Source organism: Psychrobacillus sp. (assembly GCF_032154225.1).
GTDB lineage: Bacteria > Bacillota > Bacilli > Bacillales_A > Planococcaceae > Psychrobacillus.
Map to the genome: position 1 here is coordinate 57,672 of NZ_JALDYF010000003.1, position 57,671 is coordinate 115,342.

58 protein-coding genes (2 of these 58 cut by a window edge) are annotated in these 57,671 nt (G+C 37.2%); 23 read left to right on the forward strand and 35 right to left on the reverse strand.

All coding sequences use genetic code 11. The annotated features are described in order from the left end of the window. From RUH95_RS05970 to RUH95_RS05980, 3 genes are all read right to left on the reverse strand, one after another. On the reverse strand, nt 1–1,543 hold the 5' portion of the coding sequence (locus RUH95_RS05970; protein WP_313891925.1) for an ABC transporter ATP-binding protein. 200 nt of this gene lie to the left of the window's left edge; 1,543 of the gene's 1,743 nt are visible here — the first part of the coding sequence; its start codon is at nt 1,541–1,543; its stop codon lies beyond the left edge, outside the window. Nucleotides 1,544–1,561: 18 nt separating this feature from the next. After that, complete coding sequence (locus RUH95_RS05975; RefSeq protein ID WP_313891926.1) at nt 1,562–2,020, reverse strand: PadR family transcriptional regulator; 459 nt, start codon at nt 2,018–2,020, stop codon at nt 1,562–1,564. 144 nt (nt 2,021–2,164) lie between these two features. After that, nucleotides 2,165–3,700, reverse strand: coding sequence for an FAD-dependent oxidoreductase (locus tag RUH95_RS05980; protein ID WP_313891927.1), 1,536 nt, complete (start codon nt 3,698–3,700; stop codon nt 2,165–2,167). A gap of 94 nt (nt 3,701–3,794) precedes the next feature. On the opposite strand from RUH95_RS05980, the gene RUH95_RS05985 reads away from it, so the two are divergent. After that, nucleotides 3,795–4,151 carry a DUF2500 domain-containing protein gene (locus tag RUH95_RS05985; protein ID WP_313891928.1) on the forward strand — a complete coding sequence of 119 codons (357 nt, stop codon included), beginning with the start codon at nt 3,795–3,797 and terminating at the stop codon, nt 4,149–4,151. 555 nt (nt 4,152–4,706) lie between these two features. Here the strand turns inward: RUH95_RS05985 and RUH95_RS05990 are convergent. The 5 genes from RUH95_RS05990 to RUH95_RS06010 all read right to left on the reverse strand — a co-directional run bounded on the left by RUH95_RS05990 (nt 4,707) and on the right by RUH95_RS06010 (nt 10,220). After that, nucleotides 4,707–6,347: a choice-of-anchor I family protein gene (locus RUH95_RS05990; RefSeq protein ID WP_313891929.1), complete on the reverse strand. Its 1,641-nt coding sequence runs from the start codon at nt 6,345–6,347 to the stop codon at nt 4,707–4,709. A gap of 146 nt (nt 6,348–6,493) precedes the next feature. After that, nucleotides 6,494–7,891: an alanine/glycine:cation symporter family protein gene (locus tag RUH95_RS05995; RefSeq protein ID WP_313891930.1), complete on the reverse strand. Its 1,398-nt coding sequence runs from the start codon at nt 7,889–7,891 to the stop codon at nt 6,494–6,496. Nucleotides 7,892–7,994: 103 nt separating this feature from the next. After that, nucleotides 7,995–8,699, reverse strand: a complete 705-nt coding sequence (locus tag RUH95_RS06000; RefSeq protein ID WP_313891931.1) for a DsbA family oxidoreductase — start codon at nt 8,697–8,699, stop codon at nt 7,995–7,997. Between the two features lie 102 nt (nt 8,700–8,801). After that, the gene (locus RUH95_RS06005; protein WP_313891932.1) at nt 8,802–9,731 is read right to left on the reverse strand and encodes a manganese-dependent inorganic pyrophosphatase; all 930 of its coding nucleotides are present in this window, start codon (nt 9,729–9,731) and stop codon (nt 8,802–8,804) included. A 45-nt stretch (nt 9,732–9,776) separates the two neighbouring features. Next, a complete protein-coding gene (locus RUH95_RS06010) occupies nt 9,777–10,220 on the reverse strand; it encodes an Rrf2 family transcriptional regulator (protein WP_313891933.1) in 444 nt (147 codons plus the stop codon). Between the two features lie 164 nt (nt 10,221–10,384). On the opposite strand from RUH95_RS06010, the gene hmpA reads away from it, so the two are divergent. The 3 genes from hmpA to RUH95_RS06025 all read left to right on the forward strand — a co-directional run bounded on the left by hmpA (nt 10,385) and on the right by RUH95_RS06025 (nt 12,750). Beyond that, entirely contained in the window at nt 10,385–11,572 is a 1,188-nt protein-coding gene (gene hmpA / locus RUH95_RS06015; protein WP_313891934.1) for an NO-inducible flavohemoprotein, read from the forward strand. Between the two features lie 76 nt (nt 11,573–11,648). Then, complete coding sequence (locus RUH95_RS06020; RefSeq protein WP_313891935.1) at nt 11,649–11,798, forward strand: hypothetical protein; 150 nt, start codon at nt 11,649–11,651, stop codon at nt 11,796–11,798. Nucleotides 11,799–11,949: 151 nt separating this feature from the next. Next, entirely contained in the window at nt 11,950–12,750 is an 801-nt protein-coding gene (locus RUH95_RS06025; RefSeq protein ID WP_313891936.1) for a GNAT family N-acetyltransferase, read from the forward strand. 42 nt (nt 12,751–12,792) lie between these two features. Here the strand turns inward: RUH95_RS06025 and RUH95_RS06030 are convergent, their stop codons facing one another. The 3 genes from RUH95_RS06030 to RUH95_RS06040 all read right to left on the reverse strand — a co-directional run bounded on the left by RUH95_RS06030 (nt 12,793) and on the right by RUH95_RS06040 (nt 16,014). Then, the gene (locus tag RUH95_RS06030) at nt 12,793–13,377 is read right to left on the reverse strand and encodes a DNA-3-methyladenine glycosylase (RefSeq protein WP_313891937.1); all 585 of its coding nucleotides are present in this window, start codon (nt 13,375–13,377) and stop codon (nt 12,793–12,795) included. Between the two features lie 17 nt (nt 13,378–13,394). After that, nucleotides 13,395–14,666: an acetyl-CoA hydrolase/transferase family protein gene (locus tag RUH95_RS06035; protein ID WP_313891938.1), complete on the reverse strand. Its 1,272-nt coding sequence runs from the start codon at nt 14,664–14,666 to the stop codon at nt 13,395–13,397. Nucleotides 14,667–14,802: 136 nt separating this feature from the next. After that, nucleotides 14,803–16,014 (reverse strand): MFS transporter, encoded by a 1,212-nt coding sequence (locus RUH95_RS06040; protein WP_313891939.1) that lies wholly within the window; start codon nt 16,012–16,014, stop codon nt 14,803–14,805. A gap of 174 nt (nt 16,015–16,188) precedes the next feature. Here RUH95_RS06040 and thrC point away from each other — a divergent pair, with 174 nt between their 5' ends. Together thrC and thrB are read left to right on the forward strand one after the other, a co-directional pair. Further along, entirely contained in the window at nt 16,189–17,244 is a 1,056-nt protein-coding gene (thrC, locus tag RUH95_RS06045) for a threonine synthase (protein WP_313891940.1), read from the forward strand. Further along, a complete protein-coding gene (gene thrB, locus RUH95_RS06050) occupies nt 17,241–18,158 on the forward strand; it encodes a homoserine kinase (RefSeq protein WP_313891941.1) in 918 nt (305 codons plus the stop codon). The genes thrC and thrB overlap by 4 nt, the downstream gene beginning before the upstream one ends. An 18-nt stretch (nt 18,159–18,176) precedes the next feature. Here thrB and zupT read toward each other — a convergent pair whose 3' ends face one another. The 10 genes from zupT to RUH95_RS06100 form a co-directional block, all read right to left on the reverse strand. Beyond that, the gene (gene zupT, locus RUH95_RS06055) at nt 18,177–18,986 is read right to left on the reverse strand and encodes a zinc transporter ZupT (RefSeq protein WP_313891942.1); all 810 of its coding nucleotides are present in this window, start codon (nt 18,984–18,986) and stop codon (nt 18,177–18,179) included. A gap of 680 nt (nt 18,987–19,666) precedes the next feature. Beyond that, entirely contained in the window at nt 19,667–20,317 is a 651-nt protein-coding gene (locus tag RUH95_RS06060) for a uracil-DNA glycosylase (RefSeq protein ID WP_313891943.1), read from the reverse strand. Between the two features lie 54 nt (nt 20,318–20,371). Next, entirely contained in the window at nt 20,372–20,980 is a 609-nt protein-coding gene (locus tag RUH95_RS06065; RefSeq protein ID WP_313891944.1) for a phosphatase PAP2 family protein, read from the reverse strand. Nucleotides 20,981–21,092: 112 nt separating this feature from the next. After that, a complete protein-coding gene (locus RUH95_RS06070; RefSeq protein WP_313891945.1) occupies nt 21,093–22,352 on the reverse strand; it encodes a DUF4179 domain-containing protein in 1,260 nt (419 codons plus the stop codon). Then, nucleotides 22,349–22,849, reverse strand: coding sequence for a sigma-70 family RNA polymerase sigma factor (locus RUH95_RS06075; RefSeq protein WP_313891946.1), 501 nt, complete (start codon nt 22,847–22,849; stop codon nt 22,349–22,351). The genes RUH95_RS06070 and RUH95_RS06075 overlap by 4 nt, the downstream gene beginning before the upstream one ends. A gap of 130 nt (nt 22,850–22,979) precedes the next feature. Next, a complete protein-coding gene (locus tag RUH95_RS06080; RefSeq protein WP_313891947.1) occupies nt 22,980–24,017 on the reverse strand; it encodes a siderophore ABC transporter substrate-binding protein in 1,038 nt (345 codons plus the stop codon). Between the two features lie 127 nt (nt 24,018–24,144). Then, complete coding sequence (locus RUH95_RS06085; RefSeq protein ID WP_313891948.1) at nt 24,145–24,912, reverse strand: iron ABC transporter ATP-binding protein; 768 nt, start codon at nt 24,910–24,912, stop codon at nt 24,145–24,147. After that, complete coding sequence (locus RUH95_RS06090; protein ID WP_313891949.1) at nt 24,909–25,865, reverse strand: iron chelate uptake ABC transporter family permease subunit; 957 nt, start codon at nt 25,863–25,865, stop codon at nt 24,909–24,911. The genes RUH95_RS06085 and RUH95_RS06090 overlap by 4 nt, the downstream gene beginning before the upstream one ends. Beyond that, nucleotides 25,852–26,808, reverse strand: coding sequence for an ABC transporter permease (locus tag RUH95_RS06095; RefSeq protein ID WP_313892201.1), 957 nt, complete (start codon nt 26,806–26,808; stop codon nt 25,852–25,854). The genes RUH95_RS06090 and RUH95_RS06095 overlap by 14 nt, the downstream gene beginning before the upstream one ends. Nucleotides 26,809–27,656: 848 nt before the next feature. Beyond that, nucleotides 27,657–28,499: a DUF6612 family protein gene (locus RUH95_RS06100; RefSeq protein WP_313891950.1), complete on the reverse strand. Its 843-nt coding sequence runs from the start codon at nt 28,497–28,499 to the stop codon at nt 27,657–27,659. A 135-nt stretch (nt 28,500–28,634) separates the two neighbouring features. Between RUH95_RS06100 and RUH95_RS06105 the strand changes: the two genes are divergently transcribed. Further along, complete coding sequence (locus tag RUH95_RS06105) at nt 28,635–30,353, forward strand: ABC transporter ATP-binding protein (protein ID WP_313891951.1); 1,719 nt, start codon at nt 28,635–28,637, stop codon at nt 30,351–30,353. Between the two features lie 46 nt (nt 30,354–30,399). Here the strand turns inward: RUH95_RS06105 and hflX are convergent, their stop codons facing one another. Together hflX and RUH95_RS06115 are read right to left on the reverse strand one after the other, a co-directional pair. Continuing rightward, nucleotides 30,400–31,671 carry a GTPase HflX gene (gene hflX, locus RUH95_RS06110; protein WP_313891952.1) on the reverse strand — a complete coding sequence of 424 codons (1,272 nt, stop codon included), beginning with the start codon at nt 31,669–31,671 and terminating at the stop codon, nt 30,400–30,402. Between the two features lie 26 nt (nt 31,672–31,697). After that, nucleotides 31,698–32,447, reverse strand: a complete 750-nt coding sequence (locus RUH95_RS06115) for a VOC family protein (RefSeq protein ID WP_313891953.1) — start codon at nt 32,445–32,447, stop codon at nt 31,698–31,700. Nucleotides 32,448–32,771: 324 nt separating this feature from the next. On the opposite strand from RUH95_RS06115, the gene RUH95_RS06120 reads away from it, so the two are divergent. Genes RUH95_RS06120 through RUH95_RS06130 form a run of 3 tightly spaced genes read left to right on the forward strand, consistent with a single transcriptional unit; the run spans nt 32,772 to nt 35,555 of the window. Further along, nucleotides 32,772–32,897 (forward strand): hypothetical protein, encoded by a 126-nt coding sequence (locus RUH95_RS06120; protein ID WP_313891954.1) that lies wholly within the window; start codon nt 32,772–32,774, stop codon nt 32,895–32,897. A 57-nt stretch (nt 32,898–32,954) separates the two neighbouring features. Then, nucleotides 32,955–34,340 carry a Na+/H+ antiporter NhaC gene (gene nhaC / locus RUH95_RS06125; RefSeq protein WP_313891955.1) on the forward strand — a complete coding sequence of 462 codons (1,386 nt, stop codon included), beginning with the start codon at nt 32,955–32,957 and terminating at the stop codon, nt 34,338–34,340. Nucleotides 34,341–34,394: 54 nt separating this feature from the next. Continuing rightward, nucleotides 34,395–35,555 (forward strand): class I SAM-dependent methyltransferase, encoded by a 1,161-nt coding sequence (locus RUH95_RS06130; protein ID WP_313891956.1) that lies wholly within the window; start codon nt 34,395–34,397, stop codon nt 35,553–35,555. Between the two features lie 239 nt (nt 35,556–35,794). On the opposite strand, the gene RUH95_RS06135 is transcribed toward RUH95_RS06130, so the two are convergent. Continuing rightward, a complete protein-coding gene (locus RUH95_RS06135) occupies nt 35,795–38,383 on the reverse strand; it encodes a bifunctional 2',3'-cyclic-nucleotide 2'-phosphodiesterase/3'-nucleotidase (protein WP_313891957.1) in 2,589 nt (862 codons plus the stop codon). A 213-nt stretch (nt 38,384–38,596) separates the two neighbouring features. On the opposite strand from RUH95_RS06135, the gene RUH95_RS06140 reads away from it, so the two are divergent. Further along, nucleotides 38,597–38,860, forward strand: a complete 264-nt coding sequence (locus RUH95_RS06140; RefSeq protein WP_313891958.1) for a hypothetical protein — start codon at nt 38,597–38,599, stop codon at nt 38,858–38,860. Between the two features lie 35 nt (nt 38,861–38,895). On the opposite strand, the gene RUH95_RS06145 is transcribed toward RUH95_RS06140, so the two are convergent. After that, nucleotides 38,896–39,063 (reverse strand): hypothetical protein, encoded by a 168-nt coding sequence (locus RUH95_RS06145; protein WP_313891959.1) that lies wholly within the window; start codon nt 39,061–39,063, stop codon nt 38,896–38,898. Between the two features lie 21 nt (nt 39,064–39,084). Then, on the reverse strand, nt 39,085–39,561 hold the full coding sequence (locus RUH95_RS06150) for a hypothetical protein (RefSeq protein WP_313891960.1): 477 nt from the start codon (nt 39,559–39,561) through the stop codon (nt 39,085–39,087). A 91-nt stretch (nt 39,562–39,652) separates the two neighbouring features. Here RUH95_RS06150 and RUH95_RS06155 point away from each other — a divergent pair, with 91 nt between their 5' ends. Next, on the forward strand, nt 39,653–40,498 hold the full coding sequence (locus tag RUH95_RS06155) for an Rgg family transcriptional regulator (protein WP_313891961.1): 846 nt from the start codon (nt 39,653–39,655) through the stop codon (nt 40,496–40,498). A gap of 83 nt (nt 40,499–40,581) precedes the next feature. Here RUH95_RS06155 and RUH95_RS06160 read toward each other — a convergent pair whose 3' ends face one another. Continuing rightward, nucleotides 40,582–41,874: an ABC transporter permease gene (locus tag RUH95_RS06160; protein ID WP_313891962.1), complete on the reverse strand. Its 1,293-nt coding sequence runs from the start codon at nt 41,872–41,874 to the stop codon at nt 40,582–40,584. Next, nucleotides 41,864–42,562, reverse strand: coding sequence for an ABC transporter ATP-binding protein (locus RUH95_RS06165; RefSeq protein ID WP_313891963.1), 699 nt, complete (start codon nt 42,560–42,562; stop codon nt 41,864–41,866). The genes RUH95_RS06160 and RUH95_RS06165 overlap by 11 nt, the downstream gene beginning before the upstream one ends. A gap of 180 nt (nt 42,563–42,742) precedes the next feature. Here RUH95_RS06165 and RUH95_RS06170 point away from each other — a divergent pair, with 180 nt between their 5' ends. After that, nucleotides 42,743–43,240 (forward strand): RNA polymerase sigma factor SigV, encoded by a 498-nt coding sequence (locus RUH95_RS06170; protein ID WP_313891964.1) that lies wholly within the window; start codon nt 42,743–42,745, stop codon nt 43,238–43,240. Continuing rightward, nucleotides 43,237–44,115, forward strand: a complete 879-nt coding sequence (gene rsiV, locus RUH95_RS06175) for an anti-sigma-V factor RsiV (RefSeq protein ID WP_313891965.1) — start codon at nt 43,237–43,239, stop codon at nt 44,113–44,115. Before RUH95_RS06170 ends, rsiV begins: the two co-directional genes overlap by 4 nt. A gap of 131 nt (nt 44,116–44,246) precedes the next feature. Here the strand turns inward: rsiV and RUH95_RS06180 are convergent, their stop codons facing one another. From RUH95_RS06180 to RUH95_RS06200, 5 genes are all read right to left on the reverse strand, one after another. Next, on the reverse strand, nt 44,247–44,729 hold the full coding sequence (locus RUH95_RS06180) for a PCYCGC motif-containing (lipo)protein (protein ID WP_313891966.1): 483 nt from the start codon (nt 44,727–44,729) through the stop codon (nt 44,247–44,249). Nucleotides 44,730–44,750: 21 nt separating this feature from the next. Next, nucleotides 44,751–46,127, reverse strand: a complete 1,377-nt coding sequence (gene fumC, locus RUH95_RS06185; RefSeq protein ID WP_313891967.1) for a class II fumarate hydratase — start codon at nt 46,125–46,127, stop codon at nt 44,751–44,753. A gap of 18 nt (nt 46,128–46,145) precedes the next feature. Beyond that, nucleotides 46,146–47,099, reverse strand: a complete 954-nt coding sequence (locus RUH95_RS06190) for an HD-GYP domain-containing protein (RefSeq protein ID WP_313891968.1) — start codon at nt 47,097–47,099, stop codon at nt 46,146–46,148. A gap of 121 nt (nt 47,100–47,220) precedes the next feature. Then, the gene (locus tag RUH95_RS06195; protein WP_313891969.1) at nt 47,221–48,747 is read right to left on the reverse strand and encodes a flotillin lipid rafts scaffold protein FloT; all 1,527 of its coding nucleotides are present in this window, start codon (nt 48,745–48,747) and stop codon (nt 47,221–47,223) included. Between the two features lie 18 nt (nt 48,748–48,765). Next, a complete protein-coding gene (locus RUH95_RS06200) occupies nt 48,766–49,275 on the reverse strand; it encodes an NfeD family membrane protein (RefSeq protein WP_313891970.1) in 510 nt (169 codons plus the stop codon). Nucleotides 49,276–49,543: 268 nt separating this feature from the next. Between RUH95_RS06200 and RUH95_RS06205 the strand changes: the two genes are divergently transcribed. Both RUH95_RS06205 and RUH95_RS06210 read left to right on the forward strand, forming a co-directional pair. Beyond that, entirely contained in the window at nt 49,544–50,164 is a 621-nt protein-coding gene (locus RUH95_RS06205) for a DUF47 domain-containing protein (protein ID WP_313891971.1), read from the forward strand. 12 nt (nt 50,165–50,176) lie between these two features. Then, nucleotides 50,177–51,175 carry an inorganic phosphate transporter gene (locus RUH95_RS06210; protein WP_313891972.1) on the forward strand — a complete coding sequence of 333 codons (999 nt, stop codon included), beginning with the start codon at nt 50,177–50,179 and terminating at the stop codon, nt 51,173–51,175. Between the two features lie 127 nt (nt 51,176–51,302). On the opposite strand, the gene RUH95_RS06215 is transcribed toward RUH95_RS06210, so the two are convergent. Next, on the reverse strand, nt 51,303–51,659 hold the full coding sequence (locus RUH95_RS06215) for a hypothetical protein (RefSeq protein ID WP_313891973.1): 357 nt from the start codon (nt 51,657–51,659) through the stop codon (nt 51,303–51,305). A 111-nt stretch (nt 51,660–51,770) separates the two neighbouring features. On the opposite strand from RUH95_RS06215, the gene RUH95_RS06220 reads away from it, so the two are divergent. Continuing rightward, nucleotides 51,771–53,903, forward strand: coding sequence for an MMPL family transporter (locus RUH95_RS06220; RefSeq protein WP_313891974.1), 2,133 nt, complete (start codon nt 51,771–51,773; stop codon nt 53,901–53,903). An 86-nt stretch (nt 53,904–53,989) separates the two neighbouring features. Here RUH95_RS06220 and RUH95_RS06225 read toward each other — a convergent pair whose 3' ends face one another. Further along, nucleotides 53,990–54,595 carry an alpha/beta hydrolase gene (locus RUH95_RS06225; RefSeq protein WP_313891975.1) on the reverse strand — a complete coding sequence of 202 codons (606 nt, stop codon included), beginning with the start codon at nt 54,593–54,595 and terminating at the stop codon, nt 53,990–53,992. A 158-nt stretch (nt 54,596–54,753) separates the two neighbouring features. Here RUH95_RS06225 and RUH95_RS06230 point away from each other — a divergent pair, with 158 nt between their 5' ends. The 6 genes from RUH95_RS06230 to RUH95_RS06255 form a co-directional block, all read left to right on the forward strand. After that, nucleotides 54,754–55,014: a metal-sensitive transcriptional regulator gene (locus tag RUH95_RS06230; protein WP_313891976.1), complete on the forward strand. Its 261-nt coding sequence runs from the start codon at nt 54,754–54,756 to the stop codon at nt 55,012–55,014. Between the two features lie 80 nt (nt 55,015–55,094). Beyond that, nucleotides 55,095–55,574 (forward strand): DsrE/DsrF/DrsH-like family protein, encoded by a 480-nt coding sequence (locus RUH95_RS06235; RefSeq protein ID WP_313891977.1) that lies wholly within the window; start codon nt 55,095–55,097, stop codon nt 55,572–55,574. A 13-nt stretch (nt 55,575–55,587) separates the two neighbouring features. Continuing rightward, complete coding sequence (locus RUH95_RS06240) at nt 55,588–55,959, forward strand: rhodanese-like domain-containing protein (RefSeq protein WP_313891978.1); 372 nt, start codon at nt 55,588–55,590, stop codon at nt 55,957–55,959. Further along, entirely contained in the window at nt 55,947–56,243 is a 297-nt protein-coding gene (locus tag RUH95_RS06245; protein ID WP_313891979.1) for a rhodanese-like domain-containing protein, read from the forward strand. Before RUH95_RS06240 ends, RUH95_RS06245 begins: the two co-directional genes overlap by 13 nt. A 49-nt stretch (nt 56,244–56,292) precedes the next feature. Then, nucleotides 56,293–56,856 carry a sulfurtransferase TusA family protein gene (locus RUH95_RS06250; RefSeq protein ID WP_313891980.1) on the forward strand — a complete coding sequence of 188 codons (564 nt, stop codon included), beginning with the start codon at nt 56,293–56,295 and terminating at the stop codon, nt 56,854–56,856. A 30-nt stretch (nt 56,857–56,886) separates the two neighbouring features. Further along, nucleotides 56,887–57,671: the 5' portion of an MBL fold metallo-hydrolase gene (locus RUH95_RS06255; RefSeq protein WP_313891981.1), read on the forward strand. The gene runs 343 nt beyond the window's last position; the window shows 785 of its 1,128 coding nt (coding positions 1–785); it begins with the start codon at nt 56,887–56,889; its stop codon lies beyond the right edge, outside the window.

The window sequence follows — 57,671 nt, forward strand, 5'->3', positions numbered from 1 at the left end:
AAGCCTGTTGAACGGCCGCTTCCGACAAAGCATCAATTGCAGACGTCGAATCATCAAATATTAAAATTTTCGGCTCTCGTATAAACGCCCGAGTCATAGACAGACGCTGTTTTTGACCGCCAGATAAATTCGTCGCTCCTTGCATAAGCTCGTGTGCAAATTTTTCATCCAATTTATCTATAAATTCACTTGCAGCCGCAGACTGAGCTGCTTCTCCCATTTCTGTATGACTCGCCGTCTCCTTGCCGAAGCGTAAATTTTCTTCGATTGTTCCAGAAAACAATGTAGCTTTTTGTGGCACAAAACCAATCGATTCCCTCAGCTGTTCCAAGGAATAATCCTTTACATTGACCCCATCTATGTAAATAGCTCCTGAATCTGGGTCGTATAGTCGTGGGATTAATTTTACTAATGTTGATTTCCCGCTACCCGTAGATCCTATAATGCCAATCGTCTGTCCTGCTTTTGCTCGGAAGGACATCTCTTTCAACACATATTCTCCATTTTTACTATAGCTAAAATTCACTTCTCTAAACTCTACTTCTCCCTTTATTGCTGGAATGGAAGTAGGTGTTTTAGGCTCTTGAATATCAATCTCCGTATCAAGCACTTGCTGGATTCGATTTGCTGAAGTGAAGGAACGAGTAATTTGCATTAATACATGACTACTTGTGATTAATCCATTCATAATAATAGTTAAATAGTTAATAAAAGCTAATATAACACCAACTTGTAGCGTTCCTTCATTCACTTTTATAGCACCCATCCACATACCCACCACAACACCAAGGTTGACGACAAAAAGCATGATTGGCATAAGTGTTAGAATAACTTGCTCCGCAGACATATTCCGCTTCGTTAACGTATCATTCACTGCTTCAAATTCTTTGATTTCATAATCCTGGCGATCGAATGCTTTGATCACTCGAATACCCGCAAATGTTTCTTGCAGCTTTGTATTTACCTGATCCATTGCTCTTTGCACTTTCGCAAATAACTTTCCTGATTGCGCCGAAAAATAATAAATAAAAGCTATTAAAATCGGAATGGCTACTAGTAATACAGGAAATAACTCGCGTGCTGTAAACCAAACAATTACAACAGAACCGATGAACAATAGAGGTCCACGTACAAAAATACGTAGCAGCATCATTAACGCCTGCTGTACAGAAGTCACATCATTTGTCACGATCGTTATCAATTTCCCTGCTCCAAATGAATCTGTATTTTTACTAGAAAATTGTTCCGTCTTTTTAAATACATCTCGTCGTATATCCGCCGCAAAATTCACGGCTGCTTTTGTACTGTATACCGTACTACCAGCCCCACCAATCAATCCAATAAAAGCCGTCAATAACATTAACAAGCCAAGCTTTATGACATAAGCGTTATCATTATTGCCAATACCTTCGTCGATAATATGCTGCATAATCGTTGGCTGCAATAAGTCCATCGCAACTTCCACACACATCAAAAGTGGACCTAAAATAGCAAAAACAGTATACGGTTTTACATAAGGAAGTAGTTTCTTTAGGGATTTCATCGAATTCCCCTCTCTCTATCAAATTTCATGGCGTAAGCGTTCCGTAATTTCTTCCATAAAAGCAACTAATTTTGCAGTGCCTTCTGGATTTCGACGTGCTTGCTTAACTGCTCTTCTCATCTCTATTTCCCACAAATCCATTGTAGCTTTTAATTGAGTTGCCTCATCCGAATTTTGCCAAACCCAACGTGCCTTCCACCCATCCCAAAACTCACCTTCTCTACTGTCGGTGAACTCTTTCAAACGCACCGTCCCTTTTTCCGTTATAAAATAAGTTTTTTTGTCTGATTCAGGCTCTAAATCTATCAGTTCTTTCTCCAAAAGTTCTTGGAGTGCCGGATAAACCGTACCAGCACTCGCCGAATAAAGCCCACCAGAACGACTTTCTAATTCCTTCATAATTTGATATCCATGCATCGAGCCTTCCTTGAGTAAATGCAAAATGGCCCACTGGATAAACCCTCTCCGACGTTTCATACATATTCCTCCTTTATCTGTATCGATAATTTTAACCGATATATCGAATAAAAACAATCGAAAAAGAGCTTAGAAATTTGCTCTAAGCTCTTTTTTATTGTTATTTTAGTTGAATCAGATGGCTCTGCTTCATACGATTACTTTTTATTCGACAAACTCTATTTTCTCCAAAGGCTTGTACGCTGGACCTTCGATTACTTCCCCTGTGTAGGTGTAGCGAGAGCCATGACACGGGCAATCCCATGAACACTCTGCATCATTGAATACAACATCGCAACCGAGATGCGTACATACTGGTTTTACCAAATATACTTTTCCCGTAACATCCTTAAAAGCTCCGACTTTTCGTCCATCGAGCTTTACAATATCGCCTTTGCCAAGCTGTAAATCTTGAAACAACACATCGATTTTTTCTGTTTTCCCTTTAACAAGTTCTTTTGCAACATTTGCATTTGATTTGATGAAAGTAGAAATGTCTGCCATTTTCATTTTCGACCGTGTTGGTGCATATAATTCGGCAAATCGATTGTCTCGATCCAGCACATTATCTGCCATGATTTTTGCTGCAGCTGCACTATTTGTCATTCCCCATTTTGCATAGCCGGTCGCAACCAACACATCCTGCATCCCTGATGTCATTGGACCAACATACGGCACTTGATCGAGTGTCACTAAATCTTGAGCTGACCAGCGATAAGCATATTGCTTCACTTTGAATTGCTCTCGTCCAAACGCAGCCAATGCCTCGAAATTCGCGGTCGTATCCCCTTCAAATCGTCCTGTAATATGCCCTTCCCCACCAATTAGTAGGTACCTTCTGCCGTCAGTCCCTACTGTAGTTCGAATTGATCTGGACGGTTTTTCTACATTAATATATATTCCCTTCGGATAATTTGCTTCTGCCAGTGTAGCGATTACATAAGACCGTTCCGAATACATCCGAGTAAAATAAAGCCCATCTTCATCATTAAAAGGAAAATGGCTGCAAACTAATATTTTCTTTGCACGTATTTCATTGCCATCGACCATTTCGACTAAATTCGTTGAATGAATCGACTTTGCACGGGATTTCTCAAAAAATTGAACCCCCTTATTTTCCGCTTGCTTTACTAATGCTAGGGCATATTTCAATGGATGGAATTGTCCTTGGTTTTCTAATTTAAGTGATTCCTTTACTGTATACGGAAGACCAGTATCCTTTGTTAAAGTCGCTCCTTCAATTCCAAGCTTGTTATACGCTTCAAGTTCTTTCTGCAAAACTTCTACACCATCGTCTGTATTCGTATATAAAAAAGCATCTACTTTTTCAAAATGACACTGAATCCCCAATTCCTCAATCGTTTGTTCAATAAAATCCTTTGCCTCTGTATTCGCTTCATAATATAGTCGTGCTTTTTCTTCTCCAAAAGTATCGATGAGCTGCTGATAAATGGCCCCATGCTGTGCAGTTACTTTTGCCGTCGTGAATCCTGTCGTGCCTTTTAATATATCGCTTCCTTCCACAACGATTACTTTCAATCCACTATCACGCAGCAAATAAGCTGCTGTAATGCCAGTCAGCCCTGCTCCAATAATGGCAACATCCACTTCCATATCTTCATTTAACTTCGGAAAAAGCGGAAAATCTTCATGCGCACGCCAATATGATTCCGAATTACTCGGTAAAATATTTTCAATCATCTATAATTCCCTCCTATTTTTTCTATTCTCTATCTATTCACGAAACTTTATTCAATTCGAGCCGTAATAATAAAAGAAAGGAAGGAGAGAAATTATGTATTTTTTCGATATTATGAATATTGTAGGACCTTTATTTATTGGAACTGTTTTTATTATTGTTTTCGGTCTAATCATTTTTGCAATTATTAGCAGTATTAAACAGTGGAATAAAAATAATAATTCTCCTAAGCTATCCGTACCAGTGCAAATAGTTACAAAACGTTCGAATACAAGTGGGGGTTCTGGAAATAGCTCCGCTTCAACTTCTTATTACATAACATTTCAAGTAGAAAGTGGTGACCGAATGGAGCTTCTTGTTAGTGGGGGGCAATACGGTATGATAGCAGAAGATGACCTCGGTATCCTTACTTTCCAAGGTACAAGATTTCTTTCATTTGAGAGAAGAACATAAAAAGCGCACATAGTTTGCTAATGGATACGGTTGAGAGCGAAAATATTAAACAAAAACTAATCTAAATTTAGGCGGTGTCGGTGTTGTTAAAGCAATCGAGAAAACTGTTGTGAGTTGGAGATACTAGATTTATTTTTATGAAGGAAATTTAAATGTTGCGAAAGATTTCACTTAAACTAAAGCAGCAGGCTAGTTGAATAAATTCATTTTGTAGAAATAATCTGTAATGAAGGCGGTGACATTTTGTTTAAGAAAAGCATCAGGTTCTCTTCATTATATTTTATAGTATTAACTGTTTGGCAATTAATCGTAAAAGATGAGGTTATGTGGATAGATAATATAATTGTCTGTTTAATATTGTTCTTGATTATTCTGCTTTATGAATGGTCGAAAATTCCCTATAAGTGGAATAAGGGAAAACAATGAGTAAATTTTATTGGTCTTTAGATACTAGAATTCGTTTTTTTATTTGTTAGTAAAAGATTTCGCTTAAACAAAAATAGAGAAATATCCATCAAAAAAACGCTCAAACTTATGAGCGTTTTTCTTTTTTATCTATTTCTTTATATTCAATTCATAAACAGCCACAGTTCCAGATACTTCATGCGTTGCAGCTAGTAACGCAGTACCCGTTGGACTCACTTTTGCTGGGATAAATCGCAGACCTTCTGGAGACACATCTCCCTTAATATCCTCACTATAATCTCTACTAGAAATTAATTGAACAAATGCAGGTTTTACTGGATTAGAAAGATCATACACCATAATTCCACTTACTCTTTCCAATGCGATAAAAGCATACTTAGTACCATTCACTTCACCCGTAACTACTGTTTCAGGTTCTGGTCCTTTTGCAGAACTGCGCTTATCGTATGCTATTTCTTCATTATCCGTATTGAAATATTTAGGCATCGCCTTTGAAACAATTCGTTCAAAATCACTTCCGCTATCGTACACAAGCTCCATTGTTTCAGCATTAAAAATAGAGAAGCTACGAGCACCGTACGAATAAAGAGCTTCGTATGTTCCATCCTTTGTCAAACCATTTTCAATTGTAACTTTTGTCTTTTTCATATCTTTGAATAAACCATCTGCGACCATTTTATCCAATTCCACTTGTGTAAATCCTTTATAATTCTTCGCATCTAGTTTTATTTTATCCACTAGATCCCCAATCTCTGCCTCTTCGGAATATGCCTTGTAATCTCTAGAATCTCCTTCATTTGGCGTCAAAATATACGTTTTTCCATCCGAAGTGAAAGAATCAATTGCATCTGGCATGTATAATCCTAACAACGGAAGGCGCTCTATTTTCGTTTTCTCGTCCCGTTTACCATCTAATTCATTTCCAGCAACTGAATGATCCTTTACACCAAGACCTTTTACATGAAGAATTTTCTCGGAAAGTAAATCCACCGTTGCAATTGCATTATTTTCTTGCATAGACACATAAGCAAATTTGCTATCTTCCGAAACTGTCACATACTCAGGCTCTAATTGTTGCAGGGTAGTACCTTTTGAGCTAACACGAACTTTTTCATCCAATGGTACATCTTGAAATGTAAGATTATTTACTTTAAAGTCCTTTGGAGAACCCGTTACATCAATAATAGAAATGGTACCTTCTGGATCCACTTTATAATCATCACTTGGTTCACCTTCATTTGCAACGATTGCTCTTTTACCATCAGGTGTAAATATAACCATGTCTGGCAATGAACCAACTTGCACTTTTGATATATATTTCCCCTCTTTCGTCATGAAAACAATATAGCCTGGATCTGTTTTTGGATTGCTTACAACAGATACGGCAACTAAGTCTTTTGAAGGGTGTGAAGCAAGACTTGTAATATCATCTACATTCTCAATTCCAAAATCTTTTAAAAGGATACGTTTCGTCGATTTTACTTCTGTAAACTTTCCAGATTTCAAAGAACTAAAAGACAGAATATCAATTGCTGAATTTGCTCCATTCGTAACAAAAGCTCTTTTTAGCTTTTCATCATATGCTAGAATTTCCGTGCCACCAAGTCCTGACTTGCTATCATATTGACCAATTTGCTTGATGTTCAACTGATCCCCACTATATTCACTAAGAGGCGGTTGCTCTTTCGCAAGCACATTAAAAGGCTGACTCCCTGCAAACAATATACTTGCTGCCGTAACACTTGTTAATAATGTCTTTTTAATACCCAAAATCAATTCCCCCTATATTCTTCTTTCTGAGGTTAACTATATCTATCGAATGTTAAGAAATAATAAATTCTATGTGTTTTTTTTGTATATTTTCACAACAAAAAAACGTGCAAGCACTATAAAGTGGCTGCACGCTTTTTTGTTATTTATCTGTCTTCCTCGCCCCAACACTCCGTATTTTTCAATCCCGGAATTGTTTTTGCGTAAAACGTTGGATTTTTCCCCTCTTTGCGTTGGCTCGTAAAATCATCCAACACTAAGAACGCTATTTTCCCAAGTAAAAGAATAGTGATGATATTGATAACTGCCATGAGTCCCATAAACAAATCTGCTAAGTTCCATACGAGTTGTACATTCGCAATAGAGCCAAACATAACCATTCCTAGCACTATTGCACGGTAGCCTGTTAACCATCCTTTATGCGCATTCATAAATTCTATATTCGTTTCACCGTAATAGTAATTTCCAATAATCGAACTAAATGCGAAGAAAATAATCGCAATCGCTATAAAGTATGGAGCCCAACCACCCACATGTTCTGCTAATGAGTTTTGAGTTAAAATGATTCCATTACTTTCACCAGTATCATAAAGCCCTGCTAAAATAATGATGAATGCTGTCGCTGAACAAATAATAATCGTATCGAAAAACACACCTAGGCTCTGAACAAGCCCTTGTTTCGCAGGATGAGAAATACTTGCCGTAGCTGCTGCGTTTGGTACACTCCCCATTCCGGCTTCATTTGAGAATAAACCGCGGCGTACACCTTGCATAATAGCAACTCCTACTGCTCCACCAGCTGCCTCGCGAAGACCAAATGCCTCCGAAATGATTAAGCTAAACACCGCTGGAATTTCCGTATAATTAGTCACAACAACGTAAAGTGCAACGAGTAGGTAAAAAACAGCCATTACTGGTACAAACACTTGTGTCACTTTCACAATCCGATGTATTCCACCGAAAATAATCATCGCCGTTAACAAGACTAAAGCTACACCAATAGCCGCCGGAGCAATATTAAATGCTTCACCTACGGAAGTAGCAATCGTATTCGACTGCACCGCATTAAAAATAAAACCAAAACATAATGTTAAAAGAATACTAAAAACGATAGCTAATTTACGTTGTCCCAACGCTTTTTCCATATAGTAAGCTGGTCCACCACGAAACGTGTCACCATCTCTAACTTTATAAACTTGCGCAAGCGTACTTTCTATAAAAGCAGTTGCCATCCCAATAGTAGCAATAACCCACATCCAGAATATAGCTCCTGGGCCACCGACACCAATAGCTAGGGCAACCCCTGTAATATTCCCTGTACCTACACGAGAAGCAGTACTAATCGTGAATGCTTGGAAAGCGGAAACTCCACCTTTTTCTTCTTTCTTTTCCGCTATTAAACGAAACATTTCTGTAAACAAACGAAATTGAACAAACTTCGTACCAATTGTAAAATACAATCCAGCACCTAATAGTAATGCTATTAGGATATATGTCCATAAAACATTATTTACTCCATCCACAATATTACTAATCCACTCCATGTACTTTCCTCCTGCTATACCTCTAAGTTGATGCCCCTCCATGTCGTATAAAGAAGAACAAAAAAAACAGTTAGGACTTTCCCTAACTGGCTTTCTTGTTTTATTATATATCACATTTATCGTCTGTGCATAGATTTGCATCTTCACCAAGTGATTGTAGCTTTGGAGAAATTCCTTCTTCTGCCGCCACTTTTCTTAATGCACCTTCAAATGCTTCTGTTGGTTGTGCACCAGAAATAGCGTATTTATCATTTATTACGAAAAATGGTACTCCTCGAACACCAATTTGTCCTGCTCGTGCAATATCCATTTGTACTTCGTTTAAATAAGCATCCGAATCCAGTACTTTTTGTGCTTCTTCTCTTGATAATCCCATTGAATCGACTAGATCAAGTAACACATCATGTTTTCCTATCTCTTGCGCTTCAATGAAGTAAGCATGTAAAAGTAGCTCATTTGCTTCTTTAGCCTTACCTTGCTCTGATGCCCATTTTACTAGACGATGTGCATCTTCCGTATTAGCAGGCTTCATGCGATCAAAATCATACTCTAAGCCAACTGATTTTGCTTGTTCTGCTACACCCGCTGTCATTTGTTTTGCAGCTTCTACAGTAGAACCGTATTTTTCAGCAAGCACTTCGTACATAGACTTATCAGATATTTTGGGTGTGTTTGGATCTAGCTGGAAGCTTTTGAATTCTACTTCTGCTTGATCGGTAATACCAACTTGCTTTAGTGCCTCTTCTAGTCTTCTTTTACCAATATAACAAAAAGGGCAAACAAAATCTGACCATACTTCTATTTTCATCTCCATCACCTCCACTTTATTGTAAAGTGTGTTTCTTCTTATTTCAAAATAACTGCCTGTAATTAAAAAACTTCCTACCATTTATGATAGGAAGTCCATTTATTAGTTTGATAATGCTTCCGTTAGCGCTGGCACTACTTGTTTTTTACGAGACACGACACCTTTTAAAAGTGCAACATTGTTTTCGAACTTCGTACCAAACGCTGCCTCTGCTTTTAATGCCGCTTTTCCTAGTGCCAATGCAACCGAATCATTATTTAAAATATCCGTTACAACAAAGAAAAACAAATCTAATTCTTTTTCTTGAATAACGCCGTGGATCAATTTTTCTAGTTCTGCTTGGCGTCCCATTACATCATTAACATCCACTGCATTCACTTGAGCAATTTCCACTTTATATTCGCCCATGCCGAACTCTTTTGCATCTAATGAAAGAAGTTCCTCTAAGCTTTTATCACTTAAATCTGCCCCAGCTTTTAACATAGCTAGTCCATACTCTGCTGCATCTACTCCAGCAGTTTTTTCTAGCTCACGTGCTGCTACCACATCTTCGTCTGTACAAGTTGGTGATTTGAACAATAAAGTATCCGAAACAATTGCTGACAGCATTAAACCCGCAATATTTGCTGGAACTTCCACACCTTTTTCTTTATACAATTTATTTAATATCGTTGCCGTACAACCAACTGGCTCCGCACGATAATAAAGAGGCTCTGCTGTTTCAAAGTTAGCAATACGGTGATGGTCAATGACTTCTGTTACTTGTACTTCGTCAATACCTTCTGCACTTTGTTGTTTTTCATTGTGATCGACTAAAATAACTTGCTTCGCTTCAGAAGCGACATTTCCAATAAGTCTTGGTGCTTCAAAGCCAAACTTTTCTAATGCAAATTTTGTTTCATTATTTATCTCTCCAAGGCGAACTGCCTCTGCTTCTACACCAATTGCATTTTTTAAATGTGCATATACAATCGCTGATGTGATTGTGTCTGTGTCTGGATTTTTATGTCCGAATACTAATACTTTTCCCATGAAAATTCCTCCTAAAAAACATTTACCGAATTCATTTTATCATATTTACGGTCTTTGATTGAAAAGTAAATTTGCTAACTGTGATTTCTGATGTAGGAAATCTGCAAGTGTATACTCATCCAACACGTTCAAGTACGCTTTTAAAGCTTGCTGAAGCGCACCTTTCAAACTACATGCTGGCGTAATAACGCAGCTATTCGTCGTACAATCAAAACACTCAACTAGATGAAAATCATCTTCTGTTTTTCTTACAACTTGTCCTATATTAATCGTTTCCGGGGTCATCGCTAATCGAATACCTCCGCCACGTCCTCTCACCGTTTCGATGTAACCTAATTTTCCCAGCTCAAATGTCACTTTCATCAAATGATTTTTAGATATTCCATAAGCATCCGAAATCGATTGAATCGTCGAAAGTTCCTTATCTTCTTTTGTTCCAAGGTATATTAACACTCTAAGTGAGAAATCTGTATACATAGTTAATCTCATATTGCCACCGCCATTCTTCTTTTTCATTATAACGATTATGGCGATTCCGTGAAAGAAATGTGTCTGATTTATTAAAGAAGTATTTTAAATATTGCTTTAAGGTAAATTGGGGAGTATCGTAAGAGTTGTAAACAAACAAGAAAAGAAAAGGACGTGTAATCATTATGTTATCTCAACAAACAATTGATATCGTAAAATCTACTGCTCCAATTTTAGCTGATCACGGAGTTGAAATTACTACTGTTTTTTATAAAAATATGTTCGAAGCACACCCAGAACTACTAAATATATTTAACCATGCTAACCAAGCTAAAGGACGTCAACAAACTGCACTAGCAAACACTGTATACGCAGCCGCAGTACACATAGATAATCTTGGTGCTATTATTCCAGTCGTTAAACAAATCGCAACTAAGCACGTAAGCCTAGGTATTAAACCAGAGCATTATCCAATCGTTGGAGAGCATTTACTTGGTGCTATTAAACAAGTACTTGGAGATGCAGCAACAGACGAAATTATTGGAGCATGGGCAGAAGCTTATGGAGTAATTGCAGATGCATTTATCGGCATTGAAGAAGAAATGTATGTTGCTACTGAATCACAACCAGGTGGATGGCGCTTCTTTAAAGACTTCATCATTGCTAATAAAGTAGTCGAGAGTGACAATATAACTTCTTTCTATTTGAAACCTGCGGACAGTAACGTATTACCAACTTATGAGGCTGGCCAATTCGTTTCAATCCGAGTGAGTATCCCTGGAGAAAAATACTTATTGAATCGTCAATACAGCCTTTCAAAAGCAGCTGACTCAGATATGTATCGCATTTCAGTGAAAAAGGAAGATGAAAACAATCCTGAAGGAAAAGTATCTGTTCACTTACACAACACTGTAAATGTTGGAGATATCGTAGAACTTAGCGCTCCAGCTGGAGATTTCTTCTTAGATTCAGAAAAATCTACTCCTGTCACATTTATAAGTGGTGGTGTAGGAATCACACCAATGATGAGTATGTTCGACACAATTGCGAAAAACCAACCAAGTCGTTCTGTATCATTCATCTATAGTGCTCGTAATGAAAGCCTACATCCATTTGATAAAGACATCCGTTCTTTAATGGAAACAATGGAAGACACAAAATACGTTACACTTTACTCAGATGGTGGAGATGGCGTAATTACAAAAGACGTATTAGCAAAACATGCCATTCAAAACGGGGATGTATACGTTTGTGGACCTGCTCCATTCATGGAAGCAATGATTAATCACTTATTAGAACTTGGATACTCAAACGAAAAAATTCATTTCGAATTTTTCGGACCAGCTATGCATCTTGATTTAGTACAAGCATAATTGATAAGAAATGTGTAAGCGCCTATATCTGCCCCGACAGGCATGTTCTTCTGCGACGAGTAATCGCAGGAGCAAAATGGGGAAAAGCGAGGAGGCAGATCCACAGCCACCACAGCTTTGTTTATTGCGACGAGTAACCGCTGGAGCACTTTTCACATTTGACCCTGAGGGGCTAGGCACTGAAGCTGGACAGTTACTAAATAAGAGAGCTTATACTTTCTTATAAGGTAAAAAAGAGTTACTTCGTTTTTGAAGTAGTTCTTTTTTATTTTTAGGAATTATTTAACGTTCTAATGAGTGTTTAGTATTATGCACTTACTACCATTGATGCTATAATGAGCCTAACGATTTTTATTAATATGGAAATGAGTGAAATAATGTCTAAAGATTTCGAAAGCAAATATATCCCCCTCTCCAACTTTTTCAAGCAATCCACACATAAAGAACTAACCTTGGCATTCACTGAAATTGAAGCAATCATTGGACATACTCTACCTAACGCAGCTTATTTAAGCAGCAGCTGGTGGAAGAAAACGAAGCCGCCCGCTTTACACTATTTCGCTTGGACGAACTATGGCTACTCTGTAAAAGAAGTAGAACTTGGAAAGTCTGTCACATTCCAAGGAATTATTCACGAGAAAGATGAACGACCAGCCGATGAAAATAATCAGCAAGATATCCTTATTATTCGTGAAGCAGAACTGGAAGATGCACGCGCATTTATCCATCTACAAGAAACTATCTTTTCCGAAACAGACTTTATGTTATATGGAAAATCTGACATGCAAGTAACCGTTCAAAGTATGCGCAAAAAAATGACTGCTTGGAAACACTCCACGAACTCCATTTTGCTACTAGCAATTATGAACGGGCAATTCGCTGGATTCTTACTAATCTCAGGTGGTCCAGGTCCTCGTGCATTACACCGTGGATCAGTTGTCATTGGTGTAAAAAAAGAATTTTCCCAAAAAGGGATTGCCTCTTCTCTTATGCGCCAAGGTGAAAATTGGGCTAAGGGAGTTAATATTTCTAAGCTCGAGCTTACAGTCATAAGAAATAATGTAAACGCTCAAAAGCTATATAAAAAGCTAGGGTTTGAAAATGAGGGTACACGGAAAAATGCACTCATTATTGACGATCAATTTGTTGATGAGTATTATATGGGAAAACTTATATAAGCAAAAAGCACGGAGAGTCCAGTAGACTCCTCGTGCTTTTTGTTATCTTGCTTTCGAAACGAACGGATTATCTGTTGCCCAAAAGCGCCATGGATAATGTACAGCCTCTTCGCTATTTCCAATGCCAATTCTTGGTCCAGTTGAAACATTCATGACTTGTTCACCTTCTGCGATATACAACGGCTTTTCCGTCCAAGGTTTCCCGTAATAATCCATTGTAATACCTAATGCTTTTGTAAGTTTGCCTGGTCCATTCGTCCATTGTTTCATCGGCTGATTTTTTCGATGCTCTTGCATTACTTCTAATCCTTCTATCGGCTCCACTGCGCGTATTAATATTGCATTAGGAGTTCCAATCGCACCAGCTACAACATTGATCAATGTATGCGTATGCATTTGGTACGTATATATTTGTCCAGCCTCACCAAACATAATTTCTGTTCGCTTCGTTCTTCTATTTCCATAACTATGTGCCGCCTTATCTTCAGGTCCCATATATGCTTCTGTTTCCACTATTTTCCCAATAAGTACGCCACTGCTATGCTCATGGACAATATATTTCCCTAATAAATGCTCTGCTAATTCTAATGTTGGTTGGTGAAAAAAAGATAGATCAATTGGTTTCATACATCGAATTCTCCTCGTTAAATAAAACCTAGTTTCTTCGCTTCAAATGCTAATTCTTCTCTGAATTTAGGGTGTGCAATAGAAATTAGTTGTTTTGCGCGTTCTGAAATAGGCTTACCATACATTCTAGCAATTCCATATTCCGTAACAATTGCATCTACATCATTTTTCGAAGTTGTTACGACTGATCCTGGCGTAAGATTTAGCTTAATGCGTGAAATCTCCTCTCCCTTTGCTGTAGATGACATACATACAAAACCTTTACCTTCCTTGGCAAATCGAACGCCTCTAGCGAAATCGGCTTGTCCTCCAGTAGATGAGTAATATTTTCCAGCTACTGTTTCGGAAGCACATTGTCCGTATAAATCGACTTCTGTCGTTGCGTTAATCGAAACAATTCGTTCTTCTTTTGCAATTTCTCTCGGGTCATTCACTATACTTACCGGTAAAAATTCAACCGATGGATTATTATGAAGAAAATCATATAACTTCTTTGAACCATGCGCAAATGTTGCAACAATTTTTCCTTTATGTGTAAACTTTTGTGTACCGTCTATGACACCAGCCTCCGCAAGGTCAACTATGCCATCCACAAACATTTCTGTATGAATACCTAAATTTCGATGATTTTTCAGCAAGCTAACAACTGCGTTTGGAATGGAACCTATTCCAATTTGTAAAGTGTCTCCATTTTTAATATTTTCCGTTACGTATTCTGCGATTTTAATGTCTTTTTCTCCAATTGGAACTGCAATATCTTCCACTAAAGGGCGATCATTTTCTACAAATCCAACAATTTGACTAATATGAATTTGATTTTCTCCAAATGTACGTGGCATATGCTTGTTTATTTCTAGTATGAACGGAACCTTGCCAATAAATTCACTAACAATGTCCGCTTGTGTACCTAAAGAAAAGTAGCCAAATTCATCCATTGGCGCCGCAACTGCCATTACAATAGATAGGTTTGTAGCACTTTTTAATATTCCAGGTATTTCATGAAAATTATTTGGCACAAGGTCTACAAATCCTTGCTGAAACATTTTCCGAGTAGCGCCACCTAGAAAATAAGAAACATGTGAAAGCTTTCCAGGGTACGCTCCTTCTATATATTTTCTCGATTGCAACGCAAGTAATTGATGTATTTTTACATTTGTTAATGCGTCTGCATTTGCTTCTAAAATATCAAGTAATTTATTTGGCTCTCCATTTGTTAATGGTAGAATAATATCGGCATTTTTTTCGATTAAGTCGATTATTTGCCTGTCAGTTAGTTGTTTGTTTTTCATGTACGATACTCCTGCTCATTTTTACTTTTGTCCAACCTTCTAATTATACCCCGATATGCATCCTTTAAGAAACACTACACGTCGTTTCAGACGAAAAAAGAAAAGCCTACGTCCATATTGGATGCAGGCTTGTCACTTATTCTAATTCCACTTGTTTTGTTTCTGTTCCTAAAAATAGAACTGCCAATACACCGACTGCAATAGCGACGCAAAAAATGCTGAAAATATATCCAATTTCATATCCACCAGTTACAAGGAAGCCGACTAATAATGGCCCTAATATACCTCCTACTCGTCCAACTGCTGCCGCCATTCCTGACCCAGTTGCCCGAATAACTGTCGGGTATTGCTCTGGTGAATAAGCATACAACGCTCCCCATGCCCCTAAATTAAAGAACGATAATAGCATGCCTGAAATAACTAGCAAAGTTGTGGCTTCTGCTCCACCAAATACAAAAGCACTTGCTGCTGTTCCAAGTAAATAAGTTACTAATACAAACTTTCTTCCAACTTTCTCGATTAACCATGCTGCGGAGAAATATCCGGGCAATTGTGCAAGAGTCATGATTAATACATATTCAAAACTTTTAATAAGGCTAAATCCTTTCATGACCATGACACTAGGAAGCCATAAAAACATTCCATAATAAGAAAATACGACTGTAAACCAGACGATCCACAGCATTAACGTGCGCTTGGCATATTTTCTTGACCATACTTCTTTCATATTTTGCAAAATCGTTCTAGATTCTGTTTTATTTGCAGTATATTTAGGTGAATCTGGTAGTTTTATTCGTAAATAAATTGCATAAAATGCTGGCAATGCTGTGATGATTAATGCTATTCTCCAGCCGTAACTTGGAATTATAAAATAGGCAATAAGTGCGGAGAGAAGCCAACCAGCTGCCCAAAAGCTTTCGAGAAGAACTACTACTCGTCCTCTTTCTTTTGCTTCTACACTTTCCGATACTAGTGTTGATGCAACAGGTAATTCTCCACCAAGGCCCATCCCAACAAAGAAGCGCAATATTAAAAAGGCTACTAACGTTGTGGTCAGTGCAGATAATCCACTAGCTATAGAAAACATTAATAAGGTAATCATAAATATTTTTTTGCGTCCCACTTTGTCTGCAAAAACTCCGAACACTAGTGCACCCACTGCCATACCGATCGAATTGACACTTCCAATCCAGCCCATTTCGGTTGGAGTTAAGTTCCACTCTACTGCTAACGCTGCGATTACAAAGGAAAGTATTCCAACATCCATTGCATCGAACATCCACGCCAGTCCTGCAATACCTAGTAATTTATTTTTCGATAACGGCTTTTGTTGCTTCTGTTTACTCATCCCAAACCCCTGTCTTTACACTTGTAATGTTTTTAGTTTACATAGATAGTATACGCACACATTAGCAAACATTCAATAGAAAATTATTCTTGTCTTTTGCACTTTAGTGCGGTAACATGTCCTTTATAGAAATACATATGTTTCTTTAAGAAACACAGAGAGGCGGAACACATAATGGCTTGGCAAGGACTGATTGAACAATATAAAGAATTTTTACCTGTAACAGAGAAAACACCAAAATTAACATTGCACGAGGGTAATACGCCTCTTATTAAACTAAATAACTTATCGCAAGAACTAGGAATTGAATTATATGCAAAAGTAGAAGGAGCAAATCCTACTGGGTCATTTAAGGATAGAGGAATGGTATTCGCAGTTGCAAAGGCAATCGAAGAAGGTAGTGAATGTGTTATTTGTGCATCCACTGGAAACACATCTGCTGCTGCTGCCGCATACGCAGCACGTGCCGGTATAAAATCCATCGTCGTTATCCCGAAAGGAAAAGTAGCGCTTGGTAAATTAGCACAAGCATGCATGTATGGATCAAAAATTATTGAAATTGACGGCAACTTTGATGATGCATTACAAATTGTTCGTAAAGTAAGTGAAACATCACCTGTAGCACTTGTGAACTCTGTAAATCCATACCGTTTAGAAGGACAAAAAACTGCGGCATTTGAAATTGTTGATGCACTCGGTTCATCCCCAGATTATTTATGTATTCCAGTAGGTAACGCTGGCAACATTAGTGCCTACTGGAAAGGCTTCAAAGAATATAATGAAGTAAAAAATTCTGGTCTACCAAAAATGTTTGGTTTTGAAGCAGAAGGAGCAGCGGCAATTGTTCAAGGTGCACCAATCGCTAATCCAGAAACAATAGCAACTGCAATTCGCATCGGAAATCCTGCAAGCTGGGCATTAGCAGAGGCAGCTCGTGATGAATCTGGCGGTATTATTGATTCTGTTACAGATGAAGAAATTTTATACGCTTATCAATTAATCGCTAGTCGAGAAGGTATATTTGTAGAGCCAGGTTCCGCCGCATCTTTAGCAGGAGTAATTAAATCTGTGAAAAGCGGGAAAATTGCTGCTGGAAGCAAAGTAGTAACAATCTTTACTGGTAATGGTTTAAAAGATCCTGATACTGCTATGCAAGTTTCTACAGTTGATTTGGTATCTTTAAAAAATGACGAGGAAGACATTCGTCAATATATTGAGGGGGTACTATGAATAAAAGCTGGCATCTTTCCATACCTGCAAGTACTGCAAACTTAGGTCCTGGATTCGATTCAATCGGAATAGCACTAGATAAATACTTGGAAGTAGATGTGGAAATTGCTACGGAATGGAAAATTGTTAATTTATCAGGCAATCTACCAGAAGTAGCAAATCCACAAGAGCACTTAATCGTACAAGCGGCGGAAAAGACTGCTGCTTTACATGGGCGTGCATTACCTCCTTGCCACTTAGCTGTAAAAAGCGAAATTCCGCTTGCTAGAGGAATGGGAAGTAGTGCCTCTGCCATTGTTGCTGGAGTAGAGCTTGCCAATCAGGTGTTGCAATTAGAACTCACTGCTCATGACAAGCTGAAAGTTGCAACTGAAATAGAAGGTCATCCCGATAATGCGGCGGCTTCTATTTTCGGTGGCTTCACGATTTCATCCAATGCAGATAATGGAGACATCCATGTGTTTCATGCGTACCATATCGATGCAGCATTTGTTTTATTCATCCCTAATTTTGAATTAAAAACAAAAGCTGCTAGAAGTGTTTTGCCAGAGCAATATTCTCGAAAAATGGCTGCACAGGCAAGTGCTACTGCAAACTTGTTAACAGCTGCATTTCTATCGCAGTCGTTTGAACAAGCCGGTGTTTATATGGAGAAGGATTTATTTCACGAGCCATATCGACTTGATTTAATTCCTGAAAGTAGAAATATTAAACTAGCTGCTAAAAAGGCTGGTGCATTCGGCACATGCATAAGTGGAGCTGGTCCAACCCTTCTGTCCCTTATACAAAAAGGTACAGAAGAAGCGTTCATCTCCAAATTAAGCGGAGCATTTCCAAACATTGAAATGCTCCCAGTAGAAATGAACCGAACAGGAATAGTTGTCAAAAAAGCAGTGAAGCTCTCACGTAAATGAGAGTCTCACTGCTTTTTATTATGCTAATAACACTAAGCTCAATGCCATAACAAGCATTCCGGCTACAACCCCGTAAATAGACGAATGTGTCTCATCGTATTTTTTAGCTGCTGGCAATAATTCATCTAATGAAATAAAGACCATAATCCCTGCTACCGCGGCAAATATAATACCAAACATCACGCCATTTAAAAATGGCATCAAAATTAAAAAAGCAACTAATGCTCCAACTGGTTCTGCAAGTCCCGATAGAAACGACAGCTTAAATGCCTTTTTACGACTGCCTGTTGCATAATAAATTGGAACGGCAACTGCAATTCCTTCTGGAATATTATGAATCGCAACTGCTATTGCAATCGCAATTCCTAAATTAGGATCTTGAAGCGCAGATACAAACGTAGCAATCCCTTCTGGAAAGTTATGAATACCAATCGCTAGGGCAGTGAAAACACCCATTCTCATCAGCCTTGTATATTCAGCATTGCTTGGCTCTACGTCCATATCCTCTACACTTTTTACTTCATGAGGATTACCTAGCGACGGGAGTAGTCGGTCAATTAGCGCAATGAAGATCATTCCACCAAAGAAACCAGCAATTGTCATCCAGTACCCATTTGTTGCACCAAGTTCGGCCGTCAATGAATCTTTTGCTTTTACAAATATTTCAACTAAAGATACATAAATCATAACTCCGGCAGAAAATCCTAATGCTACGGATAAAAACTTTGTATTTGTCCTTGTAGTCAATAAAGATAGTAAACTCCCTATCCCTGTTGCTAGGCCAGCGAATAACGTAAGTAATAATGCAAAAACAACGTTTCCTTCCATCAACCCATCTACTTTCTCATTATCAATTATAGATTAGTATACGCAAAAAGTTTCCTTTGCGCAACTATTTTTTACGAGTGAAATATTTGAGAACACTTTAAAACAAAACACTCATTTTCGACTTGCTTTACATATAGTGCGTCATAGTGAATAGCCACTATGCCTCCGCGCTTGCCGCACCTTGCATGAGCCAACTTGTGCTGCGCCCAAGTGGGTCTCATACTTCGGCTCATGCGGCCCGACGCGCTACGGCATTAAGTATTTAACTATCTATATAAGCTATTATTCATGGCGACTTGGACTTATCTATAAAAATTGACGATGAGTCTTCCTCTTCCCCATGCTTTTACACTTTCATTTACTGTCCCTCTACTTAGTTGGAAAAATGGAGGGTTTAGTTGGAATTTTAGCGCATTTAGTTGGAAAAACATTTATTTCCACTTTTTCTTCCACTCCGAATACGTAAGCAAGCTCCATTGGATTCGAGCGAAAGAGGCGGCGACACCTGCGGGAAAAGCCCGAGCTGAAGACCCTGGACTGAACGAAGTGAGGGAAGCGGCTGAAGCCGTGCCCGCGGTAAGCGTCTGCCTCTGTAGCGCAAATCCCTGCCGAAACCACTAAGACGCACTTTATCTAGAAAACGAACGATAATAGAAAATGGTTAATCCACATGCGTAATATTAGGCTTCTAAGGAAGAAATGTATTTACCGATTTCTAACCAGTCCTTTTCAACAAAATCACGATTCGAAGGGCGATAAAAAACGGATGCAGGATGATAGGTTGGAATAATTCTATAAGGTTCAGAGGACCATAAATAGTCACTGCCATCCAGTGAAGCTAAATGTCGCACAGAATGCTCTATTACTTTCCCATGCAGTTGAGACACTTTTGCATCTTTCCCAAGCAATCGCTGTAAGCCGACATTCCCTAATGTAACAATAACAAGTGGTGCTATATTTTTTAGTTCATAATCGAGCAATGGAGCATGTGCAAGTATTTCTTGTTGAGTCGGTGGCCTATTATATTTTCGCTTAGTTATTTCTCCATTTCTCATTTTTTTCTCTTTCCATATATATGGGCGACTTCGGACCGAACTTGTCATATAAACATCTTCTCTCGTTAAGCCGATGCTCTTTAATGACTTTTGTAGTTCATCACCTGCCCTCCCGATAAATGGGATGCTCTGTATTGCTTCATTTTCACCTGGTGCTTCTCCAATAAGCAATATAGATGGATTTTTAGGTCCACTCCCCCTAACAAAGCCTTCTACAGGGAAACCTTCTATTCGTTTCATTCCGAGTGCAACTATTTCATCCGGTAGCTCAAACATCCGACTAAATCCCCTTTTAAAAAACCTTTCCGATGAAGGAAAGGATTTTAGTACTTATTTTATTGGGCGAAAGCTTCTTTTTCTATATTCGTACCAAAATGCAACTATAACAAACCAAGTATACCCAAGCATCCATCCTGCAAACACATCCGATGCAAAATGACGATGCTCCGCAATTCGAGAGAGTCCTATTAAAGCCGCGAGTACGACTGCCCCTAGCCATATTAAAACCCTTACTTTTTTATCGGATTGATATTCTGTTAGGAAATAAGCAATCGTAAATACATAGAGCAATCCGAGCATTGCATGTCCCGATGGAAAACTAAAACTCTCCAGCTGATGTGGCACATCTGGTCGTTCTCGTTGAATCCATTTTTTTAAACCCTGATTTAAAACATTTCCAACCCCAACGGAGAATAAAACAAATAACATGCCGCGATAATTTTTTGACCGTCCCCATAAATAAGCGAGCAAGACCAGCATAACGGCTATGACAAATACTGGTTCTCCTAAGTAATGAAAAGCAGTGATGAAGGCATTGTCACCAAGTAAGTTCGTCATTTTTGTATCTATTTGAATCATTTCGTCTCGAGAGAAGGTGAAAAAAAGCATAGCAAAGCCTAATAAAGTAACAAGTCCGAGTGGATAAAATATTTTTTTCATACAACGTCTCTCCTATCTGTTACCAAAAATTATAAGCTAGTTAATAACAGATGTACACTTAAAACATATAGAAAAAGATGTTCAAAAAGAAGAACTTTTGAACATCTACACTTTATTTCAATGGAATATTCAGTTCGATATTTTTTCCAATAGGATTGTAATAATAGTTCAAATATATTTTTGCTTTACCATCATACTCTTCAAATTGTGTCGTTTCAACGTCATACTGCTCATCTCGTGAAACCTTGTTGCCTAAATGCTCTAACTTCGTACCGTCTTCTTTTACAGCGTCATACATCATTAAAAGTCTGTCATTATTATCCCATTTATCCACAGCAACTGATACCTCTTGCTGCTTTACGGAAATGTCCCAATCAAAATAATCGGGCTTTGTAAGTACTTCTTTCGTTGCAAAATCGACTTCAATAAAATCCTCGCCCTTTGGAACGGCTTGAACAGCTCCAATTATAGCCGTTAGTGACTCTGGATCATCGAAATAATTACTTTGCAAATAGACCGTATATTTGCCTTCGCGAATATCTCCTGCTGCTGTAATGCCTTGTCTAAGTCTATCTCTCCGCTCACCATTTTCCGTCACGACTGCAATATCATCAAGCGCTACTATTCGCATTGTATTAGCTGGATCTATTTCAATATCTAGGGCCACTTTTAATGGAGAACGACGAATTTGTATAATTGTAAATTTCTGGCCATCGACATCTACAATGCGATTCGCAGCAATAATTTTTTCTTCTGCGATTTCATGTTGTAGTGTAAACGGTACCGTAATTTCAATATTCCCTTTCACTTTATCATTAAAATGAAAAACAGCTTTAAAATCCTTCGAAGTATAAGAAATCGGCTCTGAAAAGTCATATTCTACGGAAGAAGAAATATATGTTTGATCTGATGCATTCTTGATAAATGTACAGCCACATTCTATTTCATCGTCCCCTTGGAATAATTGAACTTTCTCTAACTGTAATTCCGAAATATCAAATAGGGCGTCAGCGCCATAGAAAAGTACAAGTCCTGAATAATCTGCAATCACCCCTTGTAATGTAAGAGATAGACCACTTTTTGACCGCTTCTCATTAATTTTTTCATAGTAATCATTGTCTACAACATCTTTAATCCCTTTATCTATGCTAATCACTGTTACTATTGCTTCAAAACCAGGTATTTTTGCGACATAACTAGCAATCGTAGGAGAAACACGAATCGAAAATATAATACTTACGCAAAACAAAGCAACTAATGCAATTGGAACAATGCGCTTCTTCGTTCTTTTTTCTCGCTGAACTTTACGTAACATGTCCATTCGGTTTTGTTGAAGTTTCTCTTTTGGTACGTCAATCGGTCGTTTACTCATAGCCAGTCCTCCTTTTGTCCCGCAGATTTTTTAAGCTTCTTGATTATGTGATGAAGCTTAGATTTTACAGTGCCTTCTGGAATTTGATTTAGTTCTGCAATTTCTTTGTTTTTGAGTTGTTGAAAATATTTCATATAGACGAGTTGCTGCTCCGACAAAGTTAAATGTTCCAATAATCGCTCCATATCAGAATAAATAACCCGCTCCACTACGTGATGTTCTTTAATTGGAACAGTTGGTTTACGTTTTCGTAAATGGTCTTTACAACAATTGATTAACACGCGCACGAGCCATGTTCTCGCATATTCATGCTGTTTGACGGTATCCATTTTTTTTAAAGCCTTATAAGTAAGATCTTGCATCACGTCTAAAGCGTCTTGCTCATTTTTCATATATGTAAAGGCCATACGATATAAAATGTCTTCATCCATTTCAATGAGTGAAAGTATCGCTTGATGATCTCCACGAATAGCACGCTCCACGACTTCAAATCCCATCTATTTCGCCTCCTTTTCTCATTAGACGCAGCGATGTTTCATTTCGTTCAAAATTTTTAAATTTATTTCCTTGAATCTATTCTATACAAAAAAATCCACGAGGAATGCTCCCCGTGGATTTTAGTATGAATTATTTTAATTCATCTAGAATTTCTTGTAATTTTGCTGTTTCAGTTGTTATACCGTTGCTTGAGAAGTACCAGTTTGTACCGTCTAAGTATACAATTTTACCTTCTTTGTAAGCACGAGTTTGTTTAATAATATCATTTTCGATATCTGCTTTAATCGTTTCTACATCCGATACTGTACGGTCTACGATTAATAATACTGCTGGATCTACAGAAAGTAATGACTCATAAGAGAAGTCAGAACCGTGTGAAGATGCTTTAATATCAGTTGTAGATGGTACGAAACCGAAGTCATTGTATACGTATGCGAAACGAGAGTCTGCACCATTATCGAAACCAGAGATCTTTTTGTCGTTATACATAGCTACTAAAGCATTTTCATAGCCAGCTGCTTTTTCTTTTACTGCATCTACTTTTTCTTGTAATGCCGCTTTTAACTCTTCCGCTTTTTCAGCTTTATCAAAGATTGCTGCTGCTAAATCAACTGTTTCATAAACTCCATCAATATAGTTCGAGTTATCTGAACCGATAAATACTACATTTGGTGTAATTTCTTTTAATTCTTCATAATATGGAGATTGGCGACCAGAGATAAAAATAATATCTGGGTTAGCAGCTGCTACTGCTTCGAAGTTGATTTCTTTTAATGTACCAACATCAGCAACTTTATCGCTTGGTGCATATTTTGCTTTTAAGTGTTCTGGAATGTTTCCTTTACCACCGTTAGCTGCGATACCTACGATACCTTCAACGCCTAATGCATCAAGTGTGTCTAAGAAACCGTAGTCCAAAGTAATGATGCGCTTTGGTTCTTGCTCTAAAGTAATATCTTCAAACGTAATTGATTTACCTTCGTCAGTTTCTCTATTAGCAGTTAGTGAAGATACTGTCATAGGGAATGCTGATTCTTCAGCTACAACCTTTTCTGTTTCACCTGATTTATTTGTTTCATCTGTTTTTGGTGTTTCTGTTTCATCTGATCCACATGCAGCTAACATTAATACTAAAGCTGGTGCAGCTAATAATTTCCATCTACTCATACTTCATTTCTCCTCCTACTAATAACTCCCTTTAAGTGATAACGATTATCATTATCACACAACTAATTTAAACTCTAATTTAGTTCTCTAAAATTGTCAATTACTTTTTGATTTTTTTTTTTGAAAATTAGTTATGTGAATTAAAATAAACGCATATTCGACAACCATCCTGCACTTGAACAGGAATGTCCATATCATACACTTCACGTAAAGCAACTGAGTTAATAATCTCATCTGTTGGACCATCTTTTACTAGACGTCCATCCTTCAACGCAACGATACGATCTGAATAGACGGAAGCAAAGTTAATATCATGCAATACGATAACAACTGTTTTCCCTAGCTCATCTACCAATTTACGCAAAATTTTCATAATTTGCACCGAATGCTTCATATCTAAGTTATTTAATGGTTCATCGAGTAAAATATAATCAGTATCTTGTGCAATAACCATAGAAATAAAAGCACGCTGCTTTTGACCACCAGAAAGCTCATCTAAAAAACTGTCTTGCATATCTGTTAAATTCATATACTCTAATGCCTGGTCCACAAACTTGTGATCTTCTTTGCTTAAACGACCTTTCGAGTATGGATAACGTCCAAAAGATACAAGCTCTCGAACAGTTAAACGAATATTTAAATGATTTGCTTGCTTTAAAATGGCAACACGTTTCGCAAATTCAACGGATTTCATTTTCTTTACGTTTGATTGGTCTAACAATACTTCACCTGTATCCGCATCTAACAAACGACTTACCATTGATAATAACGTTGATTTCCCCGCACCATTAGGTCCAATAAAGGACGTAATGGCTTTCGGTTGGATTTTTAATGTGACATCTTCGACAACAACCTTTTTCCCGAAGCTTTTAGAAAGTCCTTTAATCTCAATCATGCTGCTTTCCTACTTTCCTTAAGTAGTAAGTAAATAAAGTAAAGACCACCGACAAAGTTAATAATTACACTAATAGTTGTTGATAAATGAAATACATGAATCACTAAAAATTGGCCACCGACTAACGCAATAATACTTATTAAACTTGCTCCTACAATTAAAACCGAATGTTTGTAAGTACCAAAATATTGATACGCTAAGTTAGAAACAATTAACCCTAAAAACGTAATTGGTCCTACTAACGCTGTTGATACTGCAATTAAAATTGATGACAAAATTAAAATACGCAATACCATTTTGTCATAATTAATACCTAAGTTAACAGCATTGTCACGTCCTAAGGACATAACATCTAACTTATGTAATATACGTGTACCATACAGAAGCGATAAAATTAAAATACCTGCTGATAAAAATATCAACTCTGTTTTTACATTCATAAAGCTAGCAAACAGTCTAGCTTGTAAGCTTTCATACTCTACTGGATCAATAATTACTTGCATAAAGGTGACTAAACTTCCAAGTAGTGTGCCGATAATCATACCTGCTAATAATAGTAAGAAAATCGGATACTTATCCGCACGAAATAAGAAGCGGTATAAAATGACAGCAAACAGAACCATTGCAATAATAGATACACCAAAGTTTAAGTAACGACTTACAACAAAAATCGAACCCGATCCTAAAGCAAAGTAAATGATTGTTTGCACTATCTCATACATCGAATCAATACCCATAACCGATGGCGTTAATAATCGATTGTTCGTTACCGTTTGGAACATCACTGTTGCATAGGCAATTGCAGTACCTGTAATAACCATCGCAAGCAGTCGTTCTAAACGTTTCGGAAACGCATAACTAAAACCGCCTTGAATATTGTAAAATGCAAATAATAGCATACAGATTAAAGCAATACCTGCTAATATAAGTAATTTCGTACTATTTTTGCGCATATGCTTTCCCCCTAAATAACATAATTAAGAAGATCGCACTGCCGATTACTGCTACAGTTGTATTTACTGGAATTTCAAATGGATGTACGATTAAGCGACTAATAATATCGCAAGCTAATAAAAATGCTGCTCCCATAAAAATTGTATGCGGGATTGTTTTGCGTAAATTATCCCCCAAATAAAGAGAAACAAGATTTGGTACAATTAATCCTAAAAACGGAATAATACCTACTGTTAAAACGACAGTCGTAGTAATAACTGCTACAATAACTAGTCCTATATTCAATACCGCTCGATAACTTAAACCGACATTTTTAGCGAAATCCTCACCCATACCTGCAACCGTAAACTTATTAGCATAAATATACGCAATAATAATTGCTGGTATAGCTAAATAAAGAAGCTCATACCGCCCTGATATAACTAATGTAAAACTCCCTTGGAAAAAGGAATCTACATTTTGTAAAGTGTTCCCTTCATATGCCAAGAAAGTAGATATCGCACCTATAATATTTCCGTACATAATCCCGATTAACGGAACAAATATTGCATCTTTGAACTTAATTTGTTCAAGTAACCGCATAAAGATAAATGTCCCAATTAAAGCAAACGCAAAACTAAAAAGAATTTGCCCGAAAAAAGACATACTTGTAAAAAATACCATCGATACAACAATCCCAAGTTTTGCTGCATCTAACGTACCAGCCGTTGTTGGTGAGACAAATTTGTTTCGGCTTAAACTTTGCATTATCAAACCTGCAATACCCATTCCTGCACCAGCTAAAATAATTGCTAATAATCTTGGTAAACGACTCATTAAGAAAATTTGTGTTTCTAACGATTTCCAATCAAGTAAATGACTTGGCTTTATGTTAATCGCACCAATAAATAGCGAAATAACTGACAGGACGATTACTGCAACAATCAACATCCACAGTCTCAGTCTCATGTGCAACCCCATATTTCTTTTATTCTCAGATGATAGTAGAACTTATTCTCAACACTGAGTATTCAACCTATTTATATATATAGAAGATAAGATATTTTTAAAATTGGAAGACAACACTGAAAATCATTATCATTTACCAACATTTCCAATTATAGCACGACTGATATACAAGTCAATTGATAAATGAAAATGACTTTCAATTGATAATAGAGTTGTTCACCATTTATTCATTTTTAATATTCAAACACTTTAGTAGCCCAGTTTCTGGCTTGCTTCGGGCTTCACATAAGGCTATACGATGAACGATAAAATTTAAAAGCTTGTTGAAAGTGGCTGCGCCACTTCCAACAAGCTTTTTCTTCGGTCATCGTATAGCAAATATTCGCCTTCCGCTCGTCAGAAACTTCCGCGCCAAGTGGTTAATACTTTTGGCAATAGGATAAGCAAGTCCGTTCTTTCTACCTTGGAGTCAGCCAAAGATACAATTTTTCAGCTCTTTGTAATCTCTTTTGCGACGAGTAACCGCAGGAGCAGGTTTTTAGAAAGCGACACTTCTACATTTGAATATAAAGTGGAGAAGTAGACGACAAATTTACTTCGTACGAAAATTATTGGTCTATTCCTAATTAGAAATGCTAATGAACTTTTTAAGTACTTTAGTAGAAAGAGCGTGAATACACCCCCATAAGCAGGATGGATGTAGTGAAAAGCCGCGGCTCGGGTGGGATAAGCGGACAGGTGGGACCCCGCAGTGAAACGAGGAGGCTCACCAACCGCCCCACCGAAAGCGCCCGCTTGTAACGAAATCCACTCTCCCATCCCTATACTCGCTCCTTCTCTTTTTAAATTTCTAAAGCACTATCAATTACATCTTGAGGAATAACAATTTCCTTGATTTCATTGAAGTGAGAGAAGTTTGTCTTCACATCTTGATACAACATCATTTCCTCACCATCAATCACCATGCTCATATCCATTACCATATCTACCTTGCTCGAGTTAAATGTTTTTTTGTCGATATGGATTAAATACTTTACTGACTTTATATCCATTTCGATATTAGCTTCTTGTCCACTATCCATTATATTTTGCATCATATCATCTAATTGACTTTGTACAAGCTCAGTGAATTTTTCACCAGAAGCTTCTAATGAAAGAATATAATGATCGTTATCTTGTTTAAATGTAAAATCCTCTAAGAAGCTTTCGATTTGCTTTAATTGATCTGACGGGTTGGATTGCTCCGCAGAGTTTTGTAGCTCCCCTAGCAAATCCTGTGGCAGTTTCATCCACTGGTCCCCTTCACTCATATAAAAAGAATCCTTTGTAATATAGCTTTCCATATCCATTACTTGGTCTTCTCCGTCTCCCGTCATTGCATGCATCGTTGTTTTTCCTTTTTGATAAATCTGCATTGGTTCTATTACATACTCCATATCCATTAATGAACTAATGTCTGCATCGATTCCTTGATCAACCATACTCATTTTTTGTTTCATATCAATTGTAGCTTTTACGCTTTTTAGTTCTTCTGATGCCTTAATCGACTTATCATATACTTCTTGTAGCGTTAAATTGCTTGTCTCCGTTATTTTCGTGTTGTCTGTTGGAGAGGCTGTTTGATTACATGCGGCTAAACTTAGCGACAATGCGCCAACTGCCAACATACTCATCCATTTTTTCATATTATTATCCACCCTTTCAAATATTTACTCAAACTATTATACGTTTATGTATATTGGAAAGTTTCAACATTATTATTTCGGTTTCAGAAATTTTTGTTATAATAATCGTTATGAAGGAAGAAGGGGGTATATTTTATGCTTAAGAAATTTTTTGCTTTTTACAAACCACATAAAAGATTATTTATCATAGACTTTTCAAGTGCTATCATCGTTGCTCTTTTAGAACTTGCATTTCCTGTTGCGGTTCAGTGGTTTATAGACGTACTATTGCCGACTAAGGATTGGGATATGATTGTAAAAATTAGTACTCTATTATTGCTCGTCTATGTTTTGAGTACTTTCCTCAATTATATAGTGAATTATCTTGGTCATAAGCTTGGCATTAATATCGAAACAGATATGAGGCAGCAATTATTCAATCATGTGCAAAAACAATCGTTTCGCTTTTTCGATAATACGAAGACCGGACATGTGATGAGTCGTATTACGAATGATTTATTTGATATTGGAGAGCTTGCCCATCATGGTCCAGAGGATTTATTCATCGCAATTATGACACTTATCGGTGCGTTTATTCTTATGTTCAATATTAATCCAGAGCTTGCGATTATTGCGATTGTCATTGTTCCTGTTTTAGTAATAGTTGCGACATACGGAAATATTATGATGAATAAAGCATGGAAAAATATGTACGGGAAAATCGCAGATGTGAATGCACGCGTAGAAGACAGTGTATCTGGCGTACGTGTTGTGCAATCTTTTACGAATGAAAACTTTGAAATTACTCGCTTTAAAGAAGATAATGGTCAATTCCGATTAGCTAAACTTAAAGCATATAAAGTGATGGCTGGGACTCATTCAAGTATTTATATGATGACTAGACTTGTTACGTTAGTAGTACTTGTTGTTGGAGCTTACTTTTCTCTAGAAGGGAAGCTTAGTCATGGGGAACTTGTAAGTTTTGTCCTGTTTGTGAATGTGCTTATTAAGCCAGTTGATAAAATTACTGCTTTACTTGAGCTGTATCCAAAAGGAATGGCTGGGTTTAGAAGATTTTTAGACTTAATGGAGCAAGAGCCAGAAATTATCGACAATCCAAATGCAATGACAGTTAATCATTTAAATGGGGATATTGCATTTAATGACGTTAGTTTCCGTTACGATCAGCATAAATCGGTATTAAAGGATATAAACTTAACTGTGAAAGCAGGAGAAACAGTTGCATTCGTAGGTCCTTCTGGTGCAGGAAAGACTACTATTTGTTCACTTATTCCTCGTTTTTATGAAGTTTCAGATGGGGCAATATCCATTGATGGATTAAACATCCAAGATATTACAATGAATTCATTGCGCGCTCAAATCGGAATTGTGCAACAAGATGTATTTTTATTCACAGGGACAATTAGAGAAAATATCGCATATGGGAAAATGGATGCTTCAGAAGAAGAAATTCGTGAGGCAGCGAAAAAGGCTCATTTAGAGGATATGATTGCTTCCCTTCCAGAAGGATATGATACGCAAATTGGAGAACGTGGACTCAAATTATCAGGCGGACAAAAGCAACGTTTAGCGATTGCGCGTATGTTTTTGAAAAATCCTCCGATTTTAATATTGGATGAGGCTACTTCCGCTTTAGATACAGAAACAGAAAAGATTATTCAAAAATCGTTAATGGAGCTTGCAGAAAATCGTACTACGCTTATTATTGCGCACCGACTTGCTACAATTCGTGATGCGGATCGTGTACTCGTGGTAACTGAAGATGGTATTGCGGAGGACGGGTCATATAATGAATTAGTTAAACAAGATGGCATTTTTGCAAGGCTACACAATATTCAATTTCAGGAAGTATAAAAGCTGCCCCTAGTTGGGCAGCTTTTTTCATTTCTTTATTAAAATATTATTGTTGAAAAATGAATGGTTGGAATCGGTCGTAATCTGATTTTTTTACTTCTACTTTTATAAGCGTGCCTTCTTCTTCATAATCAGTAGACTGAATAGTGGCATGTTCATTCAAATAAGAAACAATATCGCCTCTATCGAATGGTATTAATAAATCGCATACTACATAATCAGAGAAAATATGCTCCTTAATAATTGCTAACAGTTCATCCAAGCCTGCTCCTTCTTTTGCCGAAATCCATATATTATCCTCTGCAACATGTGGATATTTCAACTCTGCTAGATCAGATTTATTGTAAACAAAAACAGTCGGCACATCCTTTACTCCAACAGCGAGTAAGGTTTCATTCGTAACGTCCATCATATAACGATGCTCGTCATTGGACACATCTACTACATGTAGCAATAAGTTGGCGTCTCTTGCTTCTTCTAATGTGGAGCGGAATGCTTTCACTAGATGATGCGGTAGTTTACTAACAAACCCAACTGTATCTGTTAATAAAAACTCCTTTTGATCAGCCAGCTTAATCTGCCTAACAGATGTTTCAAGCGTTGCGAAAAGCATATCTTTTTCAAATACTTGCTTGGAATCTTCTTGGCCGATTTTACGAAGCAATTGGTTCATAATTGTCGATTTACCGGCATTTGTATATCCTACAAGTGAGACTACCGGAACGGCATTTTTCTGACGTTGTTTTCTTTGTGTTTGTCGCTGATCTTTTACATGTTCAAGCTCTCGTTTTAGCTTGGCAATTTGGTCTTCAATTTTACGTCTATCTAGTTCTAATTTCGTTTCCCCAGCACCACGGTTTTTAAAGCCGCCGCCAGTTCCCCCACCTTGTCTGCCTAAAGATGCTCGAAGACCAACTAGTCGTGGAAGCATGTATTGGAGCTGTGCCAATTCTACTTGCATCTGTGCTTCGTTTGATTTTGCACGGCGAGCAAAAATATCTAGTATGAGCATCGTTCGATCGATTACTTTACAATCCAAATCTCTTTCTAAATTTCGAATTTGAGAAGGCGATAATTCATCGTTAAAAATGACTAAGTTTGCTCCAGCTTCTTCGTAGAAGTGTCTAATCTCTTCTACTTTCCCTGTTCCAACATAATGCGAAGATGTAACTCTGTTCAAGTTTTGCGTCACTTCTCCGACTATTTCAACGTTTAATGCGGCTGCTAAGTTGTGCAGTTCTTCTAATCCATAGTCAAAATGCTCGTCATGTTTCAAATTGACGGCAACAATGACTGCTTTTTCTATTAACTCATCCAAAATAATTCCCCCTTTATGATGATTTCCTACTCCGCTAAAAATCGATAGGTCGCGTTTTCGTAATGAATATCCCCATTTTTTTCAGACCCGTTTACATAAATAGTTACAAGTCTTTCTTTTTTTTCATTTATTTGCTTTTTGAATATAAATCGGGCATTCGATAATAACAATGTTTGCTCATCTTGTTCTTCGAAACCGAAATAGTTTTTCCATCTATCCATTACTTCTCTTGGATTATCCACATGAAACTCACATGCAGCAATAGAGAGCTCTAAATTACTTGAATTGATCGTACCATCCTTTTCAAGCAACCGGTACCTTTCTTCATCGCTTTCCTCCCACTCTATAAAAAATGGAGTTGGAAGTGCATCATCTACTTGCTCTTTTACGAATAACATTTTCCACTTACGTACTAAACCGCTTGTTGTTTTTCTTTCAGCATGTAAAACTCCTGATGTTTCTATACCTTTTCGCTCAAGCTGTTCGCATAGTTCGTCCATCGTATTCGTTCGGATGCACACCGTCCCAAAGCCTGGACCCGTTTTCAGATCATGAAGTAATAAGTTAACTAAAGGGTGATTTGCATTAGTTGCAACGTCTTCATGTTCTAGTGCAAGCCATTCAATATAGCTCGTTTTTGTATACAGTAGCGCATTATATGTACCCCAGTGTATATGCTGACCACCGATAACTGCATGAAAACCTTTTTCGCTCCATTGTTGCACTGCTTCTTTTGGTTTTGTTGTTACATGATGAACAATATGATCTAAAAACATACCCACACCTCTTTCTTAGTTCTATTATAAAACAAAAAGAACAGACTAGTAAGAAACGTCACCTCTTTTGTCGATTTCCCAGGAAATATATTTCTCCTACAGTTTAATTTCGACATAAAATTCTGAATAAATTTTCTCTTTTATGTCAAACCCTTTAGGTACAAGAAACGCAACGAATCGCCTTTACATACCCCTTGACAGTCCGTCAAAACATGATAGAATTCAAATTACTTCAGCGCACCAAAGCGTTGAACCGCGAAAGCGAAAATATACGAGTGATTGACTTAGTAATCTACATGTACACAGCAAAAAGAGACTGAACGGTTGGTGAAAGTTCAGGTAAACATGATGGATGAATTACAACAATCAAATAAGCTCGGTTTGAATGAGTGGTCGAACAAATCGGTTCGACAAATAGGGTGGTACCGCGGAGATTTCCTTCGTCCCTAATTTCTGGGATTGGAAGGTTTTTTTTCATTCCTCAAACACACACTAGGAGGGTTCACTATGTTTCGTATACGCGCGGTAATATCGCCTTCGTTTTTAGAAGCAGTACTACTTACTGCACTAATTATTATTACGATGGGCGTTTGTATTATTAAATTTGATTCAGTTCCACATATACCTATTTTATTGGCAATTCTTTTACTTCTCTTTTACGGGCTTGTAAAAGAAGTTCCTTTTAAAAAATTAGAAGAAGGGCTCGTAGAAGGTTCGAAAGCTGGACTTGGGGCAATTTTCATCTTTTTCTTTATCGGAATTCTAATTAGTAGTTGGATGATGGGTGGAACAATTCCTACACTTATTTACTTAGGTTTTCAGTTCATCTCTCCACACTTTTTCTATGCAATTGCATTTTTGATTACTTGTGTCGTTGGTCTTTCCATCGGAAGTTCGTTAACGACAGTTGCAACAGTTGGTGTCGCTTTTATCGGAATGGCGAGTGCTATGGATATTTCATTAGCTATTACGGCTGGTGCAATTGTTTCCGGTGCTTTTTTTGGAGATAAAATGTCTCCTCTATCAGATACGACAAATCTTGCGTCGGCTATTGTGCAAGTCGATTTGTTCGAACATATTCGAAACATGGGTTGGACAACAATTCCAGCATTCCTTATTTCGTTAGTTGGATATGCATTTTTATCACCGAATAAAGAAATACAACAACTCGATCAAATAACTGCCTTTCAAGATGGGCTCCTTCAAACAGGTATGATTCATTGGTATTCTTTATTGCCGCTTGCTTTACTCGTTGCACTTTCTCTCAAAAAAGTTCCGGCTATTATAGCGTTAGCACTAACTTCCATTGCAGCTATTGTTATATCGTACTTCTTCCAAAGTTTTTCCTTTGCTGAAGTGCTGCATATATTATTTAGCGGATACACGTCTGAAACTGGAATCGAAGCAATCGACAAATTACTTTCAAGAGGCGGCATGAATAGCATGATGTTTACAATCGGGCTTGTCCTGCTTGCGCTAAGCATGGGTGGACTATTGTTTACACTTGGTATCGTGCAAACTTTATTAATGAAAATCGAACATGCTTTAAAAAGCGTTGGCTCTGTTATCGCAGCCTCGGCATTTACAGCTATAGGCATAAACACGTTAATAGGTGAGCAATATTTATCAATTCTATTAACTGGCGAGGCATTCCAAGCTTCATTTAAAAAAGTTGGTTTAGCAAATAAAAACTTAGCGCGTGTAATGGAAGATGCAGGTACAGTCGTCAATCCACTTGTCCCATGGAGTGTGTGTGGTATATTCATCACAAGCGTATTAGCCGTCCCAACACTCGACTATTTACCATTCGCATTCTTCTGCCTGCTTAGCCCAATATTGACGATATTATTTGGACTAACTGGTAAAACATTAACGTATATCACAGAAAAATAATGCCTCGTATGATACACTATTTCCAAGTATCTTACGAAAAAGAAGGCGAATTGAATGGAATTTCAAGAAATGAAACAATATCTACTAGAACAAATTTTGGACAAGCAGTTAATGACCGCAACAATTAGCCAGCCACGAGTAAAGTCTAATGAAGTGAAGCGTGTAAAACTAAAACCAATCGAACTAAAAAACATGTATCATATTCAACTAGAATATCAATATGAACGTATTTTGAAGCATGAAAATATCCCGCTAGAAAGCTTTGCCCAAACACTCGATGAGCTGCTAGAGCAATTCCGTCAACTGCATATCGATTTCATAGCAGAAAAAGTACAAGTTCAGCTTTCAAAGAAAAACAAAGTCATGTGGAAATCGGAGAAAACCGAGGCCGCAAAAGCTGTCAATCTATCACATAATCGCAAAAAGAATTATTTACTAGATGAAAATACTCCCTACCCTTTCCTTATTCGTTTAGGCGTGCAAACAGAGGAAGGAAAAGTGAAGAAGCAAAAGTATGATAAATTCAAGCAAATTAATCGTTTTGTAGAGTTCATTGCCGATGCCCTTGCCTATTTACCAAAGGATCAGCCTGTGCGAATTCTCGATTTCGGCTCAGGAAAATCTTATCTAACATTTGCACTTTATCACTATTTAAAAATAGAAAAAGGTCTCGATATTCGAGTAACTGGCCTTGATTTGAAAAAAGAAGTAATTGAGGAATGTGCGAAAATTGCACAGGACTTAGGCTATGATCAGTTAGAGTTTTTAGTAGGAGATATTAATGACTACAACGATGAAACTGCGGTAGATATGGTTGTTACGTTACATGCATGCGATGTCGCAACAGATATGGCGCTAGCTCGCGCAGTTAAATGGAATGCTAGTGTCATTTTAAGCGTCCCTTGCTGTCAGCACGAATTGAATACACAGCTAAATGCACCTGGACTAGACATTATGTTAAAACATGGTCTTGTAAAAGAACGATTTGCAGCACTTGCAACTGATTCTATCCGAGCTGAAATTTTAAACATGGTAGGTTACGAAGCACAGTTAGTCGAATTTATCGACATGGAAAACACACCAAAGAACATTTTAATACGCGCTTATAAAACAGGAAGAAAAACAACTCCAGAGCAGCTTGAAAACTATCAACAGTTTAAGCAACTTCTAAATGCTAAGCCGTTTTTGGAAAATGAATTAAAAGATTATCTATGACAAGAAAAGCGTAAGCGCCTATGTCCGCCCTGACAGGCACGTTCTTCTGCGACGAGTAACCGCAGGAGCAAAGTCTTCTGCGACGAGTAACCGCAGGAGCACTTTTCACATTTGCCCCCGAGGGACTAGGCGCTGAAGCTAGACAATCACTAAGTATGAAAGCTTATACTTTCTTATCGGTTAAAAAAGAAATAGCCTAGAAACCTTAAACATGGTTTCTAGGCTATTTTCTATCATTCTTATTTCAGTGAATACTTCCCGAAGCCATCTGTGCCCTCGCCTAAGTATTTAATGCTGCCATTTGCAGGAAGCACACTAACTGCTTTTTTCGAAGACTCGAATACAACTTGTGCTTTTGCTGGTAATGCTGCAAACTTCCAGTTGCCATCTGCTGAAGGATCAATCGTTTTCTCTTCCAAAATATAATCGATGATCGCTTGACGGTTTTCATCTGGATATACTTCGATTGCAGTAGCATTGCGTACACCTGGGAATGTTCCGTTTGCACGGTAGTTATTCGTTGCAACCATAAACTCTTGTTTCAAATCGATCGGTTTGCCATTGTATTGTAAGTTTTTAATACGTGATGCGTTTTTATTTTTCTCGTTGCCATCTGCATCATATTTAGCAGGTTGTGTTACGTCTATTTCATACGTTACTCCATCGATTACATCATAATTGTAAGAACGGAAGTCTGGATTAATCAGCTGTTGCTCGCCAGCTTTTGCTGCATCGATTTGATTGAACTGACCTGCAGACATTTCAAGCCATTCTTTTACATCTGCTCCCGTCACTTTTACCGTTGCAAGCGTATTATCATACAAATATAAATCTGCTACGTTCTTAATAGCTAATTCGCCTTTAGGAACGAATGTATAGTAATCTGGGTCGCTTCTAGTTCCTGCTTTAAATGGAGCACCTGCAGAAAGAACAGCAAGTTTTTCATTTGCAGTACCTTTTAATTTCGCTGTTACGTATGCTGTTTGCGCGTTTGTTACGATTTGAATAGACGGATCATCTTGCACTTGTGAGAAGTAACTATGAATGTCTGCTGTTGTTTGTCCAACTGCTTGACGAACATATTTAATCGTCCCTTCATGTGCCTCTTTCACTGCATCTACTACCGCTTGATCGACATCAGAAGCATCTTTTGCAATCATGCGTACTTCTGCTTTAGAAGCAGCTACAGTCCAATCGTCGCCTTTTTTCTCCAATGTTAAATCAATAACTCCTAAATGACTACCGTACTTACCAGCCATTACAACTGGAACGCCATTCATAGTACCTTTTTCAACGTCTACATTCGTTAAGGACGCATCTACTTTACCAGGGAATACTTGGTGAGCATGACCTGTAATTATTGCGTCTACCCCTTTAACTTTTGTTAATAAATACGTTACATCCTCTTCGCCAACTTCATGCTTTGCATCGCCAATACCAGAGTGAGACAGTACAATAATTACGTCTGCTCCAGCTTTTTGCATTTCAGGAATAATCGCTTCCACAGCTTGAACAGAATCGTCTACTGTTACTTTTCCTTCTAAATGAGATTTATCCCATTTTAAAATTTGCGGTGGAACAATTCCTGTAACCCCAACTTTAATTGTTGTTTTATTTCCTTTAGAATCAACTACTTCTTTATCAATTAATGCATATGGTTTATAAAGCAATTTTTTAGTTGCTGCACTGCGAACATTCGCATTCACATATGGGAAGTTTGCATCATCCATTACTTCATCTAAGTAATCAAGACCATAGTTGAATTCATGGTTGCCGAAAGTTGCCCCGTCGTATTTTAATAACTCCATTGCAGTTACAGAAGGATGTTCTTCCCCGTCTACTAGCTTGTCTATAGCTTGCTTATAAGAGCCTAGTGGAGTTCCTTGAATTGCATCACCATTATCAAATAATAATGTGTTGCTATTTTCTTTACGTGCATTTTTTATTAATGTAGAAGTTTTTGCAAGACCCAAACCTTGAGACTCTACATCTTTGTAGTAATCATAGTTTACGATATTTGTATGAATATCAGTCGTTCCTAGAATACGTAAAGAAACAGTATCTCCAGTAGGAGAAGGTGTTAAAGTGATTCCTGCTTTCCCAGCAATTTCAATTCCTTTTGCAAGCAATTCTTGCTGCATTGGGGAAAGGTTTGTAGCAGGTACTTGACTGATTAAAGGTCTAATCGTTTCTAACACTTTTTTAGCTTCTTCTATTTTATTTGCAGCTAATAATTTTTCTGCTTCTACTATTTTCATATAAATAGTAACAGGTACTTTTAGCTGATCACGTGTTAAATTAGCAGGTTTTTTGTATTGATCTAATAGTAGATCTCTAGCAGCTTTCCCTGTAAATTTATAAAGTATTGTTGTGCGAGTATCCAATTGAACAGATAATGCATGGTATGCTTTTTCTAATTTAGCCCAATCTTTTTCTGCCTCAGCTACTTTGATATCCGCCAAAATTGGTGTTAAATACTTATCCGCGTAGTTGTAGGCATCAATATATGGAACAATTCCTTTTGTAATACGTTCAAAATACAATTTTTCTAAATTAGTTAATAATACTGCTTTATTTGTAGCATTAGATTGTACAATTGCATCTTTTGCTTTTTCATAATTTTCTTTGGCCTTATTTAGTGCAGGGTATAGATCTTTACTTGGAACGAGAATGCCTTTTTGAGCAGGTGCAACAAATGTATACGTTGCCTCTTTCATATCTTTCCTTGCTTGGTCTACTGCGTCTTGCATAGAACTATCAGCAAAACTGACTTGCGTAGACATAAGTAAGGACGTTGCCAAAACAGTTGCAATTACGGACTTCTTCATTAATTCTCTCCTGCTTTCGTTTTTTAATTTTTTAATAAAAACTAGAAAAATAAGGATACTATTTAAAGATAATCAAAAAAAAGAGTTATTGCAATCAAAAAATTACGAAGATTGTATTATTTTCAGTTTTTTTTGTCGATTTGTATGTAAACTCTTACATTCAACCCCTTCTTTTCGTATACTTAGTTTAGTTGTAGATTGGAGTGGAATCATTTGAAGGAACCGACATTAAAAAAAGTAGCTTACGGAGCAGCGATGGCGATTGCAGTTATTTTAGTACATTTGGTCAATGAGTATGTATACAAAATGCCTCCTATGTTCGCAATCTTTTTAGCTATTTTCTTCACCTATTTAGGCATTAGGCTAATTCGGAAATCCGATAAATTCGACAAGAAAATTTCAAGAACTCAATATAATTTATTAAATTTAGTTGTTGTACTCGTTTTAGTAGTTTCTTATTTTACGATTACACAATAAAAGGTCGTCTCCAATTGGGGACGACCTTTTATTTACTAGTTGATTTTTTTGTATATACCAAATACTAACCCTATTAGGCTTCCAAAAAATATCGAATATAATGCGTGAGTCGCCATATCTCCATTAAATACAGTAAAAATAATATTTAACAATAAAAACCCTAAAACCCCTCCAACTATCAAATAAAGAATTGAGCTTTTCATAACGCTCCCCCAATCAACTTTTTAATAGTTAAATAATACCATAGAATCTGGCATATCGGTCTTTGATAGTTGCCCCGTTATATTAATAGATCCTGCTTTCGGTATTGAAACAGAAACGGACGTTCCAATTCTCACAGTTGTATGGGAATAATGTCCATAAGCATTAGCTTTTGTATCACCTGTGTTTCCTTTTTCTACTTGAACAGATACGTAACCAGTGTGGTCATATGGAGGTGAATCAGCACCAAATGATTTAAGATTAAATGTTTTTGCAATACCGTATGAATTTCTTGTAGTGCTTGATTCAGCAACAGAGTGCAACCCATAAGCATCACGATAAGTATAAGAAAAACCCTCCGTTCCCGGAATTTTTACAGCCGAAGCAGAATGAGTAACAGCAACAACATCTGTCAGTGTGAAATTAGGTTGGCTAATCCAAGAAAAATTATTTAAAAGTAGTATTTTACCACCTGAAAGTTTTGTAGCCACAGTTGTCATCTTCATCCAACTAGTTTCTGTATAACAATTTGCGTTAGAAGCACAAGTATTTAGTAAAGAAATTAACTATGATAATACAGGTAACAATTTTTTGAAAATACGAGAAGGAAAGGGGTTCTCTCAGAGAAAAGTTTCCATTGATATTCTCCATCAATCAAATTGCTCAAAATTTGAGCAGAACAAAGTAGATATTTCATACAAAAAATTTGTTCAATTGTTAGAAAGAGTGCATATTGAATTAGAAGAATTCGAATTTATTTCTAATAACTACTCCTATCCACCAAAAAAATGGATTACACTGAACTTTTTTGCCATGAAATTGATTGATGTGGAAAAACTAAAAAAGATTATACGTATATCTGATATTTTTTTGGAAGAACATGAGGATGAACTTATTCTAGATATTAGACATCTAGCAGAAGCTTTTATTTGCATACAAGAAAATAATGATTTCGATGCAGCGAAAAAGCTTGCCTTAAGGGTATGGAAACGTTTGAAAGAATATGATACTTGGCACTTAAATGAACTCCAGTTAATTAATTGTTTGCTTTATTTATTTGATATCGAAACTGCTACTTTCATTACAAAATTTGCGCTTAAGCAATTACAAAAATACAGTCAGCATCCACTTTATCAAAAGATTAAAATTCCTTTTAACTACAATTTAACTCTATTATTTATTCAGGAGAATAAATTACAAGAAGCAAATCTTTTAAATGAAAAACTGATTACTGAGTTCAAAGAATTAGCTGCTTATAATCTAATGACTTGTTGTTATGCTCGAAAACATTTCTTATCAAATCAATTAAATCAGCCTATAGAAATCAATTATTTACAAAAAGCTTATAGCATTTGTGATGCGCTTGATAATGATGTCTTAAAACAAAAAATTATAAATGAAATGGAGTACTTTAGCACACTAGATTTTAAAAAGTAGCTTACGGAGCAGCGATGGCGATTGCAGTTATTTTACGATTACACAATAAAAGGTCGTCTCCTTGTTGGGGGACGACCTTTCTTTTATAATTCCTGCCTTAACGCTTGAATCACATCAATTTTTGTTGCTTTACGTGCTGGTCTCCATCCGGAAATCATAGAAACACCAATGCTAATAATGGATGCAATTACTACTAACTGCCACGGTATTAAGGAAAACGTCATCTCAACACCCTCGAAGCTTTCCTCACCAAGCGCAGCACCTACTACCATAGGTAATATCCAGTTCGCTAAGAAACTAACTGCATACGAAATAATGACCGCTAAGGCAGTTCCAATAATACCTATCCATGCACTTTCCATTAAAAACAAACGTTGTATTAACTTCGGACTAGCCCCAATTGCTTTCATGACACCTATTTCTCGAGTTCTTTCTGTTACAGCCATCGTCATCGTATTAAAAATTCCTATCGAAGAAATGAGGACAGCAATCGTACCAACAAAAATCAAACCTATTTTAAACGCCATAAAAAATACATCTATTTGCTCTAATTGTTCTGATACCGAATAAACACTATAGCCCATTTCCTTCAATTTATCTGTTGCAGCTTTAACATGTTCTAAACTAGAAGTGTAAATCTTCGTACTTGTAAAAAATAAGTTAGCATTTTCTTGCTCCATATTTGCAACATATACTTCTTCCAACTTGTCCTTCCATGACTGATCCATTAATATATTCGTATCTACAAACCAATCTTTTGCTGGTTTCTCGGTTACTCCGACAATAGTGAAGTCCCATTTCTCCGGGAAGGCCTCATCTAGTTCAAACGGTTGAAGTGACATAGAAATTGTTTTTCCGATTAAAGAACCTGTATATCCTTTTTGATCAATTACTTCTTCTGTACTCTCTTCAAGCACTTTGCGCTCTTCTTCTGTTAATAAACTTTTTGCAAATTGATACCCTACTATAATTTCATTATCCTTTACAGGCATTCGACCTTCGGATAGTTTCAGGTTTGCTTTCTTCTCTTCCTCAAAACTTGTTAATATTATGCTCTCTTGATTCGAGCGTCCTTCTAATTGAGAGGACATTGCAGCATCCATTCTCGTTCGTTGCACAATTGCATTAATTTGCTCGAGTGCTCTAATTTGCGAAAGATCGAGGTCTTCATCTGGACTCTGAAATATTTCAATTTCTGTAATTGCCTGATCTTCTAATATTTCTTTACGCATCGTATCTTGTATGCCAAATCCAATAGAAGCAAGTACGATTAAAAATGCACACCCCATTGTTGCAGCAAGTACTGTCATAAATACACGTAATTTATTTTTCTTAATATGTTGACTTACAAAATCTATTTGGTCTTTAAATAACATATCGTCCTTCCCCCTTCACAAGTTCTCCATCATGCATTCTAAATTGACGATGTGCAATACTAGCTACTTCCTCGTCGTGCGTGATGATGACAAACGTTACACCCAGTGTTTGATTCAAATCTTGTATTAATAATAAAATATCCTGCTCCGTTTCCGAATCTAAGCTTCCAGTCGGTTCATCCGCAAACAGAATAGGTGGATTCGTAACTAACGCACGCGCAATACTAACTCGTTGCTGCTGACCTCCTGATAGCTCATTAGGATAATGGTCTGCTACCTCTTCTAGCCCTACCTTTTTCAACAATTGCTTTACACTTGTTTTTCTTTTTTTTGAAGTAACTCCCTTCAATTTCAGTGGAAGTTCCACGTTTTCAAATGCCGTTAGTCCAGGCATCAATTGAAAGTTTTGAAAGATAAATCCGAAATTATTTAAACGAAATTCAGCCCTCTCAGTTTCATTTAACAAGACTGTTTCTTGCCCGTTAACTATAATAGAACCTTGTTCTGGAGTCATAAAACCCGCTATAGTATGAAGTAAAGTTGACTTACCTGATCCACTTTTCCCTACAATAGCTACGACCTCTCCCTTCTCTACTTCAAAGGATAATCCTTTTAAGACAGGGACTTTCTTTTCTTTCCCTTTTTTACCTATTGAAAATGTATGATTAACATTCTGAACTTGTATCATTTTAATTGCTCCTTCCATTTTGCTACTACCACAGTGTAACCATCGTTTCTTAACATTTTGGAAGGATAATTATGAAGAGTTTCTTAAGATGTTTTTATTTTTTTAGATCAAAGCAAACTTTTCTAAGTTGTTATCCGTCAAACAAGTAGTTACGTAACAAAAAAGGAGTATATCTATGTCATGACTAAAAATGAAAAATACGAACTTGTTGAAAATTATATTGTAGAAAATCAACATGTACATTATCGACTAGCTTACAGCTATGTGAAAAACAAAGAAAATGCTCTAGACATTATTCAAGAAAGTATTTTGAAGGCATTAAAATCAGTCGAGCAATTGGAAGAAATTCAATTTATGAAAACATGGATTTATCGAATCATCATTAATACATCATTAGATTTCATTAAAAAGCATGGACGTATGCAAGTAATGGAGGAAGATGCACTTCATTCGTTTCTACCAGAACAAAGAGATGAAACAAAGAACTTAGATTTATACGATGCTCTCGACGAGTTAGGGGAGCCGTATAAAACGATTGTTGTTCTACGCTATTTTGAAGATTTGAAAATCGAGGATATTGCAGAAATACAAAAGGAAAATGCGAACACGATTAAAACGAGGTTATATGCAGGTCTGCGAAAGCTACGAGTAAATATGGAAGAGAAGGTGGAAGTATGAAAAAAATACAAGATGCAAAAAAACGATATGAAGATGTTGAGATACCTAGCGAATTAAAAGGGGTAGTGGAACAATCAATCCTAAAGGCAAAGCAAAAATCGAAAAAAAATGGATCTTTTAAACAATGGGGAATCGGTGTAGCAGCGGCCGCTACATTATTTGTTGCTAGTGTAAATGTAAGCCCTGCATTAGCACACTCCTTAGCAACAGTCCCGGTACTCGGCTCCATCGTTCAAGTCATAACTATTCAAGAAATTACATTTGACGAAGAAACATATAACGCAAACTTAAAAACACCAAATGTAGTAGGTCTTGAAAATAAAGAATTAGAAAATATGTTGAATGAAAAATATACAGCAGAAAACGAAGTACTCTATGAGCAATTTCAAAGTGAAATGAAAGAGATGGAGGAAGCCGGTGGCGGTGGTCATCTTGGTGTCGATTCTCATTATGAAGTCATTACAGATACTGATGACATTCTTTCGATTAGTCGCTACGAAGTAAATACAGTGGGCTCATCGTCTACTACAATGCGTACTGACACAATCGATAAGAAAAATGAAATTTTAATCACATTACCTAGTTTGTTTAAAAATGACGGTTATGTGGAAGCAATTTCTACTTATATTAAAGAGGACATGATTAAACAAATGGCAGCTGATGAAGATCTTGTTTACTGGGTTGGAGAAGAAGCAGATTTTGAATCCTTTGAAGCAATTCGTGCAGATCAAACTTTCTCCATCACAGCTGACCATAAGCTGACTATTTCTTTCGACAAATACGAAGTTGCCCCAGGATATATGGGCGTTCTTACATTTGAAATTCCAACAGAAGTGATCGCACCTTATTTAACAAGCGACTATTATATTAAATAAAGTCATGTCGGCGGCGGCTTAGCTGCATGGCCATCCGATTATTCGGCTCAGCCATCCGTTTACGAACAATTTGCACAAAAATAAAACAGCACCCTCACACAAACCTGTGTAGAGGTGCTGTTTTTTGCTTATTAAGAAGGCATTGGAGTGTCTGTTGGTGTTGCATAGCCTTCTTTATATGCTTCATCAATTGCATTTCGAATTTCTACTAATGTTTTACCTTCTTGCACCATCTTAATAGACATGACAGCTGTTTCTAAACATGCTGCACATCTTGTTCCGTGATCATCCCATACAACTTCACCACTGTCTTTAATTTCGTCTACGAAACAGTTAAAGTTACTTTCGTGCCCTGCACTATCTCCACAACCGCAATAGCAAGGCATCCATTTTAAAATATCATGTGCTTTTGCAGAAGCTTGATAAATGATTTTCATTTCTTCAGGTTGTGCATCTAAAAAAGCTGGTAGGACATCAGTGGATGCCGTTACTTCCTGCAAGTCACCATTCGGCAAATGCTCTGGATGATCATCGTGATTTTCTTCTGCTTTCTTTTCTCCACATGCTGCAAGAACAAGCATAGAACTTAATAATAAGAATAGAATTTTTTTCATTTATTATGCAACCTCATATTTCTATATCATTTTTTCCGGTCGTACTAGTTCATCAAATTTTTCAGCAGTTAATAAATCAAGAGCAACCGCCGCTTCTTTCAATGTCGTGCCATTTTTATGTGCATACTTTGCAATTTTCGCTGCATTTTCATAACCAATGTATGGGTTTAATGCAGTAACGAGCATTAAGGAATTGTTTACATGATGCTCGATTGTCTCTAAATTCGGTTCAATTCCAACGGCACAATTATCGTTAAAGCTAATCATTGCATCACTTAGCAACTCTACAGATTGAAGGAAATTATGAATGATTACTGGTTTAAATACATTCAATTGATAATTTCCTTGGCTTGCTGCAAAGCCAATTGTTGTATCATTCCCCATCACTTGTGCGACAACCATTGTCAGTGCTTCACTTTGTGTTGGATTCACTTTACCTGGCATAATCGAGCTCCCAGGTTCATTTTCAGGAATAGAAATTTCTCCAATGCCTGATCTTGGGCCACTTGCTAATAAACGAACGTCATTTGCGATTTTCATTAAATCTGCTGCCAACGCTTTAACTGCTCCATGGACGTATACGATATCATCATAGCTTGTTAATGCATGAAACTTATTTTTGGCAGAGGTAAATTCAATTCCTAGTGCTTTTGAGATTTCAGCAGCAACTAACTCACCGAATCCTTTCGGTGCGTTCAAGCCAGTTCCAACAGCTGTTCCACCAATCGCTAGCTCTTTCATTTCTTCCATACTTTGAGAAATCATTTTTGCAGATTTCTCTAGCATTCTGTGCCAGCCACTAAATTCTTGGCCAAGTGATAATGGAGTCGCATCTTGTAAATGCGTGCGACCAATTTTCACAATGCCCATAAGCTGCTCGGATTTTTTTCCTAGCGTTTCTTTTAGTACATCGATTGCTGGTAGAAGTTGTTGCTCTACTGCAAGGACACCTGCTATATGTAAGGCAGTTGGAAAAGTGTCATTGGAACTTTGGGATTTATTCACATCGTCATTTGGGTGAAGGCGCTCCTCGCTACCTTGTTCTTCCAAAAATTGATTGCCACGGTGAGCGATAACTTCATTCACATTCATATTCGACTGAGTGCCACTTCCAGTTTGCCATACAACAAGAGGGAAATGCTCGTTTAGCTGACCTGCAATAATTTCATCCGCAGCTAAACAGATTGCATCTTTTTTCACTTCTGATAAATTGCCAAGTGAATGACTTACGATAGCAGCTGATTTTTTTAAAAGAGCAAGTCCGTGAATGACACCAATTGGCATTTTCTCTTGTCCAATTTTAAAGTTTTCTTTGCTTCTTTGTGTTTGCGCTCCCCAAAGACTATCTTGCGGAACTTGGATTTGTCCCATCGAATCTTGTTCAATACGGTAAGCCATCCTACCTCACTCCTCTTTTCAACTCGGGTGGATATTAACCCCCCACTCATTATTTCTTTCACTCATCATTTTTAAAAACTCATCCACAACTGTAGGGTTAAATTGAGTACCTTTTCCATCCTTTACTTCTTGAACTGCTTCCTCAATCGTCATCGCACCTCTATATACCCGATTGGTTGTCATTGCATCGAAAGCATCAACGACAGAAACAATAGAAGCTTCCAGTGAAATTTCTTCCCCAATTAAACCGTATGGATATCCTTTTCCATCATATCGCTCATGATGTTCTTCTACAATGAAAGCGGCTTCTCTTAATGCTTCTATTTCATGATTCCGCATCATTTCAGCTCCAAGAGTTGTGTGCATTTGAATGATTTTCCATTCATCTTCTGTCAGCTTTCCAGCTTTATTTAAAATTTCTAGTGGCACTGCTAGTTTTCCGATATCGTGAAAATAAGAACCGTTACTTAGTACTTTCAATCCATGTCCATTTGGTTTTATTCTTTTCCATAATTCGATTGAATAATCCCTAATACGTGTACAATGATGATATGTATAGCCATCTACTTCTTGAATTTTTTTCGCGTCTCTGTGTATAATTTCTCGTTCAGTAAAATTCTTTTCAAAATAATCAGAAGTCATTTCAAACAGTATATCCACAGTCTCTTTCGCAAAACAAGTTAAGATAGACTTCCCAACAGTCGCGTCAATAACTTCGCCAACTTGCATTATCTTTTTCTGTCCATCCCTCTCTATTTCTAACTCTCCATGCACAATTGTATAACTTTCCTTGTAATTTCCACGATTTTGCAACGCCGAATAAATCCAAGATGTACTTCCAGGATGCAATGTATATAAAGAATAGGAAGTATCATTTACTTTTCCAAGATATGTTGTGACAGTCTGCTCCGTAATAACTCTAGGTAAACTTGCATTTTGCTTTATATCCTGTATTTGCTTTTTCGTAAGCATCCCTTTGCCCCCATGCCCTTTACATGATTAAACAATTTATTCTTTTATTATACAATTTTATACACAATAATGGAATCATAATAAAAGGTGACCAAAATAAATTTTGATCACCTTTTGAAGCTTAATCTTCTGGTAGTTGTTGCTCATTCACTTTTCTTACTTCTTCCGTAAGTTGCTCGATACTCGGACGAATATTCCCTTTGCCAGAGTAGTTTTCAAGCATTTCTTTTACATCAATTCCAGACGATGCTTTTAATGTTTCTTGTAGCGTCGACATCAAATTTGTTGCATAAGAAGTTATTTTATTTGCCCCTCCACCTTCACCACCGCCAGTATCCACAACAGTAATTTTGTCGATATTTGCAAGAGGACTTGCGATTTGTTTTGCATATTCTGGTAACATTTTCACAATCATGTCCAATACCGCCGCTTGGCCATACATCTCAAATGCTTCTGCTATTTTACGTTTTGCTTCTGCTTCTGCAAGACCTTTCAGACGAATAACATCCGCTTCCGATTCCCCTTGTGCTCGTTGCGAATCCGCTTTTGCAAGCCCGTCTAAACGCACTTTCTCTGCATCCGCTTTTGCTTTTGCTTCAATTCGGTATTTTTCAGCATCCGCTTCAGCCATTTCACGGGATTTAGAAGCTGCCGCGTTTTGTTCAATTGCATAACGATCCGCATCCGCCTTTTTCTTCACTTCCGAATCATATTGCTTTTCACGACGTAAAATCTCTTTTTCTTCCAATTCGATTTGTTTTTGACGCTCAATAATTTGAATTTGCATTTCTTGTTCTGTAACTTCTTGTTTCGAACGAGCAGTTTCTAGCTCATACGCTTGGTCAGCACGTGCTCTTGCAATATCTTGCTCACGACGATATTCCGCTACTTTCAACTGATTATCCTTTTCTGCCTCTGCAATTTCAGTTGCACGCTCTATCTCCGAACGCTGCGCTTCTTTTGAAGCTTCCGCGCGTTTAATGCGTGTTTCTTTCTCTGCTTCTGCCGTTGCTATGTCTGCATCTCTCTTCACTTGCGCAATTCTCGGTTTTCCTAAAGAATCTAAGTATCCATTTTTATCACGAACATCTTTAATGGTAAATGAAACAATAATTAAACCCATTTTCGCTAAGTCTTGAGAAGCAACACGTTGCACTTCTTGAGAGAATTTGTCACGGTTTTTATAAATTTCTTCGACAGTCATCGAGCCCAAAATAGAACGTAAATGACCTTCTAATACTTCCTTTGCTTCATTTTCACGATCATCTTTTGATTTCCCTAAAAACTGTTCTGCTGCTGTTGCAATTTCGGAAATAGAACCGCCAATTTTAATAATTGCTGTTCCATCGGCCATTACTGGAACTCCTTGCTCTGTATATACTTCTGGTGTTGTTACTTCTAGTTTACTTGATAATAAACTTAAAGGTTGACCTTGTTGAAATACTGGAAATACGAATGTACCGCCACCACGAATTATTTTAATACGATTGCCTGAATCATCTGTGTGTACATTTTTTGATCCTAAATAACTTCCTGTTACAATTAGCGCTTCATCCGGACCAACTGTTCGGTACTTAGTCACATATAGTGCAAGTATGGCTAACATTAAAAATACAACAACAACTCCAACTATGATTAAAAGTCCCATTCCATTTCCCCCTAACAATTATTTCAAAGGCTCATATTCTTTTACAAAAAATGTGCCACCTTCTACATCAATGATTAACACTTGTTTTTCATATTCAATTTCTTCATTGTCATACCCAACTGCACGCTTTGAAATTAGTCCATTGACCGTTTCAATGACAATCTCCCCAAAGCCATCTGCTGGAATTGGAACAATTACTTTCCCAACTTTGCCTTGCAATGATTCATCCGTATAAGCCATAGAAACTTCTGCTGATGCAAGCGGTATTAATATGAAGTAATACAATAAAAAAGATAAAATACTAGAAGCAATAACCGCTAACAAGATAACTACTACATTGCTCCATTCCGTTAATCTCAATAAAATAAATCCCGCCGCTGATATAAACAAAAGAAAGGATAAAATGACCGTCGGATTTAAAAATCCTGCATCAACCCCATCAATTGCATCCGCAAACAATACATATAAAATCGTAATAAGTCCCACAATAATTAAAGAGTATAAAAAGAATTGCTCTATTTCCCTCACCCCTTCGCTATAAAGTTTGTTAACTCATTTATATATACGGAAAACATTTCAGAAAGTTTCATATTCTTACTCTTTTTAGAAAACAGAAAAAATACACGTCAATTTCTAATATAATGACGTTTAAAATTCCTTATTTTAGGTTTCAATGTTACAGTAATGTAAATTTCACTTTTGAAACGTAAAAATTGTATAGATTTAATCATTATTTTGGTATGCTATTTGAGGAAAAATGTCGAAAAATACACTTACTAAGTCCAGGAGGCTTTTTATGATTAGTTCAAGAAAACCAGACCCATTCTTTACATCACTTTTAAAAATTGCTGAAAACGTACGTGAAGCAGCCCATTACGCAGATGATTTTAAGATCAATACGGCTTCGGATTTAAAAGAAATTAGCAACCATGTAAAAAATTATGAAACTGCTGGGGACTCACTTATTCATGAGTTAATCGTGATGCTAAACAAATCCTTCATGACACCTATTGAGCGTGAAGATATTTTGCAATTAGCTATTCGATTAGATGATATTTTAGACGGTATTGATAACTTCACTGCTCATCTTGAAATGTTCTCTCTTATTGAAATTGATGAATCTATGCGCACATTTTTAGGATATATCGTAAAAAGTACAGATGAAATCGTAAAAGCAATGGAACTTCTTTCACGAAAAAAATTGCTTCAAATGCATGAACACTCTATTCTTATTAAAGAATATGAACGCAAATGTGATGAAGTACTTCGTTCGTCCATTAAACAACTGTTTTTAAACGAAAAAGATCCAATTCGAATCATTCAATTTAAAGACATTTATGAACAATTAGAAGATATTGCGGATTATTGTCAAAACGTTGCAAATACGATTGAGACAATTATCATGCGAAACGCGTAGGAGAGTATACTTATGGATACTATTCTCATTCTTACCGTTTTAGTAGTAATATTCGCATTAGTATTTGACTTTATAAACGGATTTCACGACACAGCGAATGCAATTGCAACTTCTGTTTCAACAAGAGCTTTAAAACCTAGGGTAGCTGTATTAATGGCCGCTATTATGAACTTTGTTGGAGCACTTGCTTTTACAGGAGTTGCTAAAACAATTACAAAAGATATCGTTGATCCATTCACTTTACAAAATGGCTCACTTATCATTTTAGCTGCACTATTTTCAGCTATTATATGGAACTTGGTCACTTGGTATTTTGGAATTCCATCCAGTTCTTCTCATACTTTAATCGGCTCAATCGCTGGTGCTGCTGTATCAGCTGCTGGATTTGGGGTATTAAACTGGTCAGGGTTCATTAAAATCATTCAAGCTTTGCTCATTTCTCCTTTCTTAGCTCTTGCTGTTGGATTTTTAATGATGTCTTTATTCAAAGTAATCTTTAAAAACGGAAGCTTATATGGGACAAACAAAGGATTCCGCACATTCCAAATCGGAACCGCGGCACTTCAATCGTTTACACATGGTACAAATGATGCGCAAAAAGCGATGGGGATTATTACAATGGCTTTAATTGCTGCAGAATTGCAATCTACTGATGATATTCAATTATGGGTACGTATTGCCGCTGCAACTGCAATGGGACTTGGAACTTCTATTGGTGGTTACAAAATCATCAAAACAGTTGGCGGTAAAATCATGAAGATTCGTCCTATTAACGGAGCTGCAGCTGACTTGTCATCTGCCATGATTATTTTTGGAGCAACAACTATTCATTTACCTGTTTCTACTACGCATGTTATTTCGTCTGCAATTATGGGAGTTGGAACTGCACAGCGTGTGAAAGGCGTGAAATGGGGAGTTGCTAAAAAAATCGTGTTGACATGGATTATTACATTGCCGATATCAGCAGTATTAGCAGGAGTTATCTTCCAAGTACTGAACTTGTTCTTTTAACTAAGAACATCATAGCTACCCAGTTTCTGGATCGCTTCGGACTTTACATTAGGCTATACGATGAATGAGGAAATTTTTAAAGCTTGTTGAAAGTGGCTACGCCCCTTTCAACAAGCTTTTTTGTCGGTCATCGTATGGCAAATATTCGCCTTTCACTCGCCAGAAACTTCCGTGCCAAGTAATTAAATATTTCGGGAATAGGAGAAGCAAGCCTCTTTCTATATTCTTTGATGGTCGCCAAAGATTCAATTTTGGTGATTCTTTTTAGTTTTTTAGAAAGTGACACTTCTACATTTGGAAAGAAAGTGGAGAAGTAGAGAACAAACTTACTTCGTACAAAAATTGTAGCTCTATTTCTAACTAGAAGTGAAGATGAACTTTTTTCTTTTCCTTTTACATGAAAGGAAGTAACATGAATACACTCCCATAAGCAGGATGGATGTAGTGAAAAGCGCCCGCTTGTAACTAAATCCACTCCATTCATTCCTATATACTCTTCCATTCAATGTTCTTACAACTTTAACATTAGATTAGTATGTTCCCCTCACTTTCCAGTACAATTAATGTAGTTAGTATTTTCTAAGGAGGAATTTTTATGCGACTCTTGTCTAATATCATCATACGTTACTATAAAATTGTATTAGTCGCTTGGCTTTTATTATTTTCCGTATTAGCTGTTTTTGCAATTCGATTACCTGGTTTATTAGAAGGTGATGGCTTCAGCACGGATGGAGAGCATCAACAAGTGATGAAAGAGCTTACCGATACATTTAATCTGCCAGCAGAAACATTATTTATAGTATTCGACAAAACAAGCGATCAAACAATTGAACAAACGATAACAAATATTGAAAAGCTGCATATTGCAGAAACGATTCAGTCACCATTAGAGGATGAGACACTTTACAAAGACCATGTCGCTTATGCAATGCTCCATTTCAATAGCGACACGGTCGATATGAATAAAGTCGTCGATTCCATTCGAGAAACAATTGACGGTGAAAAAGGCGTCACATTAACTGGTGGTGCTGCGCTAAATAAAGATATTAATAGTGCGAGCCAAAAAGACTTAGTGAGCGCTGAAGCAATCGGCTTGCCAATCGCTGTAATTGTTCTTCTACTTGCTTTTGGCAGTGTATCCGCTGCATTTATTCCACTAGTTGTTGGGATTATCACCGTTGTTTCTACTTTTGGAATGATGACATTATTCAGTGGAACGATGAATTTATCCATCTTTGTCATGAATATTATTCCGATGCTAGGGCTTGCTTTAAGTATCGACTTTGCTTTATTACTCATTAATCGCTATAAAGAAGAACGAGTGAAACAATCTATTCCAGATGCAGTTCAAACTGCTATTCAAACTGCTGGTCGCTCCATTATCTTTTCGGCAGTTTGTGTTTTTATCGGATTAGGTGCCATGCTCGTGATGAAAGTGGAAATATTCCAGAACCTTGCACTTGGGGGAATGCTCGTTGTATTAATGGCTGTATTAGCATCAATAACCTTACTACCAGCTATTTTATTGCTTATCAAAGATGGTATTAATAAATGGACCATTCTACGAGTAAGACCAGGTGCTTCTACTAAATGGCGCAATTTTGCTGCATTCGTTATGAAACGTCCTGTTACGCTGATCATTGTAGCATTAATCATTTTAGGTATTGGTATTATTCCAATAAAAGATATGAAATTGACTATTCCACAAGTCGACTCCCTACCTCTTTCCTATGATTCACGACAAGCTTATGAATTGATGGATAAAGAGTTTGGATTAGGAGAACAATCGACAGTCTATATGCTTGCAGAACGAAAAGGCGGCTGGGACAATACAGCTGGTTTAGAGGCAATGAAAGACTTAGAAGATCAATTGCTAAACGATAAAGAAGTAGACTCAGTCAATTCGATCTTCCAAGCAAGTGAAATTCCGACAGTCGAACAATGGGAGCAAAGTATGCAAGTTCCAGAAGTTGCAGGGCAGCTTACGCCTCTTTTTGAAACATTTGTTCAAGGGGATACATTATTGCTCCCTATTACATTAGGCTTGAACGGTGCTTCTAATGAGGCGCAAGAATGGACACGAACATGGTCCGACAAAAAATTAGCCGTAGATATTTCACTCGGTGGTCAACCAAAGTTTAATCAAGAAATTTTCGATGAAATCTTCAATAAAGTCGGCTTGCTGCTAGCGATTATTCTTGGGTCTACCTTTGTCATATTGATGATTGCCTTCCGTTCTATTTTAATACCTCTAAAGGCAATTATTATGAATGTCATCGGGCTTTCCTCGACATTTGGAATTCTCGTTTACATCTTCCAATACGGACATTTTGGAATCGAAGAAACAACGATAGCACTAATCATTCCAGTCATTGTATTCAGTCTTGTATTTGGACTTAGTATGGACTATGAGGTGTTTTTAATTTCTCGGATTCAAGAAGAGTATTCGAAGTCACTAGATAATACAGCTGCAACAATAGATGGACTTACTTCTACTAGTAAAATCATTACGTCTGCAGCGCTTATTATGATTGTTATTACCGGAGCTTTTGCATTTACGGACGTTATGCCCGTTAAACAAATTGGAGTCGGCATCGCAATCGCCGTAGCAATTGATGCATCTATTATCCGATTATTGCTCGTTCCAAGCTTGATGAAACTATTCGGAAAGTGGAACTGGTGGATGCCTTTTAGAAAAGGACCATACAAAGCGAGTAAGTGGCACTAAGTAAAACGGTCAAGCGAGTGTATTTCCTCGCTTGACCATTTTTTAATTGAACCATTTAATTATCTTATGGATTCGACCGATTCTCCTTAAAAATTCTTGTCATACCATTCTTTCGCCGCTTGTACCTCGTCTTGCATTAGCTGATGGCCGTACATATGCCAATATAACTCAACTTGTGCTCCCGCATTTGTAAGCATCGCGTGTAAGTCCTCTGATTCAACAGCAGGACACATTTGATCATTTTTCCCTGCTCCGATAAATACAGGTGTTCCAACATGCTTCGGAATTTCAATGCCACGTCTTGGCACCATTGGATGATGCAAAATAGCACCTTTCAGGACATTTTCATATTCAAATAAAAGATTCGCTGCAATGTTCGCACCATTTGAATAACCGATTGCTACTACATTATTACGATCGAACTCGTAATTTTTTGCAGCCTCATCGATAAAATTTTTCAACTCTTCCGTTCGGAACGCTAAATCCTCTAGGTCGAATACCCCTTCCGCTAAACGTTTAAAAAAGCGTGGCATTCCATTTTCTAATACATTTCCTCGCACACTCAAAATTGATGCCGTTCCATCTATGCCTTTCCCTAAAGGAACTAAATCATGCTCGTTTCCACCTGTTCCGTGTAAAAGTAATAGCGTTGGCTTTGTATCATCTGCGCCTTTATAAAAAACATGTTCCATGTTCAAACTCCCTTTCAATTATCTCGAATTTGAGATAATTATAACTAATTTATATTGCAAGGTCAATTAAAGCAAAACAATACCGTTGACATTATACCCCTATAGGTATAATATAAAAACAGATTAACCAATTCACACACTAAAAGGAGTGAATACAAATGGAATACAATGATCAGATGAAAAATAGAGTAAAACGTATCGAAGGTCAGTTAAGAGGCATTTTAAAAATGATGGAAGAAGAAAAAGATTGCAAAAATGTAATCACTCAACTATCTGCTACTAGATCTGCCATTGACCGAACTATTGGTGTTATCGTCAGCTCAAACCTTGTAGACTGTGTACGCAGTGCCAACGAACAAGGACAAGAAACAGATGAGTTAGTAAAAGAGGCTGTAAACTTACTCGTGAAAAGTAGATAGGATTGGTGCATACTACCGATCCATTCTTTTTAGAACAAAATATACCCCTATGGGTAATAAAATAAATGGAGTGTGACTACATGTCAGAGACAAAACGAACGACTATCGTGTTATTTAGCGGTGACTACGATAAAGCAATGGCGGCTTATATTATTGCAAACGGAGCAGCAGCCTACGATCACGAAGTAACAATTTTCCATACGTTCTGGGGTTTAAATGCACTGCGTAAAGAAGAGGAAATACCAGTTAAAAAAGGATTCCTGGAAAATATGTTTGGCAAAATGATGCCTCGTGGTGCTGAAAAAATGGGCTTATCGAAAATGCAGTTTGCAGGTTTTGGTCCAAAACTTATCAAAAATGTTATGAAAAAGCATAATGCCCTAACACTTACACAACTAATCGAAATGGCACAAGAGCAAGATATCAAGTTAGTTGCTTGTACAATGACGATGGATTTATTGGGCTTACAGCAAGAAGAATTATTAGATGACATTACTTATGCTGGAGTTGCTGCGTATTTAGCAGATGCTGAAGACGGCAATGTAAACTTATTTATATAAGGGAGTGAACGAATTGGATTATGGAGGCTATATACTAATCGGGCTCGTCGCAGTGTTTTTATTGCTACGAATACTGCCAACGAAGGGTGTAAAACAAATTACTACAGCTGATCTGAGCAAGGAGCTACAGCAGAAGCAGAAGCAGAAGCAATTTATAGACGTGCGAACACCTGCCGAATTCAAGGCTCGTTATATTAGCGGGTTTCAAAACATTCCACTGCATCAGTTAAACAATAAAACAATTAACAAACTATCAAAAAAAGAAGAAGTCATTGTTCTTTGTCAAAGCGGTATGCGCAGCAATAAAGCATGTAAAACACTTAAAAAGATGGGCTTTGAAAAAGTAACGAACGTACGAGGAGGAATTTCACAATGGAACAATTAACGACGAAAGAAGTAGAAACTTTATTAAACGAGGGCAAAGCAGTTCAGCTGATTGATGTACGTGAGGTAGATGAAGTTGCAGCTGGCAAGATTAAAGAAGCGATTAATATCCCATTAGGATTGATCGAATTCCGTATGCATGAGCTAGATAAATCGAAAGAATATATTATCGTTTGCCGTTCTGGTGCTAGAAGTGGAAGAGCAACTGAATTTTTAACAAGTCAAGGATTTAAAGCGGCTAATATGACTGGTGGCATGTTAGCGTGGGAAGGTCCTATCCAGTAATTTTTAAGCTTTTATATACCCCACCCGGTATAATACAGGAGGAATTCAAATGAAATCAGATGTTTTATTAGATGCTAAGGGGCTTGCATGTCCAATGCCAATCGTTAAAACGAAAAAAGCGATGACAAACCTAGACGGAGGTCAAGTTTTAGAAGTTCATGCGACGGATAAAGGCTCTAAAGCCGATCTTCAAGCATGGGCGGAGAGCACTGGGCATCAGTATTTAGGAACATTAGAACAAGATGGTGTATTAAAGCATTACTTAAGAAAATCATCGAATGATGAAGCAATCGAAAGAAAGCATCCCTATGTAATTAGTAACGAAGGGCTTCAAGAAAAATTACGAGCAAATGAAGCAACTATTATTGTTGATGTAAGAGAAGAAGCAGAATTTGCATTCAATCATATTCCAACAGCTATTTCTATCCCATTAGGAGAATTAGAAAACCATCTGCACGAGTTAGACAAAGAGGCAGAACTATATATTGTATGTCGTACAGGAAGTCGCAGTGATTTTGCAGCTCAAAAGCTTGCTGCTAGTGGTTTTGAAAAAGTGCTAAATGTTGTTCCAGGCATGAGTACATGGACAGGACATACCGATAAAAAAATTTAAAACAAACTATACTATAGGGGGTATATATAAATGACAATTAAAGCAATGACAGCTAAAGAAGTTGCTTCCAAGGCAATCCATAGAGATGAAGTCTTTATTTTAGATGTTCGAAATGAAAACGACTTTAAAGACTGGAAAATTGAAGGACATCACTTTGAACACTTGAATATTCCTTATTTTGAACTGCTTGATGGAGTAGAGGAAATCCTTCCACAACTCCCTTCTTCAAAAGAAGTTTTAGTTGTTTGTGCCAAAGAAGGTTCTTCCATTATGATCGCTGAAATGCTTGCTGAAGCAGGACGAGAAGCTTCTTACTTAGAAGGTGGTATGAAAGCCTGGAGTGAGTATTTGGAGCCCATTAAGATTGGTGATCTGAATGGTTCTGGTGCAATCTATCAATTTGTTAGGCTAGGTAAAGGCTGTCTTTCTTATATGGTTGTATCAAATGGAGAAGCAGCTCTTATTGATTCGACACGTATGATAGATGTTTATATTGATTTTGCCGAAAGTATCGGTGCTACTATTACGCATGTACTAGATACTCATCTTCATGCAGACCATATTTCAGGTGGAAGAGCTATCGCTGAAAGAACAAATGCGACATACTGGCTGCCTCCTAAAGATGCTACTGAAGTGACATTTAAATATGAGCATTTGGAGAATGGTAGTAGTATAACTATCGGTAGCACTTCTATTGATATACATGCACTATACTCCCCAGGGCATACGATTGGGTCTACATCGTTTATCGTAGATGAATCTTACTTGCTTTCTGGAGATATATTATTCATCGATAGTATCGGTAGACCTGACTT

What these genes read in the sequence shown, in the direction of transcription:
- RUH95_RS06145 (WP_313891959.1), bottom strand. Translation starts at nt 39,063, where the DNA reads ATGAAAAGCTCAATTCTTTATTTGATAGTTGGAGGGGTTTTAGGGTTT.
- fumC (WP_313891967.1), bottom strand. Translation starts at nt 46,127, where the DNA reads ATGGCTTACCGTATTGAACAAGATTCGATGGGACAAATCCAAGTTCCG.
- RUH95_RS06130 (WP_313891956.1), top strand. Translation starts at nt 34,395, where the DNA reads ATGGAATTTCAAGAAATGAAACAATATCTACTAGAACAAATTTTGGAC.
- RUH95_RS06250 (WP_313891980.1), top strand. Translation starts at nt 56,293, where the DNA reads ATGAAATCAGATGTTTTATTAGATGCTAAGGGGCTTGCATGTCCAATG.
- hmpA (WP_313891934.1), top strand. Translation starts at nt 10,385, where the DNA reads ATGTTATCTCAACAAACAATTGATATCGTAAAATCTACTGCTCCAATT.
- RUH95_RS06040 (WP_313891939.1), bottom strand. Translation starts at nt 16,014, where the DNA reads ATGAGTAAACAGAAGCAACAAAAGCCGTTATCGAAAAATAAATTACTA.
- RUH95_RS06035 (WP_313891938.1), bottom strand. Translation starts at nt 14,666, where the DNA reads ATGAAAAACAAACAACTAACTGACAGGCAAATAATCGACTTAATCGAA.
- RUH95_RS06150 (WP_313891960.1), bottom strand. Translation starts at nt 39,561, where the DNA reads ATGACAACTGTGGCTACAAAACTTTCAGGTGGTAAAATACTACTTTTA.
- RUH95_RS06180 (WP_313891966.1), bottom strand. Translation starts at nt 44,729, where the DNA reads ATGAAAAAAATTCTATTCTTATTATTAAGTTCTATGCTTGTTCTTGCA.
- RUH95_RS05995 (WP_313891930.1), bottom strand. Translation starts at nt 7,891, where the DNA reads ATGGAGTGGATTAGTAATATTGTGGATGGAGTAAATAATGTTTTATGG.
- RUH95_RS06210 (WP_313891972.1), top strand. Translation starts at nt 50,177, where the DNA reads ATGGATACTATTCTCATTCTTACCGTTTTAGTAGTAATATTCGCATTA.
- RUH95_RS06010 (WP_313891933.1), bottom strand. Translation starts at nt 10,220, where the DNA reads ATGAGATTAACTATGTATACAGATTTCTCACTTAGAGTGTTAATATAC.
- thrB (WP_313891941.1), top strand. Translation starts at nt 17,241, where the DNA reads ATGAATAAAAGCTGGCATCTTTCCATACCTGCAAGTACTGCAAACTTA.
- RUH95_RS06195 (WP_313891969.1), bottom strand. Translation starts at nt 48,747, where the DNA reads ATGGGACTTTTAATCATAGTTGGAGTTGTTGTTGTATTTTTAATGTTA.
- zupT (WP_313891942.1), bottom strand. Translation starts at nt 18,986, where the DNA reads ATGGAAGGAAACGTTGTTTTTGCATTATTACTTACGTTATTCGCTGGC.
- rsiV (WP_313891965.1), top strand. Translation starts at nt 43,237, where the DNA reads ATGAAAAAAATACAAGATGCAAAAAAACGATATGAAGATGTTGAGATA.
- RUH95_RS06020 (WP_313891935.1), top strand. Translation starts at nt 11,649, where the DNA reads ATGGGGAAAAGCGAGGAGGCAGATCCACAGCCACCACAGCTTTGTTTA.
- RUH95_RS06065 (WP_313891944.1), bottom strand. Translation starts at nt 20,980, where the DNA reads ATGAAAAAAATATTTTATCCACTCGGACTTGTTACTTTATTAGGCTTT.
- RUH95_RS06075 (WP_313891946.1), bottom strand. Translation starts at nt 22,849, where the DNA reads ATGGGATTTGAAGTCGTGGAGCGTGCTATTCGTGGAGATCATCAAGCG.
- RUH95_RS06080 (WP_313891947.1), bottom strand. Translation starts at nt 24,017, where the DNA reads ATGAGTAGATGGAAATTATTAGCTGCACCAGCTTTAGTATTAATGTTA.
- RUH95_RS06160 (WP_313891962.1), bottom strand. Translation starts at nt 41,874, where the DNA reads ATGTTATTTAAAGACCAAATAGATTTTGTAAGTCAACATATTAAGAAA.
- RUH95_RS05980 (WP_313891927.1), bottom strand. Translation starts at nt 3,700, where the DNA reads ATGATTGAAAATATTTTACCGAGTAATTCGGAATCATATTGGCGTGCG.
- RUH95_RS06060 (WP_313891943.1), bottom strand. Translation starts at nt 20,317, where the DNA reads ATGTTTGAGCTACCGGATGAAATAGTTGCACTCGGAATGAAACGAATA.
- RUH95_RS06000 (WP_313891931.1), bottom strand. Translation starts at nt 8,699, where the DNA reads ATGAAAATAGAAGTATGGTCAGATTTTGTTTGCCCTTTTTGTTATATT.
- RUH95_RS05975 (WP_313891926.1), bottom strand. Translation starts at nt 2,020, where the DNA reads ATGAAACGTCGGAGAGGGTTTATCCAGTGGGCCATTTTGCATTTACTC.
- RUH95_RS06090 (WP_313891949.1), bottom strand. Translation starts at nt 25,865, where the DNA reads ATGCGCAAAAATAGTACGAAATTACTTATATTAGCAGGTATTGCTTTA.
- RUH95_RS06225 (WP_313891975.1), bottom strand. Translation starts at nt 54,595, where the DNA reads ATGGAACATGTTTTTTATAAAGGCGCAGATGATACAAAGCCAACGCTA.
- RUH95_RS06215 (WP_313891973.1), bottom strand. Translation starts at nt 51,659, where the DNA reads ATGAATGGAGTGGATTTAGTTACAAGCGGGCGCTTTTCACTACATCCA.
- thrC (WP_313891940.1), top strand. Translation starts at nt 16,189, where the DNA reads ATGGCTTGGCAAGGACTGATTGAACAATATAAAGAATTTTTACCTGTA.
- nhaC (WP_313891955.1), top strand. Translation starts at nt 32,955, where the DNA reads ATGTTTCGTATACGCGCGGTAATATCGCCTTCGTTTTTAGAAGCAGTA.
- RUH95_RS06105 (WP_313891951.1), top strand. Translation starts at nt 28,635, where the DNA reads ATGCTTAAGAAATTTTTTGCTTTTTACAAACCACATAAAAGATTATTT.
- RUH95_RS06230 (WP_313891976.1), top strand. Translation starts at nt 54,754, where the DNA reads ATGGAATACAATGATCAGATGAAAAATAGAGTAAAACGTATCGAAGGT.
- RUH95_RS06025 (WP_313891936.1), top strand. Translation starts at nt 11,950, where the DNA reads ATGTCTAAAGATTTCGAAAGCAAATATATCCCCCTCTCCAACTTTTTC.
- RUH95_RS06190 (WP_313891968.1), bottom strand. Translation starts at nt 47,099, where the DNA reads ATGCTTACGAAAAAGCAAATACAGGATATAAAGCAAAATGCAAGTTTA.
- RUH95_RS06170 (WP_313891964.1), top strand. Translation starts at nt 42,743, where the DNA reads ATGACTAAAAATGAAAAATACGAACTTGTTGAAAATTATATTGTAGAA.
- RUH95_RS06135 (WP_313891957.1), bottom strand. Translation starts at nt 38,383, where the DNA reads ATGAAGAAGTCCGTAATTGCAACTGTTTTGGCAACGTCCTTACTTATG.
- RUH95_RS06005 (WP_313891932.1), bottom strand. Translation starts at nt 9,731, where the DNA reads ATGGGAAAAGTATTAGTATTCGGACATAAAAATCCAGACACAGACACA.
- RUH95_RS05985 (WP_313891928.1), top strand. Translation starts at nt 3,795, where the DNA reads ATGTATTTTTTCGATATTATGAATATTGTAGGACCTTTATTTATTGGA.
- RUH95_RS06220 (WP_313891974.1), top strand. Translation starts at nt 51,771, where the DNA reads ATGCGACTCTTGTCTAATATCATCATACGTTACTATAAAATTGTATTA.
- RUH95_RS06070 (WP_313891945.1), bottom strand. Translation starts at nt 22,352, where the DNA reads ATGAGTAAACGACCGATTGACGTACCAAAAGAGAAACTTCAACAAAAC.
- RUH95_RS06165 (WP_313891963.1), bottom strand. Translation starts at nt 42,562, where the DNA reads ATGATACAAGTTCAGAATGTTAATCATACATTTTCAATAGGTAAAAAA.
- RUH95_RS06245 (WP_313891979.1), top strand. Translation starts at nt 55,947, where the DNA reads ATGGAACAATTAACGACGAAAGAAGTAGAAACTTTATTAAACGAGGGC.
- RUH95_RS06100 (WP_313891950.1), bottom strand. Translation starts at nt 28,499, where the DNA reads ATGAAAAAATGGATGAGTATGTTGGCAGTTGGCGCATTGTCGCTAAGT.
- RUH95_RS06205 (WP_313891971.1), top strand. Translation starts at nt 49,544, where the DNA reads ATGATTAGTTCAAGAAAACCAGACCCATTCTTTACATCACTTTTAAAA.
- RUH95_RS06085 (WP_313891948.1), bottom strand. Translation starts at nt 24,912, where the DNA reads ATGATTGAGATTAAAGGACTTTCTAAAAGCTTCGGGAAAAAGGTTGTT.
- RUH95_RS06030 (WP_313891937.1), bottom strand. Translation starts at nt 13,377, where the DNA reads ATGAAACCAATTGATCTATCTTTTTTTCACCAACCAACATTAGAATTA.
- RUH95_RS06235 (WP_313891977.1), top strand. Translation starts at nt 55,095, where the DNA reads ATGTCAGAGACAAAACGAACGACTATCGTGTTATTTAGCGGTGACTAC.
- RUH95_RS06115 (WP_313891953.1), bottom strand. Translation starts at nt 32,447, where the DNA reads ATGTTTTTAGATCATATTGTTCATCATGTAACAACAAAACCAAAAGAA.